This window comes from Arsukibacterium sp. (genome assembly GCF_033721375.1).
Taxonomy (GTDB): Bacteria; Pseudomonadota; Gammaproteobacteria; order Enterobacterales; family Alteromonadaceae; genus Alishewanella.
Window position 1 is genome coordinate 1 of sequence record NZ_JAWWAP010000006.1, and the last position, 57122, is coordinate 57122.

The window sequence follows — 57122 nt, forward strand, 5'->3', positions numbered from 1 at the left end:
GGCGTGACAGGCCGGTATTCTAACCGACTGAACTACCGCTCCGGAATCAGAAAGCGTTTTGTTGCTATGGCGGAGCGGACGGGACTCGAACCCGCGACCCCCGGCGTGACAGGCCGGTATTCTAACCGACTGAACTACCGCTCCGAAGAAGCAACAAAAATTGGCGGAGCGGACGGGACTCGAACCCGCGACCCCCGGCGTGACAGGCCGGTATTCTAACCGACTGAACTACCGCTCCGCGCTAATTACACCAGACAATTTCATTTGGGTATCGTCTGGTGCGGCGGGAATGATACGGATAAGGCCAAAGCCCGTCAACTTCTTTTTTGTCGCTTTTGGCTATTCCTTAATCATCCGGCAACGAAAGATCCAGAATATCATCCAGATCGTTGTTTTTTTGTGCTTTTGTCTGCGAAGTCGCATTTTTTGTGGTGTTTGCAGCCCGGTCAGACGGTTTGGCAGTACTTACTGCAACAACCGGCTTTTTCCGCCAAAACAGCAAAGCAGAGGGCCTTTTACCGCTCATAATAAGCCAGATAGCCAGGCTGCCAGTAATCAGAATAAATAAGTTAATGCCAATAACCAGTCCCCACGGAAAGCCAGGCTCAGGTTCAGCTTGCTCAACATTAAGTTCTGCCAGCACTTGCTCCGGCAATTGCTCCAGTTCAGGTGCAGCAAAAGTCTGCTGGTTTACCACAAAACTCAGCTCCGGCATCGTCAGCATAAACTCGCGACCATCCTGCCAGTTGCCAAACACAGCAATATCCAGAATATAACTGCCAAAGCCTTTATTTAACACTGACAGGGTATTGTCCGGGTTGTCTTGCGCATTCAGCGCATACTGGTCAACACTACCATCCGGATATCGCACCCGGCCCTGGATTAGCAGACTCGCCGCTTCCACGCCTGGCTCAGTGATAAGAAATTCTACCTGATGATTGCCGGTTTCGCTGGCGGCCAGCTCAACTTCAGGGTTTATTGGCGCCGGTTTTAAAATAACGGGCTGCTGCTCCAGTTCCCGGGTATAAAGTGCGGTACGGACAATATACTTTGGGGTCCACTCTCCGGCGACGAAATCAAGTTTGAATTCACCGGTAAAAATGCCATCACGGGCCCGTTCATCAAAGCCCCGGCCATCATCGCGAAAGGTGGCTACCTGGATAATTCCACGACCAAAGTTATCGAACTCAGCGTTGTTAGTGCTGATGAAAATTACTTCCAGCGTTAATACTTCCCGAAAATCACGGGCCGTTACCGCTGCCCCGCCGTCTAGCAGCCGGGCAGTGACTTTTACCGTTTCCCCTACCATCAGGTTATCTGGCAACGGGTCTACGTCCAGTTTAATATCGGTCAGCACCATTATCCGGCTTTGCGGCAAAATCCGGCCAATAGCCTGCCATGGCCCTGGCATGGGATTGTTTATTTCAATCAGGTCGTAGCTTGCGGCATCATGCCAGCGTATCTGATTTTCTTCTGCGGTATTAAAATGCAACTTACTGCCATCGGGCCTGACCAGTACCACAGAAGCACTGCCGGGACGACGAAAGATTAACAGCGTTATTGTTTCAACTTCGCTGTCAATGCGAAAGCGGTTGTCAAAAAACGGGATCTGATTTTTAGTGGGTAAATCGCCCAGTAAGGCAAAACCTTCAGCCTCAGCAATGGCCTGCTCTGCTGTCAGCTCCTGCTCTGCTGCTGCACTGTCCTGCCGGGCCTGGCCTATCGCTGGCCAGAGCAACCCGGCTAACAACAGTAACCAGCAGCAATACCCCGTTAGTCTCGCCACAGGCAACTTCCCCCTTTTTTCTGAACCAAATCCAGCCGGCTTTCATGCGCCAACAAGTCATCGGCCGAGGCTTTAATAACCTTTAACTTACTGCTGCGAATAATTGTTGTCTGGTCATTATCGCCGGCTTCACCCTGTTCCTGCTCTGCAGCCAGATTTAAGCTGACCTGACCGCCGGTCATCAGTAAATAGACATCGGCCAGAATTTCCGCATCCAGTAAAGCGCCGTGCAAGGTCCGATGGCTGTTATTGATGTCATAACGACGACACAATGCATCCAGGTTGTTCTTTTGCCCAGGGTGCAATTCGCGCGCTAACTTCAGTGTATCCAGCACGGCGCAGTATTCATGCACCGGCGGTAATACCGGCCGAAGCCGCGCAAACTCATGGTCAATAAACCCCACGTCGAACGCGGCATTATGAATAACCAGCTCAGCCCCCTGAATATAATCAAAAAAACTTTTCGCAATTTCGCGAAATTTTGGCTCATCAGCCAGGCGTTCATTGGTAATACCGTGTACCGCAATGGCTTCGGCTTCAATCTCCCGCTCCGGGTTTATATAGACATGATAGTTATTGCCGGTAAAGCGGCGATTCACCAGTTCGACACAACCAATTTCAATAATGCGGTGGCCTTCACGGGGATTAATGCCTGTGGTTTCGGTATCGAGAATAATTTGTCGCTTTGCCATGATAGATTTCGCTTTTTACTGCAATTACGTTAGATTATACGCCGTTTTACTTCGAGGAAAGGCTTTATGCAGAAAAGTGTTGCGATCTATACCGACGGTTCCTGTCTGGGTAACCCGGGGCCCGGTGGTTATGGCGCTATTTTAGTGTATAACCAGCATCGCAAAGAGCTTAGCGGCGGCTTTCGCCTTACCACCAATAACCGGATGGAACTGCTGGCGGCGATAATCGCCCTGGAAAGTTTAAAATCTGCCTGTCAGGTAGATTTAACCACCGACAGCCAGTATGTTCGGCTGGGCATTATGCAGTGGCTAGCCGGCTGGAAACGCAATAACTGGAAAACCAGCCAGAAACAGCCGGTTAAAAATCAGGATTTATGGCAGCGGTTAGACACTGCCGCGGCAAAACATAACGTAAACTGGCATTGGGTGAAAGGCCATGCCGGCCACCCTGAGAATGAACGTTGTGATGTTCTGGCCCGCAGCGCAGCTGAAGCCAAGCCGACCACAGTCGACCAGGCGTTTGAAGCAAGTTAACAGGCAAAGATTAAACTTGAAAAATACTGTAAAAAAGTTTTGTGACGGGAATTAACCGCAATAAATAATGAGTCAACTGCGGCTAGAACCTCGATTTGGTCATCACAGAGTGTCTGAGTAAGTGCGCAAGCGCGAACGAGTTGCTGTGATGAGCCAAAGCGAGTGTTGTAGCAAAAGCAGTTGACCTGCGCCGAGCTTAATCGCCGCAATTACTCACCAGATTTAACTGTACTTTCACTACTGTTATTCGCAGACAACATCTTTTCCAGTTCAGCAATAAAATCTTTGTCATCCGGTGCAGTGCGGCTACCAAAATGCTTTACCGTTTGTTCATCGGCACTGACCAGGTATTTATTGAAATTCCACGACGGCGTTTCACCTGTTTTAGCAATCAACGCTTTAAATACCGGGTTCGCGTCATCACCCTTTACTTTAGTAGTAGTGAACATCGGAAATTTAACGCCATAAGTCAGGTAACAGACTTCAGCCGTTTTTTCAGCATCGTCATATTCCTGCTTAAAGCTATCTGACGGAAAACCGAGCACTACCAGGCCTTTATCCTGATATTTCTGATATAACGCTTCCAGTCCTTCAAACTGCTTGGTAAAACCACATTTGCTGGCCGTGTTTACCACCAGCACGGTTTTACCCTGATATTGCTCACACAAATCAACCGTTTCGCGGGTGTTAAGTTGCTGCATGGCGTGGCCAAGAATTTCGCCACACTGATTAGCCATCGCTGAGGTTGATATCACTGATGTCGCTAATACCGCGGCGTTTAACCATGTTTTCATTTTTAATCTCCAGTTACGCTGTTGACTTGCACTGTCAGCCTTTACGTTAGCTAAGCTTAAACCGATCTGTCGCTCAGTGATAGCAGCAGACTAAAATTGATAACTTGCCGACATTCTGAAGGTTCTCGGCTCCAGCGGATGAGAATGACGGTCCTCCACTCCCTCTGCCGGTTCTCCCGCCAGGCGCGAGCTGTAAAAATAGTCAATGTCATTCTGGTTACTGTCCGGCATGTTTAATAACTCCAGATTAAACCGCCAGCGCTGCCAGTCATACTGATAGCCGGCATTAACTACGGTAGTCGCTGCCGAGCGCTGCTGATTAAAACTGTCCAGGGTACGTTTACCGAAATGACGCAACCGTAAACTGACTTGCCACGGTTTATCGGCTTTGTAAATCAGCCCCATACTGGCAACCAGCGGTAAAGAGCCGTCGACATAGTCGCCTTCGCCCTCTGCCTGTCCGCTAAAACGCGAGCGGGTGAGTGCCAGCTCAGCATCCAGGCTCCAGTTACTGCCCAGCCAGTAGTAAGCAGCCAGCTCTATGCCGTAACGTTTGCTGGCGCGGTTGGGCTCATTAGTACCGGCATCGCCAACATACAATAGTTCAGAGTCAAGCTGCAGGTACCATAAAGCAACAGAAGCATTAAATGCGGTGTAATCAAAAAAGCGCAGCCCGAGCTCAGCACCATCCGATTTAACCAGTAAATCTACCGGGTCTACGGCTTGCAATGTCAACGGTTCTGCCACCGTGGTAGCACCACGCGCGTCATTGGAATGAAAGCCCTGCCCGGTATTAAAATATGCCTGCCAGTTCGGTGCAAACTGATAGCTGAGCCCGGCCTTAAGTGACACTATATCATCAGCCGCAGTGCCGGAGTTGGCAGTGGTAAGGGCACTGTCCACTGACGCTTCCATATAGTCGTAACGCAGGCCGATATGAGCGGTCCAGTCAGCATTAAGCTGAATATCAGACTGGCTGTAAAGCCCGACAGAACCCTGTTGCACCTTGTCCTGTCGCACTGTATTTAAGCGCTTTCGAGCTCGGGTGTTATACAGCCCTACTTCAGCAATATCATCAAACCTTAGCTGCACACCAACCACATGCTCGACTGCAAACTGGCCGACACGGTGATGCCAGTGATGACTAAGCGCGCCGCCGGCTATACGCCGGTTATCAACCTGCTGAAACTGATCGCCATTTACCGTATCCGCTAAAAAATAGGTAAAGTTGGACCATAAATCCAGATCTGTATCAATTAAATAGGCACTGGCTTGCCAGGCATCACTGAACCAGCCAGCTGACAGACTGTAACGGCTGCTGTTACCGCCGACAGTCGGGTCGAGCGATCCCAGCCGGTCAATCTGGCCAGTTGTTACCGCGCGACCCGGGATCTGATCGGCAGCATTCCAGCTGTTACTATAGGCCATTGCCGTAACCGAAAACTGGCCACTGGCCAGCGGCTGACTAAAGCGGGCCACAGCATTAAATTTATCAACATCCTCGTTAATATCTGTCCAGGGGCCATCATATTGCTGCACCTCGCCGGCCAGCAGCAAGTCACCACTGCCATGGCTGCTGCTGCCTTTTGCCATCAGCCGCTGGTAATTGTTCTGACCTATCGTTAGTTTCACTTCGTCTGTGGTGCGATTTTGCAAACTGAAGCGGGCTGAGCCTGCTGCCGAAAAATCGCCATCATTTGCATGATATGCCCCTTTCTGATATTCAATCTGACTAATCAGCTCCGGCATAATAAAACTTAAGTCGGTATAACCCTGGCCATGACCATGGCTTCTCATATTAAGCGGCATACCATCAATTGCTGTACTGAAGTCGGTGCCATGATCCAGGTTAAACCCCCGCAGAAAATACTGGTTTGCCTTGCCACTGCCACTGTGCTGGGTTACGACCATCCCCGGAATAAACTCCAGCACTTCACCGGGGCGTAGCAACGGCCGGTCGCTAATCTCTGCATTGCCTATTACTCCTTCGGAGGCGGAACTGGCCTGGCCCAGCAAATCGGTCTGCCGGCCCTTAATGATGATTTGCTCCATCATATGCGCGGATAAAGGATCGGCAGCAAGCTTAAGCGGCTGCATGCTTAACGTTAATGCAGCCGCTAACAGACTTAATTGGTAATTTTTCATTGTTGTCCCTGGCTTAACAGCGGTTGCTCAGGATAAGTAATGGCATCTGCGGCCAGCACAGCATTGTCTGAAGCGCCGGCGACTTGCCACGACAACAACAATTTGTGACTGGGCTCGCCGGCAAATAATGCCCGGTATGTCAGCTGCCAGCCAGCTGCATGTTTACAACTGACCACCAGCGGCAGTAACAGGTACGAATCACGATGCAGCCGCTGCAACTGCCAGTCAGCGGCCAGCGCGGCGTTAATCTGACAGGGCTCGCCGGCACTGCTGAAACTGATGTGGTCATTTAAATAGGTATTTAATGCTGGCGCACTGTCTGTAACCTGTTGCCAAGACACCTGATGACTGTTTGCACTGGCTATCAGACCGGCCTGGGCTAAATCATGCAAAGCAACCTTCCAGACTACTGCTGGCTGGCCTGCTACGTCTTTCACATCCATATAGGCGGTGCTGAACTTGTGTGCCAGCACCCCGGGCGCGTTAATACCAATAACGAGCAGGCACATTGCCACCTTAGAACCGTTATTCATTGGGAATTCCTTGCTGATAAGTTAATGCCCGTTTGCTTTGCCGCAATAAGGCAATATCATCAGGCTCTTTCGCGCTTTGATAGTTAAGTTCAGCCCAGTGCAGTGCAGCCTGCGGATCCGGGGCGACTCTCAGAAAATAATGGGCAAGATCTGCAGCGTGATCGGTATCGCCGCGGATCAATCTTAACTGCATGCGCTCTGCCAGCTCAGCGCTGATGCCGGTATCAGCTGCCAGTTGTTGTTCAGCGACAGCCAGCCGTACCAGCAGACTGTCAGCCAAACCAAACTGCTGATGTTTTGGCAGTAACCGCTGATACACCTGATGGTGCTGATTTAGCGCCAGGCTTAAATCAGCCCATTTTAACCACAGGCTGGTTGGTGCTTTGGCCAGTACCGGGGTAAGCCAGGCAGTTGCCGCTTTAATATCGCCGGACTGCTCCGCCTGCTCTGCCAGAATTCCCCTCAGCCACAAGTCAATCTGGGTTGGAATGTTTTGCTGGCGCTGATATAACAGCTGCAGCGCCTGATAACTTTGCTGCCATTGGCCACTTCGCCCTGCCACCTCATAGCTACAGACTGAAAACAGAAATAAATCTCGCTGCCACAAACGGTTACAGGCTTGTTGCGCAGACTGATGCTGCGCAGTCGCCAGATAAATACGGGCGGCCATAAGGCTGGCGGTCAAATGTCCGGGTTGGCGGGAAAATACCGGTTCAAGGCTGGCTAATGCTGCAGCAAACTGATGTTGCTGCTGCAAAATATCTGCCTGCAGCAGCGGGTACTCAATATTGTTATGGTTAGCTTCTGTTACCTGACTAAGCCAATACTGAGCCTGATGAAACCAGGCGTCAAAACCTGGCTGACGTGACCCGGCTAAATACAACGCAGCTAAGTTAAGCGCATCGTTGTCATTAGGTTGTGCCATAGTCCGGGCGGTTAACTGCTGCATCTGGGCAGTTAACGGTAGTGGCGCAGTCAGTGTTATCGTCTGCTGTGCTGACGGCTGAAAACTATCAGCATGGGTTACTGTAGACCCAGCAAAAAATAATAAAAATATTACGTGTTTCATTAGTGCGCCTTTGAATCAATGAGCCTTTAAACTAAGGTGCCTTTAAATCAGGTTGCGTTTAAAAAAGCATGCGTTAATAAAAACCGGGGCGAGTATCCGCCCCGGTTTTTACACCTTACAACCCATCCAGTAAATCGGCATAATCTGCTTGTGCCATCGCATCCATAGTAAATTCACGACCATTTACCGCAAGTGGTGTTGCTGTCGCATCTGCAGCAAAAGCCTGCCGGCTATAACTGAGAAACGACACTACCGCTACCTGAACATCGATACTGACAGTGGCATCGGTAACGTTTTCACCATCGGTAATCTGGACAGTGAAACTGTCATCACCGGTAAACTCACTGGCCGGGGTGTAGACAAACTGACCATCATTTTGCACTGTCACGCTTCCCCGCTCTGCGGCCATTGTTAAACTAAAGCGTAAGCGATCGTTTTCCGGATCAGTGGCCAGCAAAGTATCCGTGATGGCTTCATCCGTTTCCGTAACAAAGCTGCTGCTGACCAGCTGTGGCGGTTCATTTGGCTTATCGCTACTGCTGTTACAGGCGCTAAGTGCGGCAACCGTTGCCAGCATTAATGTGGCTTTTAGTACTATGCTATTCATAACAGCCTCCTTAGTTAGGTGAACCGGCTAACGGCGTTAATAAATACGGGAACTGACTGTCCAGCATTGTTGCATTGACAGGCGCGCCGTCAGTAAAGGGGACATTACCAACCGGTGCATCCTCTGGGGCACACAAACCTAAATTCGTCGGCTCGCCGGCAATCGGTATGTCATGACACAGCGCACCCATCACGACCCGCAGCGCAATATCCACTACATCATCACCCGGACGTCGACCATTCGGAAAGCCTGCGAGATCATCTCCGGCGACACCAAAGGGGGATTGCATCGCAGCAGGCGTTGCAGGAATACCGGTGTTTAAGCGCAGCATTTCGGATGCGGTTACCGTTGCCAACTGATTTACGCCGGGGAAGCCGGTTAAAAATGCCGTGACTAAATCCATCCGCGGAAAATTAGACGGGGCTAAATCTTCTATGCTGGTACCGAGGGTTGCATTCACCGCGTCTTTAAACAGAATATTCAGCAAGGCAGGTAACGTCGGATGAGTAACATAATCAGCAAACTGGCCGTCATCAGCGGGCTTGCTACTGTTAAACTTGTCTTTATCCGCCAGACCAATTACCAGCTCGTTTACCAGCGGGTTACTTAAGCGCGATACCTGCACCAAGGCACCGCCATTCACGTCAGGCCGGCTGAAGGTCGCGTTCGGGTTTAAGATCCGGGCCTGCGGTAAACTGGCCGTGGTCCAGGCACCAATAACGCCGTTGCCAGAACCGGTAACGCAGCTGATTGGTACTTCAATGGCCAGGGTTGTCACGTTTTTGTCTACTAAATCATCGTTAGTACTACTTTGGGTAATACCACCGGGAAAACCGCCAGCATCACCAGCACCGGGTGCACTGTCACCTTCCACCGGCACATAATTAACTAAATCGAAGGTTTCGCCCAGATTAACCACAAACGGGTCTTTGCGCTGGCCGACAAAAATGCGGCTTGCTGCCTCGCACCCTGGCATGCTGACATCATAAACATACTGATCGGCATAAGCCTGATAGGCCGCTTGATCAGTAAAGGTTTTATTACCAACATAGTCATAAGGCTTGGTAAACTGCATCGCTCCGTCAGCCGGCATCAGTGTGCTGACATTAGCGCCGCTTACCAGCTCAACGCTGTAGTTTTCGATAAAATTCAGCGCTGCACTGCTGTCACTGCTGATCCCGCCAACATTTTTCAGCGGTACGCCGACCATCCGCTGATTACCTTCCGGGCCTATCGCCAGTTGTACGCCATTACCTTCATTCGCCAGGCTCTGGCTGAAGCGGAAGTTAAAGCTGATATTGGGCATTGCATCGCCATTATTGTCGATATGGATGCTGTATACAGCAGCCGGGTCAAGCGCGAAATAGTTCGGCCCACCGTAAGCATCCTGAAGCGGAATATAATTGGCGATTAATGTCACATAGCCTTCCCGGCCACTTTCATAACTGTTAAAAACATAAAAATCAGTTGCATCAATGGTTGGCATTCTGGTGATAGCGGGTGCTTCACGATGACTGGATGCCTGTGCATCGCCAACAAAAATGCTGGCACTCAGTGCCGCGGTTATGGCTAAACATAAAGTTGAATATTGCATTGAACGTTGCATAATTTTGATCCCTTTTGATTTACGTTGCCACCAAGTAACGACTCACCCGTGGCACTGGATGCAGCCAGAGAGAAAAAATGCAAAAAAAAACCGCCGAAGCGGTTTTTTACATCTGAAATAGTGCTTATATCGCGATAATCTCGGCGGTAAATAACACGGGTCCGGTTGGCTGGCCGGTGGGCGAGCCGCCCAAAGGCTCAAAGCTGACCGCCAGCGCGGCAATATCAATACCTGAGGCCGCTGACGGCCACTGTACTGTTGTTTCACCCTGCTGCGGTAAAATCCCCAGCGATATCGGAGGCTGGCCATCTGCAGGTAACATCCACAGCTGATAGTCATTGTCAGCGGCCTCTGTTACGGCCGCAGTGGCTTTTAACATCAACTGCTGCTCTTTGCGGGATACCAGCCACAACGCTTTGGCTTCAGCTGTCTGAATAATAGCCACCTCTGTTTTCACCGGTGCTGTCAGCATCGGCTGTAAAAATACCACGGCCAGCATTACGCACGCTGCCGCTGCCAGACTAAGCCACAGCGGCCGGGTATTGCGGTTAATCACCGGCTCTTGTGCCAACCAGCCTAACCGGCGCTGGATCTTTTGCCATACATCTGCCCGCGGCGTGGTAGCAGGTAACGATGCGGCCAAGGGGTTTAAATGTTGCTCCCAGCGCCATACCGTGCTGCGCACCTGGCTGTCGGTGGCTATTAAACGCTGAAATCGCAACCTCGCCTTGCCTTGCATGCCACCCAGCACAAAGTTAACCGCCAGCGCGTCCAGTCTTTGTTGTTGTTGATAATTCATCCTTCAAGACACCTTTTTAACTGGGTTAAACCACGGCGGATCCAGCTTTTCACTGTACCAAGCGGTGAGCCGGTATGCTCGGTAATTTCGTGATGGCTTAAACCGTTTAAATAAGCCAGCTGAATAGATTGACGCTGCTCAGGGCCCAATGCCTCCATACAGTCATCCAACTTAACCTTTTCCCTGGTTAAGCCCAGTACCTCCCCCGGCTTTATTTCTGCCGCCAAATCGTCGGTCACATCAAGATGCTCTGCTTTAATCCGGCGCGACTTCAGTAAATCCAGCGCCCGGTAGCGGGTGATGCTGATCATCCAGGTCATCACTGTGCCTTTATCGGCATGATAATCTGCAGCGTTATGCCAAATTCTGACAAAGGCGTCCTGCAGCACGTCTTCCGCCCAGTCATGGCGGCGCAGTAAATGCAGTGATACTGAAAATAGCTTTCCGGAACAGGCCTGATATAATTTTTCAAAGGCTGAGCGGTTGCCATTGGCAGTGGCATAAAGCCACTCCAGCAGCTGTTGTTGCGATGTTTCCATGTGAAATTCCTTGTTTTTGTTCTTTTCAAGGTACGAAAGAATTCAGTAACTGGATGCAACCAGATTATTCTGCGCTTCCTTTTTTTTGCAGGCCCATTATGCTTAGCACACAAACTATTAAATGAGTAATGCATGCGTATTTGTTTTCTGATGTACCCGTGGGAAAAAGTGATGCCCGATGGCGACAGCACCATCCGGATGATCCATGAGGCAGTAAGCCGCGGCCACAGTGTGGCGATTACCCACGCCAATAACCTGACAGTGCGCGACAGCATTGCAATGGCCTTTTGTAAAGTGGTGGTCAAAGGCCAGAAAATCTCCAGTAATATTGCCAGTTTTTACCAGAAGGTCGAGTTTAACCAACAGAAACTGCCGCTGGCGGCCTTCGATGCTATTTTTGTCCGGTTAAATCCGCCGCTGGATCCGATTGTGCTGAACTTTCTCGATTCAGTGCGTGAAGATACGTTTATTATGAATGATTTGGACGGCATTCGGATTGCCAATAATAAAATGTATACCGCGTCGTTACACGATCCGGCCAACGAATTTATACCGGTGACTCATGTCTCTAAAAATAAAGATTATCTGGCCCGGGTACTGGCCGAATCGGCCAACGATAAAATGATCTTAAAACCGTTAAACGGCTATGGTGGCAAAGGCGTAATCGTGATGGAAAAATCAGCGGTGCAAAGCGCCCGCTCTCTGCTGGATTTTTATATTGGCGATGGCGACAAGGGTAATTACGTTATTTTACAGGAATACGTTGAAGGAGCTGAACAGGGCGATATCCGGATCCTGATGTTGAATGGCAAAGCCATAGGTGCCATGCGGCGCATTCCGCCAGCAGATGATGTCCGCTCGAATGTGCATGCCGGCGGCACCGTCGTTAAACATCTGCTAACCGAGCAGGAGAAAAAACTTTGTGCCCATATCGGCCCGAAATTAGCCCGCGACGGTTTATTTTTTGCCGGCATTGATGTCATCAACGGCAAATTGATTGAAGTGAATGTAATGAGTCCGGGTGGCATTGCCCGGATAAACCGGTTGAACAAAGTTCGCCTTCAGGAAAAGGTTATTGATTTTATTGAAAGTATTGTTTCAAGCAAGCAGACTGTCTCACCTCGTAAGCAAGTGTTTCAACCGTTACTGGCTGCAGCAGAATTACAGATTAACCTTGAGTAAAATTTTTTATCGTTAAATAAAAAATAATTCACTGTTGTATCTGCCGGAATAACGGTAAATAGGCAAAAAAACGGAGGTATTGTCTATGTTGTTAGCTGTTAACCCGGAAATAGAAGAAGACGATCTGGCTACTGACATCGAGCTGCGTAAAGAGGTCAGTAAAGACAGTAAGGCAAAGCAGAAGTACGAAGCACGCCGGCGGATTGACGATTTAATGGAGCAGAAGCGCTTGCGTCAGTTGCTTGATGACTGGGAGCTGGATGACTGACCCCACCCTCTGCTATATTTTTTCTGATCAGCTAAACCGGTAGTTACCAGAATAACTGCCGGTTTCCTACTCTGCTTTGCTACACTATGCAGTCAAACATCTGAATTTCTGAATAACCCTGAAAACTTATGCCGCAACTTGTTAAAAAACAGCGTCGCCTCAGTCTTGTTGTGATGGTGCTGATATTTGGTATTGCACTGGCTGTGTCTCTGAGTCTGGTTAGTTACCTTAAAGATCAACGCCAGCAACAACAACAGCGTCTGGTCAGTGCCCGTGCCAGTGCTTTTGCCCTTGCGGTGCAACATGAGCTGAATTATCAGTTAAGTGCGGCCAACGCTTTAGCTGCTTTTGTGCAGCAACGCAGCGGCGATATCAGTGAATTCGAAGCATTTGCAGCTAAATTGTGGCAGCGCTATCCAAACACCACGGCGTTGTCAGTAGCTCCGGATGGCACCGTTGCTGGTGTGTATCCGCAAAATGGTAACAGTGACTTACTCGGTTATCAGATCATGCACGACCCAGTACAAGCGCTCGCGGCCAGAGCCAGTCTTGCCAGCAGCCAGATCCGCATTACCGGTCCCTATCAGCTGAAACAGGGCGGCCTGGGTATTGTCGGCCGGCTGGCAGTTTATCTGGATCCTGGCCTGCCACAATGGTGGGGCCTGGTAAATGTAACGCTGCGCCTGACGGACTTAAACACACTCGGGCAATTGGATACCATGCAGCAACAGGGGTTACACTTCCGGTTAGCGGCAGTCAATAAACAAAATGAAACTGGCCTGATCCGGCAGTCGGTTGCTGCCGAATTCAGCCAACCGGTTGTCCAGTTAATCGAACTGGGAGATAGCCAATGGCAGTTGCAACTGGTCCCTCAACACGGCTGGGGTGACCGGTTTACCGCATACAGCCAACAGCTACTGGCCGTAGTATTCAGCGCAATGCTGGCCGCACTGGTTACCCAACTGCTACAGACCCGGATGCATAAATTTCAGCTGGAAAGACTTGTTCAGCAACGTACAGCAGCACTGCACACCGAGCTGGAGCGGCAGAAATCCTTTATTGCCGCCTCTGACAGCGGCAGCTGGGAATTTCAGCAACAGCACAATCAATTAACGGCAAACGACGAATATTATGCAATGCTGGGCTATGACAAAAGCCAGTTTACTGACAACCAACCCAATAATCTCAATAGCTGCTGGATCAGCTTATTGCATCCTGCCGATAAAGCTCAGGCCTGCGCGGCGTTGCAACACTATCTGCAGCATAGCGAACCAGAAAGCACCTATGACAACACGTTCCGGATGCGCCATGCTGATGGCAGTTGGCGCTGGATTTTATCGCGGGGTAAAACATTGCTCGATGAGCAGGGACAAAAAACCGCACTAACGGTAGGCATCCATCTGGATATCACTGAACGCAAAGAAGCAGAACTGAAACTGCAGTTACTGGCAAGAATGTTCGAACAGAGCTCTGAAGGCGTGCTGATTACCGATGCCGATAAGAAAATTGTTATGGTTAACCAGGCGTTCACTAAAATCAGTGGCTACAGCGCCAGTGAAGTGCTTGGCCAGAATCCGAGAATATTAGGATCCGGCAGGCAGGACAAAAATTTTTATGATCATATGTGGCAGGCAATTGCCCGGCAAGGTAGCTGGCAGGGCGAAATATGGAACCGGCGCAAAGACGGCAATCCCTACCCCGAGTGGCTGTCTATCAGTCAGATTAAAGATGAGCAAAATCAAGTCAGTCACTATGTTGCGCTATTCAGCGATATCAGTCAGTACAAAGAAGATGAAGCACAGATTAAATTTCTGGCGCACTTTGACCCGCTAACGCAGCTACCTAACCGCAGTCTGCTGCAGGACAGAACCGAGCAGGCCATTTTGCACGCGGAACGCAAGGGGCAACCGCTGGCAATGCTGTTTATGGATCTGGATCGCTTTAAACAAATCAACGAAACGCTGGGCCATGAAACCGGTGATGAACTGCTTGTGCAGGTAGCCCAACGCCTGCGCAAATTGTGCCGGGCAGAGGACACCCTCTGCCGGCTGGGTGGTGACGAATTTGTGCTGGTGTTACCTGACGCTGATGCTAATGGCGCAGCCCATTTAGCTGAGCGCATGTTACCGCTTATTTTGCAGCCTTATTACCTGGCCGAACAGGAACTAACATTATCAGTGTCCATTGGTATCGCGATGTACCCGGAGGACGGTCTGCAGTTTCATCAATTGTACAAGCATGCTGATATTGCAATGTATAAAGCGAAAGAAAGCGGCCGCAACCGCTATTCGTTTTTTACCGCCGATATGCAGCAGTTTCATACCCGCAATTTAATGCTGGAAAATGCACTACGCCGGGCGATTGATCGCAATCAGTTAAGCCTGGTGTATCAGCCGCAATATTCGCTGGTCACAAACCAGCTTATTGGTTTTGAGGCGCTGCTACGCTGGCATCATGAAGATTTCGGCCAGGTCTCGCCGGCAGAGTTTATTCCGCTGGCCGAACGCAACGGCTTAATTGTTGCCATCGGTGAATGGGTTATCATTACGGCTCTGCAGCAACTAAGTTACTGGCATATCGCCGGTTACCGGCAGTTAAATATGGCAATCAATTTATCCAGCGTACAATTTCGCCAGCAAAACCTGCAGCAGTTTGTTAAAAATGCAATCGAATTCAGCGGTGTGCCGGCAGCAAATGTTGAGTTGGAAATCACCGAGAGTGCCATGGCAGAACAACCGGAAAAGGCCGTAGCACTGATTGCCGAGCTAAAAGCCGGGGGGATCAATATTGCGATTGATGATTTTGGTACCGGTTACTCGTCACTTAGCTATCTGAAACGCTTTGCTCTGAACAAACTGAAGATAGATCAATCCTTTATTCGCGACTTATTAACAGACGATCAGGATAAAGCTATCGTAAACGCCATTATCAATATGGCCAGCAACCTGGGACTGAAGACCATCGCGGAGGGTGTTGAAACCCAGGCTCAGCGTGACGTGTTAGTTGCATTGGGTTGCGATGAGATGCAGGGATATTATTACAGCAAACCGCTAAGCGCTAAACTGGCCAGCCAGTTTATTCAGCAGCAGTTGGCAGAATAGTCAGGGTTGCTGTCAGTAAAAAAGGTGCCAAAGCACCTTTTCTAATCTTGTTACCAACCAGCATTATCTGCTAGTAGCGGGCCAGGAATTCGGCACGGGTCCGGCCGTCATCTTTAAAAATGCCGCCAAGGGCTGTGGTCTGGGTTTTGGAATGCATATCCATCACCCCGCGCGATTTTACACAGTAATGCACTGCTTCCATCGTTACAGCAACATCTTTTGATTGCAGCAACGTTTGTAAAGCCAGCAAAATCTGCTGAGTAAGCCGCTCCTGCACCTGCGGGCGCTGGGCAAAAAACCGGACAATCCGGTTTATTTTTGACAACCCAATAATTCTGCCCTGAGGGATGTATGCCACAGTAGCACTGCCGTCGATTGTAACGAAATGGTGTTCACAGGTACTGGTAAAGCTGATGTCTTTTACTTTAACCATTTCCCGCACCTGCATTTTATTTTCAATCAGGGCGATTTTCGGAAAATTGTGATAGTTCAGACCACCAAAAATTTCATCGACATACATTTTCGCAATGCGATGGGGCGTTTCGCTTAAGCTGTCATCGGTTAGATCCAGACCAAGCGTACCGACAACCTCGGTCATTAACTGCGAGATTTTCTGATACTTCTGATCTCTGGACAGACCATTGTCCAACATCGGGGTTTCCAGTCCCTGTGCTTCAAGTGCGCTGCGCACCAACATCGCTTCTTCTGACAACATAGCTTAAATCCAACTAAGGTTAGGTGATGCTTTTACGCCCCGACAAAACCATTAGTTTAGTAATTAACGTAACTTTATAAAAAAAACAGGCAATTAACTCTGCCGGCGGTATTACTGCACTCTTGCCAGAGATTCCAGCAGCTCACGGGGCTCTACTTCGAGGCCATTTAATGACTCGTCCCAGTTAGTACCAATTAATACGCCATCATCGTACATTTCTTTCAACCAGCCTTCGCAAAACACATCCAGCGGAATCGCTTCCGGCTTGTAACCTGCCCATTCATCAGAACAATGCGCCTGAGCGTCAGCTTTGTTTGACCAGAACGGCATCACGTCTGTTTCTTCAAACTCGACAGACTCGACAACCAGTAAGTCTTCGCCATCGGCCAGCGTCCAGACAACGCCATTGGTTTTGGCTTCTTCAACAAATTTCTGATAACTCGGATCGTGTTCAAACTCGGCCATAATTTACCTGCATTCTGGTGGCTAATAATAGCTGCTATTAGAACAGATTTAGCGGGTAAAAAGCCATCATTATCGTTGTGCCAGCCAGTGGCTTTCCCTGATAGCTGAAAATAACGTACAATTTGCGCCATCATTAATAACTGGTAGCAAGAACACTATGGCGCAATATATTTACTCCATGCATCGGGTGTCGAAAGTTGTCCCGCCGAAAAAAACCATCTTAAAAGATATCTCATTGTCGTTTTTCCCCGGCGCCAAGATTGGCGTGCTGGGTTTAAACGGTGCCGGTAAATCAACCCTGTTGCGGATTATGGCGGGCGTTGATACCGAATTCGAAGGTGAAGCCCGGCCACTGGCCGGCACCAAAATTGGCTATCTGCCGCAGGAACCGGTGCTAGATACCAGTAAAACAGTGCGGCAGATTGTCGAAGAAGCCGTCGCTGACGTGAAAGATGCCTTTAGCCGGCTCGATCAGGTTTACGCTGCTTATGCTGAAGAAAACGCCGATTTTGATGCATTGGCCCGCGAACAGGGTGAACTGGAAGCCCTGATCCAGGCAAAAGATGGTCATAACCTGGACAATACCCTGGAGCGGGCTGCAGATGCGCTGCGCCTGCCACCGTGGGACGCCAACATTGGTCATTTATCAGGCGGTGAACGGCGCCGGGTAGCCATCTGTCGGCTGTTGCTGGAGCGGCCCGATATGCTGCTGCTGGATGAGCCGACCAACCACCTGGATGCTGAATCGGTAGCCTGGTTAGAGCGCTTCCTGCACGACTACCCTGGCACCGTGGTTGCCATTACCCACGACCGTTATTTCCTAGATAATGTCGCCGGCTGGATTCTAGAGCTGGACCGTGGCTATGGTATTCCATGGGAAGGCAACTATTCGTCCTGGTTAGAGCAGAAAGATGCCCGCCTGCAGCAGGAAGAGAAAACGGAGAATGCCCGCCAGCGCTCCATTAAACAGGAACTGGAGTGGGTACGCACTAACCCCAAAGGCCGTCATGCTAAAAGCAAAGCGCGGATGGCACGGTTTGAAGAGCTGCAAAGCCAGGAATTTCAGAAACGTAACGAAACTAACGAACTGTTTATTCCACCGGGACCACGGCTGGGCGATAAGGTATTGGAAGTCAGTCATCTGCGTAAATCCTTTGCGGACCGCCTGCTGATTAACGATCTGAGCTTTAGCGTGCCCAAAGGTGCTATTGTCGGCATTATCGGCCCGAATGGTGCCGGTAAATCCACCTTGTTTAAAATGATTACCGGCAGCGAACAGCCTGACAGTGGCAGCATTGAAATTGGTGACACCGTACAGGTAGCCAGCGTTGATCAGTTCCGCGACAGTATGGATCCGAAAAACACCGTCTGGCAGGAAATTTCAAACGGTCAGGATATGCTGCAAATTGGTAATTTCCAGATCCCAAGCCGCGCCTATGTCGGTCGCTTTAATTTTAAAGGCAATGACCAGCAGAAATTTATCGGCGAATTGTCCGGTGGTGAGCGTAACCGGGTGCATCTGGCGGCGCTGCTAAAAGCCGGTGGCAACATGTTGCTACTGGATGAGCCTACTAACGATTTAGACGTGGAGACGCTGCGGGCGCTGGAAAATGCCCTGCTCGACTTCCCCGGTTGTGCCATGGTGATTTCGCATGACCGCTGGTTTCTGGACCGGATAGCAACCCATATTCTGGATTACCGTGACGAAGGCCAGGTGAATTTCTTTGAAGGTAACTATTCAGACTACGAAGCCTGGCTTAAAGCCACTTATGGCGCCGCAGCACTGGAACCACACCGGATAAAATACAAAAAAATATAAGCTGGCTATCAACCGGTTTGCGGTCAGTTAATTAAAATCTGACCGCATCACCTTTTTAAACAGCTCACTGTCAGCGACCTGTTGGTGCGCCTGTTGCAACACATTAACCATTTGGGCTGGCATCGCTTTATTTGCGGCCAGATAAGTCTGTTGTTCAAGCGGTTTTATCGCATACTCAAACTTCACATACTCAGGTTTAATGGCAAAGTGTGCTGCCATTGCCGCCAGCGCCATCGGGTCATCGATAATTAAATCGACTTTGCCATGCAACAGTAGCTGCCAGGATTCTGTGATCTCTGCGGCCAATACCAACTGATCCGGCTGACCAAAGCCATTTTTTCTTAAAAAGGTTTCGGCAACATCATGACGCTGCACAGCAATACTGTATTGCTGTGCATCTTTAAGGGTTTTTATCTGAATATCCTGGCGGTGGGCCAGTTTCACAAAACCAAGCCGGTAGGTGGCTACCGGTCCTATCCACTGAAACAGCGGCTCACGCTCTGTTGTGCGCGCCATATTATAAATAAGCGTATCTGGTTGCTGTAATGCCATCTTATAGGCACGGGCCCAAGGATAGATTTCAATGTTAGCGCTGACACCCGCCTGTTGCAGGATCGCTCTGACCAACCGGGTACTGTAGCCGTCCACTTCACCAGACACCAGGGTCTGGTGTGGCGGTGACAGTTCAGTTACAACCTGCAGCTGACTGACTTGTTGTGCCATGCTTGTGGCGGCAGCCAGTATTATCCCGATACAACCCAGCCATCGACCAACCCTTATCATATTTTGCTCTCTGCTTCATTCCGGCATTTATCCCTCCAGCTGCCGCCAGTTGACAAGCTACAGCTGCCCTGTTGTTATAACGCTACTTTATTGCCAATTCAACAGACTTCTATGTTCACTAATATCACCTTAGTATCCTCGTTACCTAAAATGGTTAAGCTTTTGGCCAGTGTCTGCCTGTGCTGCTTGCTGATAGCCTGCTCAGAGCCTGCAACACCGGCAGACTCCGGGGCACAGGCAAAAGCACAGCAGCAAACTGCGCCAGCAGCTACCATCCAGTTTCAACAGGATGTTCACTACAAACTGGTTGACAACATCGATGCCGAGCAGGCCAAACCGCCGTATCTGGTCGAATACTTCTGGTTTGGTTGCCAGCACTGTCAGCGATTTGAACCGGTACTGGAGACAATATTATTACGCCGGCCTGAATTAACGCTGGTGCGAAAACATGCCGCTGTCGCCAGACACTGGCAAACCGATGCCCGGATATTTTATTCCTTGCAGCAAATGGGTCTTGAGCATTTAACCAAGCCATTTCTTGAGCTTTACAGCGAAAAAAAGCAAATGACACCGGTAGATTTACAGCAGTTTCTAAGCAGCCATCAGGTTGACCAGGCAAAGTTTTTCGATATCGCTGAAAACAGCGAACAGGTAATGACTAAGATGCGACAAAGTGCCAGCGAAATGCAGAATAATGAGATTGGTGGCGTTCCGGCTCTGGTGGTCAACGGTCGTTATTTAATGCTGCCGCATGCTGATATTAACAGCCTGGAAGCGTATCTGGCGTTAATCGATCATCTACTGGCTAAATAGCTGCAGTAGCGTGTAAAAATAATGACTAGCCAGGCGGCAAACACAACCGTTGTCATAAAATACTATTGCAACTCTGGCCGGCTGTGATATTGTAAGTGATAACTATTATCATCTGCATTAAGAGGTTTTATGAAAACGGCTATTTCCCTGACTACCGCTTTTTTTCTGGCTACTGTTACGTTCGGCAGCATTGCGGACGAACAACGTCCGGATCATTTTAAAGGACAAAAAGCGACGAGCTTGACTGAAGCAATAGAATTGTTCCGCAGCAATAACCAAAAACTGCAGCAACTGATGCAGGGCGAACTGAGTCCGGAAGCCATGGTGGAAATTCATCAGCTGACGTACACCCTGGAAAATGCGCTTGAGAAAATTCATAGTGAAACGACTGAATTAAAAGAGGTATTGGAAGAAGTTCATCTGGGTTCAGAAAATATGGATTTTGCCAAGGTTAAACAACAGGCTAAACGCTACCTGGATACCGCAACAACCCTGGTAAAGTAATTAGCGGCTGATCCAAAGTAACGAGCCCGGTATACTGTTTGTAGAATAGATTAACCGGAGAAACCAATGACATTCTGGCAGGGTGCCGCCTGGCTGCTATGGCTGGGATTGTTGTTGCGGTTTTTTCCGCGTGACGTCATTTTCAGACTAAAATCAGATACCGGCTATCAGCATTTGTGGTTCAGCTCCATTCTGGTTACTGCGCTACTCTGGTCAGTTCAGGCCGGAATTGAACCCGGTCTTGAACTGCACCTGCTTGGAGTCACCACGCTGGTATTGTGCCATGGTTGGCGGATAGCCTGGTTAATTGGCAGTTTTGCTGTAATTTTACTGGTTGCTGTGGGCAAAATAAGTCTGACCGATGCTGGTAGCGTTGCAATGTTAACTGCTCTGTTACCCGCTTTATTCAGTTATCTGATATTTGCGTTATCTTATCATTATTTACCGCGTCATCTATTTATCTACATTTTTGTTGCCGGCTTTGCCAATGCGGCACTGACTATCAGCTTTAAAATGTTACTGACAGCAATGTGGTTCCACTGGCAGGACTTGTACAGCTGGAACAGTATTTATCAGAATTACCTGCAACTAGCTTTACTTATCTGGTTTGCTGAGGCGCTGTTAAACGGCATGGCCATTACCCTGATGAGTGTTTACCGCCCCCATTGGCTAAGAACCTTTTACGACAATGAATATTTGTCGCCGGATCGCTGAACCTGTCCACAGCAATAATAAATAGTCAGTTGGTAAACAACACGTCGTTACACTACCCCCTGCGCAATCATGGCATCAGCAACCCGCCTGAAACCAGCAACGTTAGCCCCCAGAATTAAATTGGTTGGCCGGTCAAGCTCTGCAGCCGTATCGCGGGTGCGCTGATAAATATCCAGCATGATGTCTTTAAGTTTCTCGTCCACCTGCTGAAAGGTCCAGCGCTGCATGCTGGCATTCTGGGCCATTTCCAGCTGACTGGTGGCAACCCCGCCGGCATTAGCCGCCTTGCCCGGCGCATAAGCAATTTTTGCATTCAGAAACAAATCAGCCGCCTCAGCGGTGCAAGGCATATTGGCGCCCTCACACACTGCAATACAGCCATTGTCGAGCAGCGCGCGGGCATCGGCCGCATTTAATTCATTTTGGGTGGCGCAGGGAAATGCCACCTGACCGTTAACACGCCATACCGCGTTGCCATCATCAGGATAGTTTTCACGGCTGATATATTCAGCATCGGGATTACGCTTGGCATAGTCACTGAGCCTGCCATATTCGATTTCTTTAATTTGCTTTAAGCATTTAATATCGATGCCTTTTTTCTGATAAATAGTGCCATCAGAGTCAGAACAGGTAATAGGTCTGGCGCCTAAATGGATCAGTTTTTCAATGGTATGAATAGCGACATTACCAGACCCAGACACCAGGCATTCCTTACCCTCCAGACTATCACCATTACCTTCGAGCATATGCTCAGCAAAGTAGACACAGCCATAACCGGTCGCTTCTTTACGCCCCAGTGATCCGCCCCAGAGAATATCTTTGCCTGTTAACACCCCTTCAAACTGATTGGTCAGTTTTTTATATTGACCAAACATATAGCCAAGCTCGCGGGTGCCCACCCCAATATCGCCGGCCGGCACATCAGTCCGGGGGCCGATATGGCGATATAGCTCATTCATAAATGCCTGGCAGAAGCGCATAATTTCGCCATCTGACCGCCCTTTCGGGTCAAAATCCGCACCACCTTTGGCGCCCCCCAACGGCAAGCCGGTCAGGGCATTTTTTAATACCTGTTCAAAACCGAGGAACTTAACAATACTGGTGGTTACACTGGGATGAAACCGCAGGCCACCTTTATAAGGCCCCAATGCCGAGTTAAACTCAATCCGGTATCCCTTGTTAACCTGCACCTTACCTTCGTCATCGACCCAAGCCACCCGAAACATGATTTGCCGCTCGGGTTCAACAATACGCTCAATAATAGAATGCTGACAAAAGCGGCTGTCTTCATCCAGCACCATCGCCAGTGAGTCTAATACTTCTTCCACTGCCTGATAAAATTCGGTTTGGGCCGGACTACTTTTTTGCAGTTTAACAATTGTATTGTGGGTATAAGACATAGCATTAACCTGTTTAGTAAAAACCTGTAGCCTGCGTCAGCGGGACGGCAATCCAGAACCTGTGGGCAAGGCTGTCAATTGCCGGAACACACTGGCACAATGACCAATTATGAAAATTATTTGTTTATTTTAGTTGGTAAACGTTGAAAGTACCTTTTATGGATCACTTAGTTAACTTCAGATTGACTGATTATAAAAATAGCATGCAACTGGCCGCTCTGGCCAACCGGTCTGCTTTTAGCACGACTGAGCCACCAATACTGTGCCTGCATGGCTGGCAGGATAATGCGGCCAGTTTTATCCCCCTGGCAGCGAGTTTACCGGCGCTGCCACTGCTGGCACTGGATTTTCCGGGCCATGGACATTCTGCTGAGCGCAGTAGCGATGCGCATTATTATTTTTTTGACTGGGTTGAGGATCTGGTAGCACTTTGTCAGCAGCAAGGCTGGCAACAGCTGACTGTAATAGGCCACTCGATGGGAGGGATGGTGGCTACCGCATTGGCGGCAGCGTTTCCTGAGCTGGTGGCACGACTGGTGTTGCTTGACAGCCTGGGCTTTGTTACCGCACATAACAGCAGCAGTGACCAGCTTCGCCAGGGAATTGTTTCCCGCCTCAAAGCCCCGCCCAGACGCAAGCCAGAATATCCCGATCTTAATGCAGCCGCCAAAGCACGACTGGCCCAAAGCGACTTTACGATGCAACAAGCGCTGCTACTGGCAGAGCGGGGCACTGTCGCAAGTCAGAATGGTATCAGCTGGCGTAATGACTATCGTTTGCGCTATAAATCGGTGCACCGGCTGACTGAAAGCCAGGCAGAAGAACTTTGTCAGGCAGTTAAGGCACCGGTACTGGCCATCATAGCTGCTGACGGGCCTTTCGTAAGTAAACTGGCAATAATGCAAAGCTGGTATCAAAAATTAAGCGTTAAACAAATTAACGGCGGGCATCATTGTCATATGACCGCCGCCGAAGAGGTTGCCAGGCTGCTTAGTGCCTGGCTTGATTGCTCAGAGATTTGATACTGCAACCGTTGTTTATAAGAGCTGTTGCTATAAGGCCTGTTGGTTATTGCAGAATATAACTGACCGACACGCTGAAATTAGCCCCGGCGGTGGCATAGCCACGGCTGGTGTAATACAGCTTATCGGTCAGATTAGCCAAGCGGGCTCTTAACGTCAGCTGCGGCGAAATAGTGTAGCTAAGCCCTGCGCCCCACACCGTGTGGGCCGGCGCAGCAGGAAAAGCATCGCCGGTAAACCAGTCGGCGCCCTGATAAGTGGCACTCTGATAATCAGCGGTGATAAACGCCGACCAACGCTCAGCAGTATAGCTGCCACGCCAGTTTATGGTATTTTCGGGGCGGCGCTCCAGTTTCAGGCCATTGCTGCGGTTCTCAGTATCAAGCCAGCTATAGCTAAAATTACTGCGCCATTGCTGCCACTGCTGGCTCAGACTCAATTCAATCCCCTGCACTGTCGCAAGCAGCACATTTTCTGCCTGCTCTACGCCCTGAATAAGATTCGTAACCTCGCGGTCAAACCAGGCAAGCTGCAGCTGGGTGTCACTGCTACGGTAACTTAGCGCAATTTCATCTGATACCGATTGCTCCGGTTTAAGATCCGGGTTGGCAAAACCGGGAAAGTATAACTGGTTAAATGACGGTACTTTAAAAGCAGTACCGTGGCTGGCCCGCAATTGCCAGTGATTGGCAAACTGATAGCCTGCAGCAAGCTGCCAGGTGGTTTCAGCGCCATAGTAATTAATCGCATCGTGTCGGGCCGCCGCTTCCAGCTGCAGCGCGTTGTACTGATAATTCAGACCGGCGAACGCAGCACGGTTAATTCTGCTGGTTTGTTCGTAAGCTGTCGCTGATTTTGCCACCTGCTCCTGATACCAGTTAACACCGCCGACAAAGCCAAGGCCGGAAGCAAAATCTGTTGCCAGCTGATAGTTCAATTCATCCCGCTCAGTAACAAAGGGGCTGCGCGAGTCAGGACCAAAGGTACTGTCACTGTCCAGCGACCGGCTAAGCTTGGCCTGATGTTGCCAGCCGCTTAATTGTTGCTGCCAGCCAAGCAGATAAGTGCGGCTGAGGGTATCCGTTTCATCTTCAGTGCCAAAACTGGTATCAAACTGATTAAAGCCGGAATTAACATCAGCCTGGGCTGACCACAGGCCAGAGTCGGTGCGGTAATCAGCGGCAACTTTCAGATATTGCTGCTGATAGCCATCACTATCGGGGTCCTGCGCTGGCTGGGCATTAAAACCATCTGCCTGGCTAACCCCGGCGCTGGCCCACAGCGTTAACTGTTGCCGCTGCTGACTGGCGCTGATATCGGCGCTGGCCTGACCGTAGCTGCCGACATCGGCATGTAATTCCAGGGCACTGCTGCGCCGGGTTGTAATAGCAATAACCCCTGCCAATGCATCAGAGCCGTACCAGGCAGCGCGCGGCCCGCGGATTACCTCAATCCGTTCAATCAGCTCCAGCGGCACCATCGACAATGGCTTATACCCCAGGGTGGCAGAACCCGTTCGGACGCCATCAACCAGCACCAGCGTATGACCGGTGTTGCCACCACGGACATAGACACTGCTATTCTGGCCACGACCACCATCACGGGACATATTAATACCGGGTAACTGCGCCAGCAGCTCTGGTAAATCATTGGCCTGACGCGCCAGAATATCAGAGCGGTTCAGCACGGTAATGCTGGCCAAAACGTCTTGCGCTGATCTGGCAGTGCGGTTGGCGTAGATACTGATATGCTCAATGGCAGAAGTATCAGGGGCACTATTGATAACAGGCGTGTCGTGGCGGATAAAAGTATCATTCTGACTGCCGGCAGCTAACGTATCAGCCACAACCGGACAGCATGATGCAACCAGCAAGGTTGCAAAAGCAGGTTTAAACATCGAAGCTCCTACAATGTGCCCACCGCACATCTGTGTTAGTTAGTGGACTTTTCAGGCCGGTCTCCGGGCTGACAACCTGCTTGCGCCAAAACTTTACCTTCCCATCAGCTGACAGTGGTGTTCAAAGTTTTGATAGTTGTTTACCGTTGCGGGGGCAGCTCTGGCTTAAACCAGATTCCCGTTTAACTGCAGCATGCTGCAGCACCTAAAAAAAAGCGGCCTTTGTTAAGGCCGCGAGCAGTTTAACCGTGAAGCTGAAAATGTCAACAGATATCCAGATGGCTAAACTATTAGCAAGAATGGTTAATCCCGGAAATTAGTAAACTGAAACGCCTGCTCCAACTCACTACCACGAACCAGCGCTATTGCTTCTTGCAAATCATCGCGCTTTTTACCGGTAATCCGTACTTGATCGCCCTGAATGGCCGCCTGCACTTTCAGCTTGTTATCTTTAATCAGCTTAACCAGCTTTTTTGCCATATCCTGTTCAATCCCCTGCAGCAGACTGACACTCAGGCTGTATGTCTTACCGGAGTGCACCACATCGCCCTCTTTAAATGAACGTACATCCAGACCGCGCTTTACTGCTTTTGCCAGAAATATTTCGAGCATTTGCTGTAGCTGAAACTCTGCTTCAGCTTTCATCGTGATCACTTTTTCCTTCAGGGTGAACTCTGCCTGCACACCCCGGAAATCAAAGCGGGTAGCAAGTTCACGGTTCGCATTTTCCACTGCATTAAGTACTTCTTGCTGATCGACTTCTGAAACGATATCGAAGGAAGGCATGTTAAATCTCCTGTGCATAAGCCATTCTGTCTGCTGGTGATTATAACCAGAAAACTGCTACAATCCGAGCGCCGTTTCTAAGCTGGGGGTTACTGTGCCGCAGATTTTTTATCGTTGGGTTTGTGTAATATGTTTTTTGCTGGCAACTGCCGGCTTTCTGGCAGAGCTAAGTGGTCACCGGATTGCTGGCGGCTTTGCTCATATCGACAAACTGGCTCATTTCGGTATTTTTACGGTTCTCACCGCTTTGCTTTGGAAAGGATTTAAGCTTGCACCGGTAGCAGCATTTTTGCTGCTGGGGATTTATGGTGGTGCGGTAGAATTGGCACAGCATTACTTTACAAGGCGCCAGGGTGATTGGCTGGACTGGCTGGCTGACATTGCCGGGGTCATGACTTTTTATCTGGTTCGTGCATTATGGCATTATATCCGTCCGCGCCGTCAGCGCTAAGCTGGTGCATCGTCGGTCGCGGCGCAATTGGCTTGCTGGCCAGCGCCAGGCTGCAGCTTGCCGGATATCGACCTGAATTGTGGCTTAAACAACCGCAGCCGCTGCAACTGACATTTACCAGTATTGACCGGCAACAACAGCAACTGCTGCTATTGCCTCAGTCAGCCGCTTGTCGTATTCAACGCGTGTTTGTGCCGGTTAAAGCTTTCGATACCGCAAGCGCTGTTGCCGAGCTGGCACCGAGGCTTAGCAACAATGCCCAGCTGGTTATCAGCCATAACGGTATTATTCCACTATCGCCACTGCTGCAACAGTTGCAACCTGAGCAGGGGCTATGGTTTTTATCAACCAGTCAGGCCGCTTATAAACCCGCAGCAGATCAGGTTATTCACAGTGGTGAGGGCCAGAGCTATCTGGCCAGGCTGACTACTGCCAGTGAAGACGATGACAATGTTGTTGCTGCAATGACGGCAGCACTTGGGCCGTTGACGGTAGTTGCTGATATCTACCCGCTACTGTGGCAAAAACTGGCCATCAATGCGGCGATTAACCCGTTGACAGCATTAGAAAACTGCCGAAATGGCCAGTTAGCCGATCCACAATACCAACCGCAAATCGAGGCGCTGGTGACAGAAGTGTGTCAGGTCGCCAACGCACTCGGTTATCCGATGCAGCCGGCCAACACCCTGGCTGAGGTCTATCGGGTTATCGGCGCCACAGCCAGTAATTTTTCATCGATGCAGCAGGACCTGGCAGCCAGACGGCAAACCGAAATTAGCGCCATTTGCGGCTATGTTTGTCAGCAGGCCGGGCTGCTGCAGCTTGCGACACCGGCCAATCAGCAGATGCTTGACCGGATCCTGGCATTAACCGCTGCTAGTTAACAGGCCGGTACACCGATACATTACTATAACCCTGTTCATGCAACAGCACCGCCTGCAAGCGGCTCATCACCCCTTTGCTGCAATAACAGTAGTAGTGGCGGCTGGGATCAAGCGCTGAAAACTGGCTGGCCAGTCGGAAAAAGGGTAATTCAACAACGGGCAAGCCGATATCGGCAAACGGGGACAGCTCGGTTTCTTCCGGACTGCGGATATCCAGAATCACCGCATTGCCAGCAAGTTCACTGCGCTGCGTTACTACATGTGCTTCCTGCTCGGCCTGATAATCAATAGTACGGATATCCAGCACTTTCGCCGCTCTGACCACCTGTTGCAGTATGGTCATATCCAGCTTACTTTCGTTTTGCTCGACATCGCTTTGTACCGCATTAACCGTCGGTTTTTTTGAAATGACACCGCAATATTCAGGCATACTTTTCGCCAGCTCTTCCACCCCGATTTGGCGGGCGATATCGATAATATCCTGTTTATCATGATAAATAAGCGGCCTTAGCACTAAATCTGGGGTAACCCGGTCGATGACAGCCAGGTTAGCAATAGTCTGGCTTGATACCTGACCGATGCTCTCACCGGTGACGACAGCCTTAATGCCAAGATCGTGTGCCACCTGACTTGCCGCGCGCAGCATCATTCGTTTCAGAATAACGCCCATTACGCCATTATCCACCTGCTCCAGAATATCATTGACTACAGGCGCAAAGTCGACGCTGACAAACTTTACCCGGTGCGACAGGCTGTATTTTTGCCACAGATAAAATGCCATTTCGCGCACGCCGGCCTCGTGGGCAGCCCCCCCCAGATTGAAGAACAGGTAGTGGGTACGCAGGCCTTTGCGGATCATCAGGTAGCTGGCTACGGCAGAGTCGTAGCCACCTGAGATAAGCGATAACACATCTGATTGCGATGGCAGTGGAAAGCCGCCCATGCCACGAAAACTCTCGCTTAACAGCAACAGTTTATCCTGCTTGATCTCCAGCTTAATGGTAATATCAGGTTGCTTCAGCTGCACTTTAGCCGTGGCTACCTGCTGATTCAGACCGCCGCCAATATAGCGCTCAGCCTCAATGGAACTGAAACTATGTTTGCCCTGGCGCCTGACCCGCACACAAAATGTTTTGCCGGCCAGTTGCGATTGATACACGGCCAAAACCTGCAAATAAATATCGTGTAAGTCGGTAAAAGCTGCCGTGCGCATCTCAGAAAAGGTGACAATACCTGGAATACAGCCCAAACGCTCAATAAGCTTGCTGCGGACTTGTGGCGTGTCATTAGCACAACTGACGGTTAGATGATCAAACAGATTAGTAATAACAACATCCGGGTCTACGTGGCCCAGAATGGTTTTAAGGTTACGCTCCAGTAACTTAGTCTGGCGTTTTCGCACAGACTTACTTTTAATCGATATTTCCGGGTGCAGTTTAATAATAAATTCAAGCATAACATTCAGACATGGCAATAACAGCGCTAAAAAGTGGCGCGGATTATAGCGCAAAGCCAGATGAACACCTAACATCGTGCTGCATTCTGGCTTTATTTAAAATAGCGGCATTTACCCGGCAAACAGGTAATTGCCAAAAAACTTAATTGGCCGCTGGTTCAAAGCTGATCGGCTCTGATTCCTTCGGCTTACCCTGCATTATTGATATTTCAACCCGGCGATTACGCCGACGGTTCAATTCTGAGTCGTTTTCAACCAGAGGCCTGGTATCAGCATGGCCCATCACGACCACACGCTGGCGGTCAAACTCTGGCGCCCGGATAAGTTCAGTAGCGACCGACACTGCGCGCTTGGCTGACAATTCCCAGTTATTACTGTGCAGCTCGTCTGATACCTGAATATCATCAGTATGACCACTTACCGTTATTTCGCCGGGCACTTCATTTAGCAAGGTACCAATTTGCTGAATAATCGGCCGAAACCGCGGCTGCAGAAATGATGAGCCGGACGGAAAGGAACCATTCTCCCGGATCCGGATAATAATTTGCTGCCCCAATGACTCCAGTTCAATGGCGCCATCGACAATTTGCTGCTCCAGTTGCTCTGCCAGCTTTTTCACCATCTCATTGGTTTGCTCCTGCATGGCCTCTGCAGCTGCCTCTGCTGCCGCCGCTTCGGCATCAGCAGTTTCTTCAGCATTAGCAGCAGACTGGCCACCGGTCATGTCATCCCGCTGCTCCTGCCGGCCCCCTGCTGAGTCCTCTTCGCCGGCTTGGAACTCGATGACCTGCTGGGTAATTTCCATAGTTTGCTGCTGCAGAGTTTCAATAGGCGTCGGATCAGGCCGGCCTGGCCGGAACTCCATCGCAATAACGCTGGTCCCTTTGGGAATATCCTCTACTTCAATCTTGTTCTGCACCCCGAAGGCGAATTTCATTGAACCGGCAATTTGCTTGAACTTTAAGACGTCCATTTCGGAAAATGCCAATAACAATACGAAGAAGCACATTAACAGCGCCATCAAATCGGCAAAGGTCCCCATATACTGGGGCAGTCCCGGCGGCGGGCATTTGCATTCCTGTTCTTCCTGATCGCTCATGCGGGCTCTCCGGCAGCGACCTCGCGTTTACCCTGTGCCAGGTAATTGCGTAAAATGCCTTCAATTACTTTTGGATTCTGACCATCCTGAATGCCCAGAATCGCATCCAGGATCAGTTGATTATTCGTTTTCTCCTGCTGATTACGGATAGCCAGCTTATCTGCCAGCGGTATTGCAATAACGTTAGCAATAAAAGCACCATACAGGGTTGTTAACAGCGCTACTGCCATCGCCGGACCGATTGCCTTCGGGTCATCCATATTCGATAACATGGCTACCAGACCAATCAGGGTGCCTATCATACCCATCGCCGGCGCTACATCGCCTAAGCTTCGAAAAATTGCAATAGCCGTCTCATGGCGTTTTTCAGTCAGGCTGATATCTTTTAATAAAGTGGCTCTGACGACATCAGCATCATGGCCATCCACCAGCATATTGACGCCTTTTTGCATAAAGGCATTGGGAATTTCGGCTTCTTCCAGCGCTAAGAATCCCCCTTTTCGGGCGGAATCACCTAACTGAACGGCTTTTTCGATTAATTCCTCCGGCGCTTCAATTTTAAACATAAAGGCTTTCGCAGCCGCTTTACCGGCACCCAGAAACTGGCTCATGGTAAATTTGGCAATAACCACAAAAATAGAACCGCCTACCACAATCAGCACTGATACCAAATCAGCAAACATAGCCGGGTCGCCGCTACTGCCGATAAGCATCGCCATAACAACAAAACCTATAGCGCCAATCATGCCAACCAGGGTTGCTATATCCACCATTTACTCCTTAATACAGACCCCAAGCGGGAATTATAATTCTTTTATATTACCTTATAGTCGGTTATCGACAAAGCTTCGTAAATATTGAGCACCGAATTACAGAAAAGAAGTAATTTAGGCTTTCACTTATCCGTTATGATTGACCATAATAGCCTGCTAAGGTAACGTTGCGCACAGTTTTTTTGGGGGGTGTTATGAGTAAGAAGAAAGCCGACCTGAGCCAGTTTGAGCAGGCGATGGCAGAACTCGAAAATATAGTGCAGCAATTAGAGCAGGGTGACCTGTCACTCGATGCTTCGTTAACTCAGTTTGAACGTGGTATCAGTCTGGTAAACCAAAGCCAGCAGCAACTGCAAAGCGCTGAACAGAAAGTCCAGTTACTGTTGCAGCAACAACAGCAGGAAAGTCTGCAGGCTTTTACGCCACCGCCAGGAGAGTAACTTGGCCCCAGAAAGTCTGACCTTGTATCAACACCGGATTGAGCAACAGTTACAACTGCAAATGGCCGCCCAACCACAAGTTGCTGTCCGCTTACATCAGGCAATGTCGTATAGCCTGACAAATGGCGGCAAACGGATCCGGCCATTTTTTGTCTATGCCTGTGGTACCATGCTTGGTGCATCACTGGCTAATCTTGACAGCGCAGCATGCGCTATAGAATGTTTGCACAGCTATTCGCTGATCCATGACGATTTACCAGCCATGGACAACGATGATCTTCGTCGCGGCAAGCCCACATGCCACAAAGCATTTGATGAAGCTACCGCCATTCTGGCCGGCGATGCGCTGCAGGCACTGGCTTTTGATACACTGGCTAACGCCGACGGTGACTTATGTCCGCAGCGAAAGCTTAAACGGGTAGCCATTCTGGCCCGAGCCAGTGGTATTGCCGGCATGTGTGCCGGTCAGGCGATAGATTTAGCGCAGACTAACCAGCATACTGATATAGCGACCCTGGAGCAGATGCACCGCTTAAAAACCGGCGCCTTAATTGAGTGCGCAGTGCAACTTGCCTATTACAGCAGCGAACTTGACTGCCCGGCGACGCTGCAAGCGCTGACTGATTTTGCCAGTGCGCTGGGGCTGGCTTTTCAGGTACAGGACGATATTCTGGATATTGAAAGTGATACTCTTGTGCTGGGCAAACCGCAGGGTTCCGATTGCAAAGCAAATAAAATGACCTATCCTGCCTTGTTAGGGCTGGACCAGGCTAAGGCAAAAGCGCAGCAACTTTATCAGGATGCATTGGCAGCTCTGAGCTGTCTTCCCTATGATACCGATGAGTTAAAAGCCTTTGCTCATTACATTGTCGCCCGCAAGTTTTAATAAAGGCATTGAAGATGGCATTAGATATGACCGATTTCCCGTTGTTAGCTGCAGCCGATAAGCCTGAGCAACTGCGTAAATTACCCCAGGACAAATTACCGGCGCTCAGTGCCGAACTGCGGCGTTTTTTATTAAAAACTGTCAGTCAAAGTAGCGGGCACTTCGCCTCCGGGCTTGGTACCGTTGAACTGACCGTCGCATTGCACTATGTCTATAACACGCCTTTTGACCGGTTAATCTGGGATGTCGGACATCAGGCTTATCCGCATAAAATTTTAACCGGCCGGCGCGAACAGATGCACAGCATCCGCCAGAAGGATGGCTTGCATCCATTTCCCTGCCGGGAAGAAAGTGAATACGACACGCTGACGGTGGGCCATTCCAGCACCTCAATTAGCGCTGCGCTCGGGATGGCCATTGCTGCCAGTCAGGCAAAATCAAAACGCAAAGTGGTTGCCGTTATCGGCGATGGTGCTATTACTGCCGGGATGGCGTTTGAAGCGTTGAACCATGCCGGTGAAGTGCGCCCCGACATGCTGGTGATTCTGAACGACAATGAAATGTCGATTTCAGAAAACGTTGGTGCCTTAAACCAGTATTTTGCTCGGATTTTATCAGGCAGCTTTTACACCAGCCTGCGCGAAGGCGGCAAGAAAATTTTGCAGGGCGTGCCACCTTTGCACGAACTTGCCAGCCGGGCGGAAGAGCATTTTAAAGGTATGGTGACACCCGGTACCTTTTTTGAAGAACTGGGTTTTAATTATATTGGTCCTATTGACGGCCATGATGTTATCACCCTGGCCGATACCATCCGAAATATGCGTAACTTAAAAGGCCCGCAGCTGCTGCATATTGTCACGAAGAAAGGTAAAGGCTACGCCCCGGCTGAAGCTGATCCGATTGGCTATCATGCCGTGGCCAAGTTTGACCCCGACGCCAGCAGTCAGCCGGTTAAAAAAGCCGGTAAACCGACGTTTTCGAATGTTTTCGGGAACTGGCTGTGTGATATGGCAGAGCAGGACGAACGGCTGCAGGGTATTACCCCGGCCATGCGCGAAGGCTCTGATCTGGTAAAGTTTTCTAAAAGTTTCCCTAAGCGGTATTTTGATGTTGCGATTGCCGAGCAACATGCGGTCACGCTGGCAGCTGGCATGGCCATTGAAGGGCTAAAACCGGTAGTGGCCATTTACTCCAGTTTTTTACAGCGCGGTTATGATCAACTGATCCATGACGTCGCCCTGCAAAATCTCGATGTATTATTTGCCATCGATCGTGCCGGCATTGTCGGCGCCGATGGCCCCACCCACCAGGGTGCCTTTGATATCAGCTTTATGCGCTGTATTCCCAATATGCTGCTGATGGTACCGTCTGATGAGAATGAATGCCGGCAAATGTTGTATACCGGCTATCAACATCCGGGCCCCGCTGCCGTTCGTTATCCGCGTGGAATAGGGACCGGCATTGCTGCCGAACAGCAAATGCAGCTGCTGCCGCTAGGCAAAGCAAGAATAATACAGCAGGGCACAAAGTTAGCCATTCTGGCGTTTGGCCCGTTACTTAACCAGTGCCTGCAGATAGCAACTGAGCTTAATGCCACTCTGGTAGATATGCGTTTTATTAAACCACTGGATGAAACACTGCTACAGCAACTGGTTGCAGATCACAGCCATATTGTCACGCTGGAAGACAATGCGCTTATTGGCGGTGCCGGCTCAGCTGTTAATGACTATATGTTACAGCATGGTTACAACGTGAAAGTATTAAACCTTGGTCTGCCAGACCAGTTTATTAAACATGGTACTCAGCAGGAAATTTATACCGAACTGGGATTAGACAGTGACGGCATCAGCCGTCAGGTGATGGCATTTAGTAATAGCTAGACTCTTTTTAATCAGGTGCACTCAGTAAAGTCACACTTAGTAAACTAAACTCAGCCAGGCAACTTACAGTGCCTGGCTGTCTCCCTGCTCAAACCATACCAGTCCTTCCGCCAGCAGCCTTTCAATCTGAGCTTCAATATGAGCTGAATCCTCAAATTCAAATGCGTCCAGTTGCGAGTCAAATGCCAGGGTAGCAACAGCATTTTTACCATTATGTTTAACATGGTATAGCGCCAGTTCGGCCAGCTGCAACGATACTTCCCAGTTAATTAACTGGCCGCCCAGCAACGGCAACGGATAGTGAGCATAGCCAATTGAACAGGTCAGTCGGACGATTTGACCATCCGGCAGGTTAAAAGCGGCTTTGTTAACTTGTTCATTAAGCCGGTAACTGAACTGACGAACCAAATCAGTTTGTATATCACGCAGCACCAGCACAAAAGCGGCGCCGCTAAAGCGCACCACGTAGTCAGAGCCCCGGGTTTCCCGGATCAATAAGCCGCTGACTTGCTGGATCAGGCTGTCACCTGCGCTATTGCCATACTGATCATTAATTTGTTTAAAGTTGTCTAAGTCAACATGCAGCAACGCCAGACATTTGCCCTGATCCTGCATCGATTCCCGGTTACGCTGAAAGTGTTCAATGTCTTTTGGCAACTGTTCAAACATAAAGCGCCGGTTGCGAAGTCCCGTCAGGTTATCCTTATGGGTTAACTGACTCAGTTGTTCATTCAACTCGTTTAACCTGACATTGCTGTTTTCCAGCTCCTGGGTACGCTGTCTGACCAACCGTTCCAGCTCCAGTTGTTTGTGCAGGATATTACGCCGTACCAGCCACAACACACCATATATGCAGCACAGCAGTAGTAAAAGCCACAGCGAACGGTATAACAGGGTTTCATCGAAGCGCTCCGGCACTACCAGTATCAAACTGGTTTCAGCAGCAGACTGCCAGCTATGGCCGCTGACACGCACCTGCAGTTTAAATACAAAATTTCCCGGTGGCAGGTTGGTATAAACGGCCTCGCGCCGCTGCTCTACCTCGTGCCAGTTTCTGTCAAAGCCTTCCAGCCGGTAACGAAACTCTAAAGCGTCGGGTTTAATAAACTCCAACGCAGAGTAATGCAATGTGACATTGCGCTCATTCATTTCCAGCACCAACCTTTGCTGGCCCTGCGCCAGCTGATACTGCTGACTGGTCGTCACCTGCTTTATCTGAGGTTTTAACGTCTGCTCAGACATCTGTTTTAAATTTGCCTGAACTGCAATTAAGCCATTCAGGGTCGGAAACCAGTACTCGCCCTGCCAGCGTACTACTTTTGCATGGCCAGCGCCGTTGCAGCAACGATTTGGGCCACTGCCTAATTGCCGATCGAAGGGGGTCAGGACTTCATCGATTAAAAAAGGCTGATTGCTGTGCTCTGGCAGTGTCGCCAGCGCCAGCCGGTAAATCCCTTTGTGGCTGCTGACCCATACCTGCTGCTGCATCGGGTCGTAACTGAAACTGACAGCTGGTCCATGAGGCATACCGTTGCCACTGTGCAACTGCAACCACTGCTGATCCGATCGCCGGATAAATATGCCATCATCAATAGTGCTAACCAGCAGGCTGCTATCAGGTAATTGAATAAGTGCCAGAATATAACTGTTATATAAAGCGGTACCAACGCCTAACCGTTGCAGTTTATCCTGCTGATACTGATATAAGCCCCGCGTTGTACCCACCAGTAATCGCTCTGATGTTTGTTGCAAAGCGGTAATATTGCGTGATTCAAACTGTTCATTTAACGGCGACATCGTTAACTGGTTACCGGCCGTATAGTATAAACCCCTAACCCCGCCAAGCCAGACGCCACCATCAACAGCAGGCTGGACAACTTTAATGGTGTTTCCCTGTAAACTTGGGAACGGCACACTGAGTTCCCCACTGCTCATATTATATTGCAACAAACCACTGTCGGTCCCGAACCAGAGTAACTGTGGCGCTGGCCAGTAAAAATCATGAATTGTCTGATTGCCAAGCACGTCAGCATCAAGCAAGGTAGTAAACTCACCTGAGGTGGCAAGCACCTGAAGTGCGGATTGACTGGCAACAATCAGCTCATTATCTGGGGTTAGGCCGACACTGCGCACTACAGGATCAACTAAGCCTTCACTGACCCGCCTGATATTTCCGGCGGCGGCCCGGTAAATGCCATCACTGTAACTGGCCAGCCAGATATTCTGTTGTTTATCTTCAAAAATATCACTGAACCAGGGGGTAGTGCCAAGTTCGGCACTGGTAACCGTTTGCCAGCTTTGCTGACGTTGCCGATAAAACAACTGACGATAAGTTGAAATCCAGCTTCCTTGCTGGCTGTCTTTAAAAAGGCGATAAACAGGGCTGTGTTCACCATCCGGCAACTGGCATTTCTGGATCACGCCGGCAGATGTTAAATGATAAAAACCAGTCTCACTGGCAAGATGCAACCCTTGTTCGGTTACGGTTAAATCATAAACCGGGGTCTGGGCCAGCTCAAGCGGTAACGGGTACATCTGCAATTGCTGCTTGCCGTCAGGGCTTAACTGATAGATATGCTCAGCAGTGCTGACCCAGATGCCGTCAGCCGCCTTTTCGAGCTGATGAACCTGACTGCGAACCGCCTCAATCCGACTGATTTTGCCCTGTTTAATCCGGAACAGATTATCTGCAGCGACCCAGATTTCATCATCCGCTACGGCAATCATCGCCGTTACTTCAGCGACTATCGGATAACGTTCAAATTTGAGGGTGGTCGGATCAAAACCTGACAGGCCGGCCTTGGTTCCAACCCAGATAAAACCGCTGTTATCCCGCAGCAAACGGGTAATGCTGTTGCTGGCCAGATGCCGGGTATTGTCAGTGATAAAATGTTCAAACTGTAAGCCATCAAAGCGATTCAGGCCGTATAACGTGCCCAGCCACAGATAGCCCAGGTCATCCTGAATAACGGTGCGAACGGAGTTGCTGGACAGCCCGTCATTGCTGGTCCAGTGCCTGATATCAAAATCATAAATTGATTGGGCAACTTTAACAGGCGCCGTGTTTGCTATAGACTCAGTCTGGGCTGAATGGTTATCCTGAGCGCTGATCGGAGCAAATGCACTTAGCAGTATCACGATACCCGGTAACAAAACTTTTTTCATTCCCTCGCCTTGCGCTCCGATCCTTGCCTGCGACTAATTCAGAAGCTGATAATAGAAAAGTAATTGTAATATCAGCCAGGCTGGCACGGCCGCCAGTAAATCGTCGAGCATAATGCCTAAGCCACCATGGATCCGTCGATCTAACCAACGGATTGGCCACGGTTTCAGAATATCAAAAAAGCGGAATAATAAAAAACCAATTAACAGACTTTGTACGCTAAGCGGCACCAGCAACATCGTTAACGCATAACCAATGACCTCATCCCAGACAATGGCACCATGATCATGTTCGCCTACATCGCGCGCCGTTTTACCACAGATATAAATACCCAGCACCGTACCGGCAAGCAGAAACGCCAGATACCAGATAAACCCAAGTGCGGCAAAGCCAATGATAAAAGGAATCGCCACCAGGGTACCAAAAGTGCCCGGTGCCTTTGGTGCCAGACCAGCACCAAAACCTAATGCCAGCAGATGCTGCCAGCGGCTCAGTTGAAATTTAGTCGTTGTCATGGAAAATGGTTGAACCCCTGATGCTGATAATCAAATGGTTGCTCGGCGGCTTTTAATTCCAGTTTACCAGCCACCCCCGTGATCCGGCCAATACAACTGACTGGCACGCCATATGGCGATAATAGAACATCAAGGCTGCCCCGCTTACTTTCCGGAACAGTGAACAACAATTCATAATCTTCGCCACCTGACAACGCCATTTTCAGTGCCGTTGTTTGATCACAACTGTCTTTTAACGCCTGCGACAACGGCAGTTTATTAACGTCGATATAAGCCCCGACGCCGGAGCGGCGTAAAATATGCGGTAAATCACCACACAAGCCATCAGAAATATCCATTGCGCTACTGGCAACATTGCGCAGCGCCTGGCCTAAAGCAACCCGGGCCGACGGAAAATGAAAACGTTGCAATAAATGGGCCTGATGTTTTTTACTGGCTTCAGCATGGCCCTGACAGACTTTTAATCCCAGCGCAGCGTCACCTAAGGTGCCGGTAACATAGATGAAGTCGCCAACTTTAGCACCAGAGCGGGTAATGGCGCGGCCACGCGGTACCTGGCCCTTCGCGATCATAGTAAGGCTGAGCGGGCCACGGGTAGTATCACCGCCAACCAGACGACAGTTGTAATAATCGGCAGTTTCAGCCAGACCGGCAGCAAACTGGCGTAGCCAGGCTTCATCAACACTGGGTAAAGTCAACGCCAGCGACAACCAGGCAGGTTCGGCGCCCATAGCGGCTAAATCACTAACATTCACCGTAACTAACTTATGGCCCAGCGCTCTTGGGTCAACATCGGGAAAGAAATGAGTACCGCACACCATCGTATCGGTCGTCACAACCAGATCATAGCCATCGCGCATTTGCAGCACTGCGCCATCGTCACCTACGCCAACCACCACATCCTGGCGGGCAATACCGGCGTCAGCAAAGAAGCTGGCAATTAGTTCAAATTCACCCATCGTATGTAAAAAAGCCGACAAATGTCGGCTCTCCGTTAGTTAGTCCGTAGTACCCGGACTGCTTTATCCAGAATACCATTGACAAATTTATGGCTGTCATCCGCTGCGAAAGCTTTAGCCAGCTCAATCGCCTCATTAATAATCACTTTATAAGGCACATCCAGCCGGTATTTAAGCTCGTATGCGGACACCCGTAACACGGCTTTCTCAACCAGGTCGATATCTTCAAACGGCCGTTCCAGATAAGGCTTTAACGCCTCATCCAGCTTGCTGTGATGCAGCACCACACCGCGTAAAATATCCTGAAAATAAGCAACATCCAGTTGTTTTACACTGTTTTCCAGCAATAACTGCTGCTCAATGTCGGCGATGGGGTTATGGCTGACCTGCCAACTGTAAATGCCCTGTACTGCCAGTGAACGCGACTGACGACGCACATTTGGTTTCATAAGTTTTCCTGTTACAGCTGGTCCAGTACGTTAACCATTTCCAGCACTGACATTGCCGCTTCAGCACCTTTGTTACCGGCTTTGGTGCCGGCACGTTCAATGGCCTGCTCGATGCTATCGACGGTCAGCACACCAAACGCGACTGGTAAATTATAGGCTAAAGCAACCTGACCAATACCTTTGGTACACTCACCAGACACATATTCAAAATGCGGTGTGCCGCCCCGGATCACAGCGCCAAGGGCAATAATCGCATCATATTTTTTGCTGGCAGCCACCCGTTGCAACGCCAGTGGCATCTCAAAAGCACCCGGGATGCGGACCACGGTAATATCCTGCTCGGACACGTTTCCTACCCGCTTCAATGTGTCTAATGCGCCCTCTAACAGGCTTTCAACAATAAAACCATTAAACCGTGCCACCACTAACGCGAACTTCTTGCCTTTGGCTGCATAGCCGGCCTCAATCACTTGCATGGTAAATCCTCTCGAATCTGGGGCTGCAAAAATCAGCCGCGCATAATATCACAAAAACCGCAAATGCGGCATCGCTGTTATTCCGATACGTAATCGACGACTTCCAGACCAAAGCCAGATAAGGCATGGTATTTTTTCGGCTGGCTAAGCAAACGCATTTTTTTTACCCCCAGACTGGCCAGAATTTGCGAGCCAACACCAACATTGCGTGATGTACCCTTCCACGGTGAGGTTTTGGGCTGCTCGCCTTTATCTTCCGCTTCAAAAGCTTGCACCATTCGCACCAGTTCAGCTGTCGATTCATGCTTGCCCAGCAGCACCAGCACACCGCCTTCATCAGCAATTCGTTTCATGGCCGTATGTAACGGAAAGCTGCGATTCGCCGCCCGGTCAGCCAACAGCAAGTCAGAAAAGGTGTTATGTAAATGCACCCGCACCAATGTTGGCTCTTCAGGCTTAATATCACCTTTAACCAGCGCAAAATGCAGCTGATTATCAATAGTATCTTTAAAGGTAACCAACTGAAAATCGCCGACTTCAGTCGGCAACTGGCAGGTCGCCACTTTCTCAATAGTGGTTTCGTTTAAATTCCGGTATTCAATTAAATCGGCAATAGTACCAATTTTAATGTTGTGCTCGCGGGCGAAAATTTCTAAATCCGGCCGTCTGGCCATGGTACCGTCATCATTCAGAATTTCAACAATCACTGCCGCCGGCTCTAACCCTGCCAACCGGGCTAAGTCGCAACCAGCCTCGGTATGGCCGGCTCTAACCAGCACGCCACCATCCTGCGCCATTAACGGGAAAATATGCCCCGGCTGGACAATATCGGCCGGACCGGCATCACGGGCAACTGCAGCCTTAACAGTACGGGCCCTGTCGGCGGCCGAAATACCGGTGGTAACGCCTTCAGCCGCTTCAATCGACACCGTGAAGTTTGTCGCAAAGGGGGATTTATTGGCATCTACCATTAACGGCAAATTGAGCTGCTTGCAGCGCTTTTTACTCAGGGTCAGGCAAATAAGGCCCCGACCATGCTTGGCCATAAAGTTAACCGCCTCGGGTGTCACGTAATCAGCTGCCATGACCAGATCGCCTTCATTTTCACGATCCTCATCGTCCATCAGTATCACCATTTTGCCCTGACGGATGTCTTCGATAATTTCAGCAGGCGTATTCAGTTGCATAAAAACCCTTGTTAAGTGTTGCTTTAATAATACCGGTAGCAATAAGGCCGTGTATCCCCGGTTGTTAATATGATATCAGGCTCAGCCAGGCTGAGCGGGCTCTGTTTTGGTTAATTTTCCGCAGTAGCAGTAAGTAATGCTGTCAGCCGCAAATCTGTATCCAGCTGGCAAATATCGTTAAACCTAAAACGGTTGGCCTGGCTTAGCTCAGTCAGTTCCGGCAGCTCTGCCATGGCTCTTGCCTGTGGCCCTAACAATAACGGCGCCTGATATAAAATAAACTCATCCACCAGTTTCTGCTGCAATAAAGCGCCGGCAAGCGTCGCACCGGCCTCAACCCAGATACTCCGTACCTGACGGGCGTTTAGCAACTGCAGTAAAGCCGTTAAATCAAAATAGCCATCGTCATTGAGCGGCACGGCTAGCTGCTCAACCTGGGCTGGCATGCTGCGCAGTGGTTTTTCAGGGGCAACACAGAGCAGAATGGCCCCGGAGGAACTAAACAATGGCTCGTGACCGGTTAATTGCTGGCGCCGGTCCAGAATAACTCTCAATGGCTGGCGCAACTCACCGTTATGTAATGTGGTGATGGGGTTATCATCAAAAGGCTGCCTTACGGTCAGCCGGGCGTTATCCGCCAGCACAGTGCTGGCTGTAGACAATATTGCGCTACTTTGCGCCCGATACAACTGAACATCCGCTCTGGCGGCAGGGCCGGTTATCCACTGGCTCTGGCCATTGGCCAGTGCGGTGCGACCATCCAGGCTGGCGGCCAGTTTCAGTCTCAGCCAGGGCTTTTGCCGCTCCATTGCACTTAAAAAGCCCGGGTTTAACGCCCTGGCTTCAGCTGCCATCAGCCCGCTCTCAACACTGATCCCCGCCTGCTGCAATATAGCGACGCCCTTACCTGCCACCAGTGGATTCGGGTCCAGCATCGCAATGACAACCCGGCTAACGCCGGCGGCAACTAATGCTTTTGCACAGGGTGGCGTGCGGCCAAAATGGCTGCAGGGTTCAAGCGTGACATAACAGGTTGCGCCGCGCGCGCGTTCACCAGCCTGTGCCAGGGCATACACTTCGGCATGCCCCTCTCCGGCCTGATGATGATACCCCTCGCCGACCACCATGCCATTTTGAACAATGACTGCGCCGACATTAGGGTTGGGATCAGTGGTATAGCGACCTGTCGCAGCTAAGCGCAGGGCATGCGCCATAAACTGGTTATCTGCAGCGGTGCCTGCCACTACTGCTCTCCTAATCGGGCAATTTCTTCACCAAATTCGCGGATATCTTTAAAAGAGCGATAGACTGAGGCAAAACGGACATAAGCCACTTTATCAACCTTTACCAGTTCATCCATAATCAGATTACCCAGCATATTACTGGCCAGCTCGCGCTCACCGGTTGCCCGCAACTGAGACTTAATTTTCTGAATAAGCTGTTCAATCTGTTCAGTTGATACCGGCCGTTTTTCCAGAGAACGCAATAAGCCGTTGCGCAGTTTATCTTCGTTAAAAGGCTCACGTGAGCCATCGCGCTTGATGATCCGCGGCATAACCAGTTCAGCAGCTTCAAAAGTGGTAAAACGTTCATGACAGGCCAGACACTCCCGGCGCCGGCGTACCTGATGACCATCAGCCACTAAGCGGGAGTCGATTACTTTAGTGTCATCGGCATTACAGAAGGGACAATACATCGGCATTTTCCATAGAAAAAATCAGCCATAGTTAAAAATAGTCATAGATAAAAATGGCCGCAAATGCGGCCATAATAGCACTAAATTAACGATTAAGCATAAACCGGAAAGCGACTGCACAACTGGCCAACATCGGCTTTTACCCGTTCAATGACGCTTTCGTCATTAATATTGTCCAGTACATCACAAATAAAGCCAGCCACCTGACGCGCCTGCTCTTCTTTAAAACCACGACGGGTAATAGCAGGTGTACCAATCCGTAAACCACTGGTCACAAAAGGTGAGCGCGGATCATTGGGTACCGAGTTTTTATTAACGGTAATGTGGGCTTTGCCTAACGCGGCATCGGCATCTTTACCGGTAATATCTTTATCGATTAAATCCATCAGGAACAAGTGATTCTCCGTTCCGCCGGAAACAATTTTATAGCCACGTTTAATCATTTCATCGCACATCGCTTTGGCGTTATTCAACACCTGCTGCTGATATACCTTAAACTCCGGCTCTAATGCTTCTTTAAAAGCGACTGCTTTGGCCGCAATCACATGCATTAACGGGCCACCCTGGCTGCCCGGGAATACCGCAGAGTTCAGTTTTTTCTCAATCGCTTCATTTTTACGGGCCAGAATTAAGCCACCACGCGGGCCGGCCAGCGTTTTATGGGTTGTCGTGGTCACAACGTCGGCTACCGGCACCGGATTTGGGTATAAACCAGCAGCCACCAAACCGGCGACATGAGCCATGTCCACCAACAGGTAAGCACCCACCTTGTCGGCAATATCGCGAAAACGCTGCCAGTCAACAATACCTGAATAGGCAGAAAAACCAGCGATAATTAATTTTGGTTTATGCTCAAGCGCCAAAGCTTCTGCCTGTTCATAATCAATCACCCCTGTCTCAGGATGTAAGCCATACTGTACGGCTTTATAAAGCTTTCCTGAAGAACTGACGTGTGAGCCGTGAGTTAAATGACCACCATGGGCCAGGCTCATCCCTAAAATAGTGTCACCGGCTTCCAGCAAGGCCAGAAAAACTGCAGCGTTGGCTTGCGAACCTGCATGCGGTTGTACATTCGCATAATCGGCGCCAAACAATTGCTTGGCCCGGGCAATAGCTAAATCTTCTGCGATATCAACAAACTCACAGCCACCGTAATAGCGCTTGTGCGGATAACCTTCAGCATATTTATTGGTAAGCTGGGAACCTTGCGCCTGCAATACCCGCGGGCTGGCATAGTTTTCAGAAGCAATCAGCTCGATATGTGCTTCCTGTCTGGCGGTTTCATCGGTAATTGCCTGCCATAATTCCGGGTCAAAATCGGCAATATTCATTTCACGCTTTAACATGCTCTCTCCTGGGCGCGGGTTACGCTAACGGGTTTATTTTTCAGATTCTGAATTGGCGCATATTCTACCCTGAATTTATTTCAGATGCACCGAAAATATAGCCATCCGGCCGTCCGCAATGCGTGTAAAAGGGGCTGGCAGCTGAACTGGACAACATGCTTTACAGTTGTCTGCGCTTTACAAGGTGGCAGCGTCACACTACTATGCTGTATATCGATACAGTTACTTTATTGCTATGGTCAGTCAGCGCAAAATTATTCATATTGATATGGATTGCTTTTTTGCCGCAGTAGAAATGCGGGATAACCCGGCGCTGGCCAGTATTCCGCTGGCTATAGGTGGCAGCCGCAGCACTCGCGGTGTTATTGCCACCTGTAATTATCCGGCGCGCACTTTTGGGGTACGCTCAGCCATGCCCACAGGGCAGGCGCTGAAATTATGTCCGCATCTTCATCTGATGTCAGGCAATATGGACAAATACAGAACCGTTAGCAGGCAAATTCGCGCTATTTTTCAGCGTTACAGTGACGTGATAGAGCCGTTGTCGTTAGATGAAGCTTTTCTTGATGTCAGTCAGAGCAGCCATTTTGGCGGCAGCGCCACCCGAATTGCCGCAGATATTCGCCGGGTCATTAAGGCGGAAACCGGCTTAACCGCATCTGCCGGGGTTGCACCGAATAAATTTCTGGCAAAAATTGCCAGTGATGAAAATAAACCGGATGGTTTATTCGTCATTACCCCGGATCAGGTGGCCGCTTTTGTCCAGACATTACCTTTAGCTAAAATACCTGGCGTAGGCAGTAAAACCGCAGAGCGGTTGGCCCGGCTTGGCTTAATCCACTGCAAAGACATTGCCGGTTGTGAACTGGCATTACTGGTAAAGCATTTTGGCGCCATGGCCGATACACTGTTAAAACGCAGCCAGGGTATTGATGAGCGGCCGGTTCGCACTGAACGCCAGGCCAAATCCGTTGGGGTGGAACAGACCCTGGCAGAAGATATCATTGATTATCAGGACTGTGTCCAGGCATTGCAGCTGTTATGGCCTAAATTGCAACTGCGGCTGGCAAATCAGGGTGACAAAGGCTTGCAGAAAATAGGGGTTAAACTTAAATTCAGCGATTTTAGGCAAACCACTGTCGAATGTCAGGCGCAAAAGGCCAGTCTGGAACAATTTTTACCGCTGCTGGATCAGGCATGGCAACGCCGGCAGCAACAAGGCGTGCGACTGGTTGGGCTCCAACTTGGTTTTACTACGCCAAACCCCGGCCAGCTTTGTCTGCCATTTGATCCTGTCAGCGATTGCTAAGCTGTTGCTCAAATCAGGCAGATAAATCACTCAATCGCTGCAAAGGTCGGCAACTGCTGGCGGAATAACAGGCATAAAAAAGCCAGCTCATTGGCTGGCTCTTTACAAATACTATCAGATTAACCGGTTACAGTGACGTTTTCAGCCTGTGGACCTTTCTGACCTTCGGTAACTTCGAAAGTTACGCGTTGACCTTCAACTAAAGTTTTGCGGCCTGTGCCATTGATAGCGCGGAAATGAACGAATACGTCTTTGCCGCCTTCGCGCTCGATGAAACCAAAACCTTTATCTTCGTTGAACCACTTAACTGTACCAGAAATTAACTGTGACATAACACTCTCTTACTTTAACTAAATTTGCCGAATTTTCGGCGACTTAAATATTCTCGGCCAGCTAATCGGGCGGCTAAATATTCAAACGCATTATCAGTTAAGCTGATCATGCGGTCAACATAAATACCGGACGAGCAGAAAATATATTTCCCAGCAGGCCGTACCAGCTAAATCGCATCTGCCAGAACGGTTTACCGTCAGCTGGTACGACTAAGCATTTTCAGTGTAGCAGTAAAAACGCTGAACATTTAAGCAACACACTATTTATTTTTTCCGCCTTACCGGGCCACTGCCATCATCACCACCTTCAAAAAACGGTGCAGCTTTATTTTTAGCATTTTCAGTTTTTGCCGGGCGTGGTTTGGCAGCCCGTTTTGGTCCGGCAGTTTTTGCCGCCGTTGCGGATTTTGCTGTCGGCGCTTTAATACCGTTAAAGCGCGCAGGCAAGGATTCAACTACTGAAAACACCACGGCATGGCGCAGGAATCTTTCTATATTCTGCAAGCTGGGCCAGTCTTTCGGTCCCACCAGGGATATTGCCTGGCCCTTGGCGCCGGCCCGGCCGGTGCGGCCAATCCGATGGACATATTCTTCCGGGTGTTTCGGTAAATCAAAATTAATCACGTGCGACACCTGCAGCAAATCAAGGCCACGGGAGGCTAGATCGGTAGTAACCAGCACCTGAAATTTACCGGTAGCAAATTGCTGCATCACACTGTTGCGTTGCTGCTGTGATAATTTGCCGCTTAACGCAATAGCACTGAAACCCGCATCTTGACAAACAGCGGTTAAGCGCTCGGCATCTGCGCGGGTTGCGGTAAACATAATTAGCTGCTTAATGCTTTGCTGCGTTAAAAAATGCTGTAGCAACGCTTCCTTGTGACTTAAATTATCGGCAAGAAAAAACTGCTGCTCAATGTCCTGATGCTGCTGATAACCGGCCCCTACCGCTATCCGGTATGGATTTTTCAGTAAGGCCAGCGCTAAATTATCAACTTCAGCATGATCAAGTGTGGCTGAAAACAGCAAAGTCTGGCGCAGTCGATGATCAGCGGCTTTATTGATAACAGTAAGCTGGGGCAGAAAGCCCAGGTCCAGCATCCGGTCAGCCTCATCGAGGATGAGCATTTCCAGCCCTTGCAAAAACAGGGTTTTGTGCTCAAGGTGGTCAACAAAACGGCCTGGGGTCGCTACCACTATAGCTGGCTGACGTTTCAGGATTTTTTCCTGATCGTTAAAGTTTTCGCCGCCGACAATCAAGGCTGCGCTGACCGGCGTATTCGCAACCAGTAACCTAAGCTGCGCATAGACCTGTTTGGCCAGTTCACGGGTTGGCGCCAGAATTAACGCCCTTGCATCCTGTTTCGACAAAGCACGGCTTTTTAACAGTCGCTGCATCATCGGCAGCAAATACGCCAATGTTTTGCCCGAGCCGGTTTGCGACGACACGATTAAATCGCGGCCTACCATAACTGCCGGTATCGCTTCCTGCTGGATTTCCGTCGGCTTATCAAAGCCCAGGTGCTGGACGGAGCGGAGTAAGCGCGGATCTAGTGCTAAATCTTTAAATGGCAAAATTAACCTCATCAGCTTGGAGTACTGGTATATGATAACCGAACTGGCCCATTTGAGTTAATAAGAATGCTTAAGGTACACTAAGCGTCTATTTCTCCTGCAACCTGAGTAGCCCGATTATGAGCAATGCGTTACGAGACCAGCTGCTGAAAGCTGGCCTGGCCGATGCCAAGAAAGTAAAAAAAGTGAAAAAAGAAAAACACCAGGTAAAAACCCAGGCTGGCAAAAAAGCACAGCCAGACAATCCTGCAGCCACGCTGGCGCAACAGGCGAAGGCCGAACAGGTTGCCCGTGACCGTGAATTAAACCGGCAAAAACAAGCTGAATTGGCTAAAAAGGCGATTGCCGCCCAGGTAAAGCAAATCATTGAAACAAACGCAATCAGCAGTAAAGGTGAGGTCGGCTTTAACTTTGTTGACGGGAAGTTAGTGAAAAAACTCTATGTCAGCAGCAAAGTGCATGATGAGCTAAGCCGGGGCTTAGTCGCAATAGCCCGTCTGGCTGAGCAATATATGTTAATCCCGGCGCAGGTAGCAGAAAAAGTGATGCAACGTGATGCAGACAGTATTGTATTACTGAATACCAAACAGCAACAGCCGGACGAAGATGATCCTTATGCTGATTACCAGATCCCGGATGATTTAATGTGGTAAGTTTTAGTTGGCATAACTATTAGTAATGATTGAAGGAAACACCATGCGCTTATTAACTCAATTTTTCTGTCTATCCCTGTTACTGCTTAGCAGTACAGTTATGGCTGCCAGTGTCTGGAAAGTCAGTAAAGAAGGCCAGCATTTTTATCTGGCCGGTACCGTTCACCTGCTGAGCAAAACTGATTATCCGCTGCCTGCCGCTTATGACAGTGCGTTTAATGCCAGTAACCAGTTGCTGTTTGAAACCGATTTAAATGCGTTAACCAGCCCGGCTGGGCTGAGCAAGATGATGCAGCAAAATACCTACAGTGACGGTAAAACCCTGCAGCAGGTTCTGTCACCTGAGGTGTATCAGCAACTGAAGGCTTATGCCACAGCACGGAATATGCCGATTGCGGCAATCAGCCGGTTTAAGCCCGGTTTTGCCGCAATGATGCTGGCCAGTGTTGAAATGCAGCGTCTGGGGGCAGCCGAAACCGGGGTGGATATGCATTATATGCAGTTGGCTCAGCAGCAAAACAAGCATTTTGCCGGCCTGGAAACAATGGATGAGCATCTGGCGGTTCTGGATGGCATGAACCAGCTTGATCCTGATCTGACCATCAGCTCAACCCTGGAAGATATGCATAAAGTAGAAGGCCAACTGGCTGCTATGAAACAAGCCTGGCGCAGCGGTGATGCCGCTAAGTTGGAGCAATTGTTTCTTGCCGACTTAAAACAAGTTCCCCAGTTATATGAGATCCTGCTGGTCAAACGCAACCATGCCTGGCTGCCGCAGTTGCAGGCACTTGGCAATGATGAACACACTACGATGGTACTGGTAGGCGCATTGCATCTGGCGGGCGAAGATGGCTTGTTAAAGCTGTTGCAACAACAAGGCTACGCCTTAACCCAGCTTACAGAGTAAGCTCAGTTAAGCCCGTCACGGTCATGACAATTAACGACAGCCCTGGCGGGCACTGACGCCTTTTACCCCTTCACTAAAAGCAGGTGCCAGCTGCCAGCGCGGCCGGATGGGGGTTAAGGGCAACTCGCGCTTGCGGGCGACCAGCAGATAACAGCCGGCAAAGTAATTCAGATATTTCTCCGCAAAACGCTGCATACTGTTATTGGTATACTCATTAACCAGCATGCTGCCGAAAAAAAAGCGTTGTTCCGCCAGCACTTCAAAACCAATCAGATGCAACCAGTCTTTGACCCGGCCGGGCGAAAAAAAGCGGCCCTGCCACGGATAACGGTGTTTAAGCCAGGGTGCGATGCCCGCCAGCGCCAGCATACTGAGCGGATTAAAACCGGTCAGCAGCAGATAACCATCAGGTAATAACACCCGATGCGCTTCCCGCACAATATGGTGAGGGTCAGCCTGATATTCCAGACACTGGCTAAGCAAAACCGCGTCAATACTCTGGCTGTCGATAGGCAGCGTATCGGGTAACCCAATCAGGTGACTTTTACCATTATCCGCGCTGCCCAGATGGATCTGATGTTTAATTTTGCAACCCGGCAAGTCTAAGTCACTACTTAAATCGCCAACTTTAAGCAAATAATAACCAAAAATTTGCTGCCACCAGGGGTGCAGTTGTCCGGCGATGGCCTGCGCTAACGCCGGCCCCTGTAAAAACGCCTGCCAGCTGTCGGGTACCTGCGGTTCGTTTTCGTTCAATGCCGGTTTCATGATAAAGTTTAGCCTGCTTTAATGTTGAAAGACCTATAATGTTAAAAGAAATTGTTAAGAGAAAACCTGATGCTGACTATTAACCCACTGGCTGCCTTTGAGGATAACTACATTTGGTCGCTGTGTCAGCCTGATAACCCATTTTGTGTTGTGGTTGACCCTGGCGACGCCGAACCGGTGCTGAAGTTTTTGCAGCAACAGCAAAAGTCGCTGTACGCCATTCTGATCACCCATCATCATCCCGACCATACCGGCGGTATTGCGCAATTGCAGCAAGCCTGGCCGGACGTTCGTATTATTGGTCCTGCCGCCGAGGCAGCAAAGATCCCATTGTTAACGGAACAGGTGCAACAAGGCGATCTCGTTCAGCTGTTCCCTTTTAACTACAATTTTAAGGTGATTGATTTGCCCGGCCATACCCTTGGCCACATCGGTTTTTACAGTAAACCTTATTTATTTTGCGGCGATACCTTATTCAGCGGAGGCTGTGGCCGCTTATTTGAAGGTACTGCGGCTCAATTACATCATTCGTTACAAAAGCTGGCGGCATTACCGGCCGACACCATCGTCTATTGTACCCATGAGTACACCCTGGCGAACCTGCGTTTTGCCCTGTCAGTTGAACCTGATAATCAGGCATTACAGGATTATCAGCGACATTGTCAGCGTTTACGCCAGTCAGACAAAGCTACTTTGCCCACTGATTTAGCAACCGAGCAGCAAATAAATCCTTTTTTGCGATGTGAAAACAAGGCCTTGCAGCAACGATATCAGCAAGATACCGCTGTTGGTCTGTTTAGCCAGCTCAGAGCAATGAAAGATCAGTTTAAATCCTGACTTGCAATCAGGCTTTGAACAGGTAACATGACTTTTTTTGTGCGGAAATACGCTATGCATTTGAAAATCTCTGCCGTCATGTTAGTTGCACTGCTTAGCGGCTGTGTCAGCACGACAGAATCAAATACCTCGCCTGCGGTGAAGCCAGCGAATACACCAGCTCTGGTCCAGGTGAAGGGGGCCAGTGCCGAGCAAATTGCCAGCCGTTTATGGTATGGCGATACCACAGCGGAGCAACTGGCGCCGCTGGATGCCACCGAGCTGGAAGATTTATGGCAACGCATTCAGTTGCAACTTACCTTCAACGTGCCGCAAACCCGTCCAATAGTAGAACAGCGCAATTTCTACAGCCAGCATCAAAGCTACCTCGACCGGGTCGCGAACCGGGCCCAGCCCTTCCTGTATTTTATTGTGCAGGAGCTGGAAAAGCGCAATATGCCGCTTGAACTTGCATTACTACCCATCGTGGAAAGCGCATTCGACCCTTTTGCTTATTCACACGCCCGCGCGTCGGGCATGTGGCAATTTATGCCAGCCACTGGCAGCCGGTTCGGCCTGAAACAGAACTTCTGGTATGACGGCAGGCGCGACGTTATTGAATCTACCCGGGCGGCGCTGGATTATCTGCAGTACTTATATAACACGCTCGAGCATGACTGGTTAAACGCCATTGCTGCTTACAATGCCGGTGAAGGCCGGATTGGCCGGGCGATCCGGGCAAATAAAAAGCGCCGGCTGCCAACTGACTTCTGGTCACTTGATTTACCCGCGGAAACAACGGTTTATGTTCCAAAATTACTGGCATTGGTTGATATTTTAAAACGACCTGATGACTTTGATATTGTCTGGAAATTTATTGCCAACGAACCAAAAATCGCGGTGGTGCCGACCGATGGCCAGATTGATCTCGCTATCGCCGCAGAGCTGGCTGAATTAAGCGTAGCCGAGCTGCAGGCCCTTAACCCAGGCTTCAATCAGTGGGCGACCGATCCTGATGGTCCGCATCAGTTGGTGCTGCCATTAGCAAAAGCAGATAACTTTAAACGTTTGCTGGCACAAACCCCTGCAGCCGATCGCCTGCAATGGCAAAGCTATACTGTCAGCTCGGGTGACACCCTGGGCAAAATTGCCCGTGACTATAAAACCGACGTTAGTGCTATCAGACGGCTGAATAATCTGAGCGGTAACACTATCCGGATTGGTCAGCATTTACTTATCCCTATGTCAGCAAAAGCGGCCGGAAAATACGAGCTTAGCCAGCAAAACCGGATTGCCAAAGCTCAGGGTCGTGCCGGTGGCAGTATAAAAACAGAGTACATTGTGCAATCCGGTGATACTTTGTGGGACATCAGCCGGGAGCATAAAGTTACTGTGGCTGAACTGGCCAAATGGAATGGCATGGTTCAGCGCGATCCGTTGAAACCGGGGCAGAAGCTGGTGATCTGGCATGACAGTAACAGCAGCTCAACTACAGCCATCACCCGGACGGTAAACTATAAAGTGCGCAAAGGTGATTCACTGGCCAGAATTGCCCAACGCTTTAGTGTTTCAGTGGCTGAAATAGTCAAGTGGAACAATATAAACACCGAGCGATACCTGCAACCAGGGCAGCAGCTGAAACTGATTGTTGATGTGACTCAGGTATAGTAGCGTTGGTTAAGTTGTCGCAGATTAAACCGGCAGCATTAGGAGCAACAGCATGAGAGTAGTGATCTTTGTTATCAGTTTACTGTTGAGTTTACCTGTTTGTGCTCAGTTTCAGCTAACCGGCAGTGGCACTTATACACTGCCGGATGGCAAAACAGTGCCTTTTCAGTATGGCCTGAGCTATATCCGAAAAGAAGGTCAGTTTCATTTCAGCGCCGGTAAGCAAAGTTTGATTGTCAGCAGCCTGCCGCAAAAATATTCACTGGCTTTAATACTGCAGAATGACGACGAGGTCTGGGTTCCTGACTTTGTTAATGCACCGCTTAGCAGCTTTGAATATGAAATAAGTGGTTTTGAACTGAAGCTGACTCAGGAACCCGAGCTGAAAGATGGCCGGGGAAATTTTATTTTACACTATGATGGGGGTCGCTATCGCTTCAATCGCGGCCCGGGTCAGGTAAACTTTATTTTTAATGATGAAGGTATAGAGCGGGTGGAAATTAAAGGTATGTTTAAACTGCCAAACAAGCCTAACCCAAAAGAACCTGAGTAACCTTTCAGCTTAATCTGGCTCGCGCTGCAACTGCAGCGCTGGCAGCATTCCTGACGCCACACACAGCAGTGGTGCCAGCAACATAAAGAACCAAAAACTTTGTAATGGTACGCCGTGCCACAGTGCATACAGCGCTGCGGTAAGCTGAAATACAATGCCAAATAATCCAATATACACCAATACCCTGTTCAGCAATCTTTTTGGCATAGCGAATATATTCTTGGATTTATGGCCTGAAGCCGGCTTTGATTCAGCCATTATTACACCTGAGCGTCGCTTTGTTGTTCCGGTGCGGCCAGGGCAAAGCATGCCAGTTGCTGGCAATGATGATAAATCCGGCTGATGGTTGGGTATTCCAGCGTATCGAGTTTAAACCGCAAGGCATTATACATTTGCGGCACCAGACATAAATCAGCCAGCGTAATACTGTCACCATAGCAAAACTCACCAGCTGTCGCCTGCAGCCGCTGCTCCAGCGCACTAAAGCCGGTATGCAGCCAGTGATGGATCCATTCGGTTTTCTGATCGTCATTAAGCGCCAGTGGTCCGGTTAAATATTGCAGTACCCGCAGGTTATTCAGCGGGTGAATATCGCAGGCAATATCAAGCGCCAGCGAGCGCACCTTTGCTTTAGCTGCAGGATCTTCCGGCAATAGCGCCGGCTCCGGATAAACTTCTTCCAGGTATTCAATAATCGCCAGTGACTGATTCAGACTCAGCTCACCATCCACATAAGCTGGCACCAGCTGATTTGGATTCAGCTGCTGATACTCGGCGCTATGCTGCTGGCCACCGTCTTTTAGCAGATGTACCGGTATTGTCTCGAAACTAAGTTGTTTTAAATGCAGCGCAATGCGCACCCGATAGGCGGCTGAAGAGCGCCAGTAGCTATAGAGTTTCATCCTGTAACACCTGCTAATTTGTTGCACGAAAAATCGCTGAGTAAAAAGGAGGTGAAAGCACGTATGTACTTTTTTCTGCGACCGTTGAAGCCCTGGACGGGCGGAAACGAGCCCCCATGGATGGGTTTACGGCGTGTTGCAGAAAAAATGTACGGAGTGCTTGCACCGGTCCATTTTATTACTTCGCTTTATATTGCACCACTTGCTGGTCGATGGCACCAAAAATGCTCTGGCCATTGCCATCCAGCATTTCCATTTTTATGGTATCACCAAATTGCATAAAAGAGGTACTGGGTTTGCCATCGCGGATGGTTTCAATCACCCGGATCTCAGCGATACAGCTATAACCTACCCCGCCTTCGGTAATGGCAGTACCATACTCAGTGCCCTGCTTATTCGATACCGTACCCGAACCAATCACCGCACCGGCGCCCAGGTTGCGGGTTCTGGCAGCGTGGGCAATAAGCTGGCCGAAGTTAAAGGTCATATCGATACCCGCGTTGGGTTTACCAAAAGGTTTGCCGTTATAGGTCGACAGTAACGGTAAATGTACCCGACCATCCTGCCACTTATCACCCAGCTCATCCGGTGTCACCGCAACCGGGCTGAAGCTTGATGCCGGTTTCGACTGAAAAAAGCCAAAACCTTTAGCCAGCTCGTTTGGAATTAAGCCCCGAAGCGACACATCATTAACCAGCATCAGCAGCCGTATTTTGTCCAGCGCCTGCTCTGGACTAATCGCCATCGGAACATCGTCAGTAATTACTGCCACTTCACCTTCGAAATCGATACCATGGTCGGTACTTACCGCTTCAATAGCATCGCGCGGGCCAATAAAATCATCCGAACCGCCCTGATACATCAGTGGATCGGTCCAGAAACTTGGCGGCATCTCAGAATTACGTGCTTTGCGCACCAGTTCAACGTGGTTCACATAAGCACTGCCATCTGCCCACTGGTATGCGCGCGGTAATGGCGACTCACATTGTGTCGGGTCAAAGGCCATTTCACCGTCCAGCTTACCGGCGTTCAGCCCCTGATATACTTTTTCGGCTTTTGCCGATAATTCTGCCCAGTTATCCAGTAACTGCTGCAAGGTAGCGGCAATGTCACTTATCGCCACGCAACGGCTTAAATCACGGCTGACCACCACTAACTGGCCGTCACGGGTATTATTTTTTAAACTCGCTAACTTCATATTATTCCTTAACTGAACCTGTTGCTGTGGCCTGGTCCTGCGGCTTGTTTTTCCAGCTGTTCACGTAATCCGGGTTTTCGGTTGCCAACGCCGCCTCGCCCATTTCCAGCGCATCACGGGTATCGAGCATAACCGCGACTTCGTCGGTAAACTTCTTTTTATACTCGCGCCCGGCGGCAAAGGCTTTCGGATGAGGACCATGGGTAAAACCGGCCGGATGGAAGGTCACCATACCTTTTTCAATATTGTCGCGGCTGAAAAAATCACCGGCATGGTAGAACAGCACTTCATCATAATCATCATTGTTATGATAAAACGGCACTTTTAAGGCACCGGGATCACTTTCAATCGGCCTTGGTACAAAGGTGCATACCACAAAACGCTGCGCGACAAAGGTGGTATGGGCTGACGGGGGCAGGTGATATCGATGGCTCATTAACGGCCGGATATCCCGCCAGTTAATCCGCATCACAGCTAAATCACCATGCCAGCCAATCGCATCCAGCGGATTATAGGGGTACGTCACCACTGACACCTGGCCATGGCGTTTTACTTCAACCTGCCAGCTGTCTTCACTGTACTGCGCTTTAAAAGCATCATTGATTTTGGGGGTGTCGAGCATAGCCGGGTCAAAAATCGCATGGTTGCCAACCAGGCCTTTTTCCGGCAGCTGATAACTGTCGTTGGTTGCTTCAATCAGCAAAATAAACATTGGCTCATGTGGCACCAGCCGCCACATGGTCGAGCGCGGGATCACGATATAATCACCATCGCGCACACTTAAATGCCCATAGTCGCAATACAGCTCTGCACTACCCTCGTGAATGAACAACAGTTCATCACCGTCGGCATTGCGTGCCAGCTTACTCATGCTGTCTGTCAAACGCCATGTGCGCATTTTGCAGTGGTTGTTAAACAGTAAATCCGGTACCGCCCACGGTGACGATGTCTTATCCTGTTCAATCTCGTTAAAGTTAAACAGATGAGGCCGTAAAGGCCCCTGCCAGTCGCTCCAGCCGGTCGGCGCATGGGTATGATGGAAGTGGGTTGCAGGGCCGAAAAAGCCACTGCGCCCGGTTTCCCGCTCATAAATCGCCTGCTCCGGAAAATCGGCATGAGCCTGTCGTGATACATCGCCTTCCTTTAACGGAAAAGATGCCCATTTACGCATTGCTTAATACTCCGCGCTGGATCTGATCTTCTTCGATAGACTCAAACAAGGCTTTAAAGTTGCCCTCGCCAAAGCCTTCGTTGCCTTTACGCTGGATAATTTCAAAGAATACCGGGCCGATTACTGTTTTTGTGAAAATCTGCAGCAGAATACCGTCTTTCATCGGCGCGCCGTCAATCAGGATCCGCAGCTCACGCATTTGATCCAAATCTTCTTCATGGCCCTCAACCCGATCATTCACTTTGTTGTAATAGGTTTCCGGGGTAGGCATAAATTCCATGCCACGGTTGCGTAAGGTGCGTACTGTTTCATAAATATTGTCTGAGGTCAGCGCGATATGTTGAATACCTTCGCCTTTATATTCACGGATAAATTCTTCAATCTGCGACTTATCGTCTGAAGACTCGTTAATCGGGATCCGTATTTTGCCACAGGGTGCGGTCATCGCTTTTGATACCAGCCCGGTCAGTTTGCCTTCGATATCAAAATAGCGGATTTCACGGAAGTTACCGATATTCTCATAGAATCCGGCCCACAGATTCATGTTGCCACGCATCACGTTGTGGGTTAGATGATCGAGCACTTCCAGGCCAACGCTGTGTTTTTCCATATCAGCCTGCCAGTTATCGTAGTACTTAAAGTCAATGTCATACACTGAACTGGCACCATAACGGTCAACAAAGTACAGCAGGCTGCTGCCAATACCGTATACGGCAGGAATATTCAGCTCCATTGGCCCAACCTGGTTTTTATATTCCTTGGCACCATTGGCCAGCGCATGTTTTAACGCTGCTGCGGCATCTTTTACCCGAAACGCCATCGCACATACTGACGGCCCGTGCAGCCTGGCAAACTCTTCTGCCTGCGAGTTCGGTTCAGCATTGATAATGAAGTTAATATCACCCTGCTTATATAACCAGGCTTGCTTAGAACGATGTTTAGCGACCTCAGTAAAACCAAGTGAATAAAACAGGTCTTTTAACTTCTGAATACCGTCTGCATCAGCAGCGGTATATTCGACAAACTCAAAACCATCT

Annotated in this window: 56 protein-coding genes, 2 tRNA genes and 1 riboswitch (1 of these 59 running past the window's edge); of the genes, 20 read left to right on the forward strand and 38 right to left on the reverse strand. The window is 49.7% G+C overall.

The window, feature by feature from the left end; genetic code table 11:
* Window positions 1–67 precede the first annotated feature (67 nt).
* From R3187_RS10110 to dnaQ, 4 genes are all read right to left on the reverse strand, one after another.
* Window positions 68–144 (reverse strand) — tRNA-Asp (locus R3187_RS10110).
* A 17-nt stretch (window positions 145–161) separates the two neighbouring features.
* A tRNA-Asp gene (locus R3187_RS10115) sits at window positions 162–238 on the reverse strand.
* A gap of 108 nt (window positions 239–346) precedes the next feature.
* The gene (locus R3187_RS10120; protein ID WP_318966794.1) at window positions 347–1786 is read right to left on the reverse strand and encodes a TIGR03503 family protein; all 1440 of its coding nucleotides are present in this window, start codon (window positions 1784–1786) and stop codon (window positions 347–349) included.
* Entirely contained in the window at window positions 1774–2478 is a 705-nt protein-coding gene (dnaQ, locus tag R3187_RS10125) for a DNA polymerase III subunit epsilon (protein WP_318966796.1), read from the reverse strand. The genes R3187_RS10120 and dnaQ overlap by 13 nt, the downstream gene beginning before the upstream one ends.
* Before the next feature lie 66 nt (window positions 2479–2544).
* Between dnaQ and rnhA the strand changes: the two genes are divergently transcribed.
* A complete protein-coding gene (gene rnhA, locus R3187_RS10130) occupies window positions 2545–3012 on the forward strand; it encodes a ribonuclease HI (protein ID WP_318966798.1) in 468 nt (155 codons plus the stop codon).
* 209 nt (window positions 3013–3221) lie between these two features.
* Here the strand turns inward: rnhA and R3187_RS10135 are convergent, their stop codons facing one another.
* The 8 genes from R3187_RS10135 to R3187_RS10170 all read right to left on the reverse strand — a co-directional run bounded on the left by R3187_RS10135 (window position 3222) and on the right by R3187_RS10170 (window position 11104).
* On the reverse strand, window positions 3222–3806 hold the full coding sequence (locus R3187_RS10135; RefSeq protein WP_318966800.1) for a glutathione peroxidase: 585 nt from the start codon (window positions 3804–3806) through the stop codon (window positions 3222–3224).
* 90 nt (window positions 3807–3896) lie between these two features.
* Complete coding sequence (locus tag R3187_RS10140; protein ID WP_318966802.1) at window positions 3897–5951, reverse strand: TonB-dependent receptor; 2055 nt, start codon at window positions 5949–5951, stop codon at window positions 3897–3899.
* Entirely contained in the window at window positions 5948–6484 is a 537-nt protein-coding gene (locus tag R3187_RS10145; protein ID WP_318966804.1) for a hypothetical protein, read from the reverse strand. Before R3187_RS10145 ends, R3187_RS10140 begins: the two co-directional genes overlap by 4 nt.
* Window positions 6477–7553 (reverse strand): tetratricopeptide repeat protein, encoded by a 1077-nt coding sequence (locus tag R3187_RS10150; RefSeq protein WP_318966806.1) that lies wholly within the window; start codon window positions 7551–7553, stop codon window positions 6477–6479. Before R3187_RS10150 ends, R3187_RS10145 begins: the two co-directional genes overlap by 8 nt.
* Before the next feature lie 115 nt (window positions 7554–7668).
* Window positions 7669–8160 (reverse strand): Ig-like domain-containing protein, encoded by a 492-nt coding sequence (locus tag R3187_RS10155; protein WP_318966808.1) that lies wholly within the window; start codon window positions 8158–8160, stop codon window positions 7669–7671.
* A gap of 10 nt (window positions 8161–8170) precedes the next feature.
* Window positions 8171–9766 (reverse strand): DUF4331 domain-containing protein, encoded by a 1596-nt coding sequence (locus tag R3187_RS10160; protein WP_318966810.1) that lies wholly within the window; start codon window positions 9764–9766, stop codon window positions 8171–8173.
* A gap of 124 nt (window positions 9767–9890) precedes the next feature.
* Window positions 9891–10565, reverse strand: coding sequence for an anti-sigma factor domain-containing protein (locus R3187_RS10165; RefSeq protein WP_318966812.1), 675 nt, complete (start codon window positions 10563–10565; stop codon window positions 9891–9893).
* Window positions 10562–11104 (reverse strand): sigma-70 family RNA polymerase sigma factor, encoded by a 543-nt coding sequence (locus R3187_RS10170; protein WP_318966814.1) that lies wholly within the window; start codon window positions 11102–11104, stop codon window positions 10562–10564. The genes R3187_RS10165 and R3187_RS10170 overlap by 4 nt, the downstream gene beginning before the upstream one ends.
* Before the next feature lie 132 nt (window positions 11105–11236).
* Here R3187_RS10170 and R3187_RS10175 point away from each other — a divergent pair, with 132 nt between their 5' ends.
* The 3 genes from R3187_RS10175 to R3187_RS10185 all read left to right on the forward strand — a co-directional run bounded on the left by R3187_RS10175 (window position 11237) and on the right by R3187_RS10185 (window position 15655).
* Entirely contained in the window at window positions 11237–12286 is a 1050-nt protein-coding gene (locus R3187_RS10175) for a glutathione synthetase (RefSeq protein WP_318966815.1), read from the forward strand.
* A gap of 85 nt (window positions 12287–12371) precedes the next feature.
* Window positions 12372–12554 (forward strand): PA3496 family putative envelope integrity protein, encoded by a 183-nt coding sequence (locus R3187_RS10180; protein ID WP_318966817.1) that lies wholly within the window; start codon window positions 12372–12374, stop codon window positions 12552–12554.
* Between the two features lie 128 nt (window positions 12555–12682).
* Window positions 12683–15655 carry an EAL domain-containing protein gene (locus tag R3187_RS10185; protein ID WP_318966819.1) on the forward strand — a complete coding sequence of 991 codons (2973 nt, stop codon included), beginning with the start codon at window positions 12683–12685 and terminating at the stop codon, window positions 15653–15655.
* A gap of 70 nt (window positions 15656–15725) precedes the next feature.
* On the opposite strand, the gene folE is transcribed toward R3187_RS10185, so the two are convergent.
* Window positions 15726–16370 (reverse strand): GTP cyclohydrolase I FolE, encoded by a 645-nt coding sequence (gene folE, locus R3187_RS10190; RefSeq protein ID WP_318966820.1) that lies wholly within the window; start codon window positions 16368–16370, stop codon window positions 15726–15728.
* Window positions 16371–16481: 111 nt separating this feature from the next.
* A complete protein-coding gene (locus R3187_RS10195; protein ID WP_318966822.1) occupies window positions 16482–16835 on the reverse strand; it encodes a DUF2750 domain-containing protein in 354 nt (117 codons plus the stop codon).
* Window positions 16836–16992: 157 nt separating this feature from the next.
* Here R3187_RS10195 and ettA point away from each other — a divergent pair, with 157 nt between their 5' ends.
* The gene (gene ettA / locus R3187_RS10200; protein WP_318966824.1) at window positions 16993–18654 is read left to right on the forward strand and encodes an energy-dependent translational throttle protein EttA; all 1662 of its coding nucleotides are present in this window, start codon (window positions 16993–16995) and stop codon (window positions 18652–18654) included.
* A 27-nt stretch (window positions 18655–18681) separates the two neighbouring features.
* Here the strand turns inward: ettA and R3187_RS10205 are convergent, their stop codons facing one another.
* A complete protein-coding gene (locus tag R3187_RS10205) occupies window positions 18682–19377 on the reverse strand; it encodes a substrate-binding periplasmic protein (RefSeq protein ID WP_318966826.1) in 696 nt (231 codons plus the stop codon).
* A 171-nt stretch (window positions 19378–19548) separates the two neighbouring features.
* On the opposite strand from R3187_RS10205, the gene R3187_RS10210 reads away from it, so the two are divergent.
* From R3187_RS10210 to R3187_RS10220, 3 genes are all read left to right on the forward strand, one after another.
* Window positions 19549–20250: a DsbA family protein gene (locus R3187_RS10210; protein WP_318966828.1), complete on the forward strand. Its 702-nt coding sequence runs from the start codon at window positions 19549–19551 to the stop codon at window positions 20248–20250.
* Between the two features lie 129 nt (window positions 20251–20379).
* Window positions 20380–20754, forward strand: coding sequence for a DUF6746 family protein (locus R3187_RS10215; protein ID WP_318966830.1), 375 nt, complete (start codon window positions 20380–20382; stop codon window positions 20752–20754).
* 66 nt (window positions 20755–20820) lie between these two features.
* A complete protein-coding gene (locus R3187_RS10220) occupies window positions 20821–21468 on the forward strand; it encodes an energy-coupling factor ABC transporter permease (protein ID WP_318966832.1) in 648 nt (215 codons plus the stop codon).
* Between the two features lie 47 nt (window positions 21469–21515).
* On the opposite strand, the gene gdhA is transcribed toward R3187_RS10220, so the two are convergent.
* Entirely contained in the window at window positions 21516–22868 is a 1353-nt protein-coding gene (gene gdhA / locus R3187_RS10225) for an NADP-specific glutamate dehydrogenase (protein WP_318966833.1), read from the reverse strand.
* Window positions 22869–23026: 158 nt separating this feature from the next.
* Here gdhA and R3187_RS10230 point away from each other — a divergent pair, with 158 nt between their 5' ends.
* Window positions 23027–23890 carry an alpha/beta hydrolase gene (locus tag R3187_RS10230; protein WP_318966835.1) on the forward strand — a complete coding sequence of 288 codons (864 nt, stop codon included), beginning with the start codon at window positions 23027–23029 and terminating at the stop codon, window positions 23888–23890.
* 46 nt (window positions 23891–23936) lie between these two features.
* Here R3187_RS10230 and R3187_RS10235 read toward each other — a convergent pair whose 3' ends face one another.
* Both R3187_RS10235 and R3187_RS10240 read right to left on the reverse strand, forming a co-directional pair.
* Window positions 23937–25787, reverse strand: coding sequence for a TonB-dependent receptor domain-containing protein (locus R3187_RS10235; RefSeq protein ID WP_318966837.1), 1851 nt, complete (start codon window positions 25785–25787; stop codon window positions 23937–23939).
* A 36-nt stretch (window positions 25788–25823) separates the two neighbouring features.
* Window positions 25824–26011, reverse strand: a riboswitch (cobalamin riboswitch).
* Between the two features lie 79 nt (window positions 26012–26090).
* The gene (locus R3187_RS10240; RefSeq protein WP_290617744.1) at window positions 26091–26573 is read right to left on the reverse strand and encodes a YajQ family cyclic di-GMP-binding protein; all 483 of its coding nucleotides are present in this window, start codon (window positions 26571–26573) and stop codon (window positions 26091–26093) included.
* Between the two features lie 94 nt (window positions 26574–26667).
* Between R3187_RS10240 and R3187_RS10245 the strand changes: the two genes are divergently transcribed.
* Both R3187_RS10245 and R3187_RS10250 read left to right on the forward strand, forming a co-directional pair.
* Entirely contained in the window at window positions 26668–27024 is a 357-nt protein-coding gene (locus tag R3187_RS10245) for a VanZ family protein (protein ID WP_318966839.1), read from the forward strand.
* On the forward strand, window positions 26991–27908 hold the full coding sequence (locus R3187_RS10250) for a 2-dehydropantoate 2-reductase (RefSeq protein WP_318966841.1): 918 nt from the start codon (window positions 26991–26993) through the stop codon (window positions 27906–27908). Before R3187_RS10245 ends, R3187_RS10250 begins: the two co-directional genes overlap by 34 nt.
* Here R3187_RS10250 and thiI read toward each other — a convergent pair.
* The 3 genes from thiI to pomA all read right to left on the reverse strand — a co-directional run bounded on the left by thiI (window position 27901) and on the right by pomA (window position 31233).
* Window positions 27901–29439 carry a tRNA uracil 4-sulfurtransferase ThiI gene (thiI, locus tag R3187_RS10255; protein WP_318966843.1) on the reverse strand — a complete coding sequence of 513 codons (1539 nt, stop codon included), beginning with the start codon at window positions 29437–29439 and terminating at the stop codon, window positions 27901–27903. The two genes, R3187_RS10250 and thiI, sit on opposite strands and share 8 nt — an antisense overlap.
* Window positions 29440–29506: 67 nt before the next feature.
* Entirely contained in the window at window positions 29507–30463 is a 957-nt protein-coding gene (locus tag R3187_RS10260; RefSeq protein ID WP_318966845.1) for a flagellar motor protein MotB, read from the reverse strand.
* Window positions 30460–31233: a flagellar motor protein PomA gene (gene pomA / locus R3187_RS10265; protein WP_318967231.1), complete on the reverse strand. Its 774-nt coding sequence runs from the start codon at window positions 31231–31233 to the stop codon at window positions 30460–30462. Before pomA ends, R3187_RS10260 begins: the two co-directional genes overlap by 4 nt.
* A 197-nt stretch (window positions 31234–31430) precedes the next feature.
* On the opposite strand from pomA, the gene R3187_RS10270 reads away from it, so the two are divergent.
* Genes R3187_RS10270 through dxs form a run of 3 tightly spaced genes read left to right on the forward strand, consistent with a single transcriptional unit; the run spans window position 31431 to window position 34442 of the window.
* Window positions 31431–31676 carry an exodeoxyribonuclease VII small subunit gene (locus R3187_RS10270; RefSeq protein ID WP_318966846.1) on the forward strand — a complete coding sequence of 82 codons (246 nt, stop codon included), beginning with the start codon at window positions 31431–31433 and terminating at the stop codon, window positions 31674–31676.
* A gap of 1 nt (window position 31677) precedes the next feature.
* Window positions 31678–32562: a (2E,6E)-farnesyl diphosphate synthase gene (ispA, locus tag R3187_RS10275; RefSeq protein WP_318966848.1), complete on the forward strand. Its 885-nt coding sequence runs from the start codon at window positions 31678–31680 to the stop codon at window positions 32560–32562.
* Between the two features lie 14 nt (window positions 32563–32576).
* Window positions 32577–34442: a 1-deoxy-D-xylulose-5-phosphate synthase gene (gene dxs / locus R3187_RS10280; RefSeq protein WP_318966849.1), complete on the forward strand. Its 1866-nt coding sequence runs from the start codon at window positions 32577–32579 to the stop codon at window positions 34440–34442.
* 63 nt (window positions 34443–34505) lie between these two features.
* Here dxs and R3187_RS10285 read toward each other — a convergent pair whose 3' ends face one another.
* The 9 genes from R3187_RS10285 to glyA all read right to left on the reverse strand — a co-directional run bounded on the left by R3187_RS10285 (window position 34506) and on the right by glyA (window position 44233).
* Window positions 34506–37607, reverse strand: a complete 3102-nt coding sequence (locus R3187_RS10285; protein WP_318966850.1) for a diguanylate cyclase — start codon at window positions 37605–37607, stop codon at window positions 34506–34508.
* 33 nt (window positions 37608–37640) lie between these two features.
* Window positions 37641–38120, reverse strand: coding sequence for a phosphatidylglycerophosphatase A (locus R3187_RS10290; protein WP_318966851.1), 480 nt, complete (start codon window positions 38118–38120; stop codon window positions 37641–37643).
* On the reverse strand, window positions 38117–39100 hold the full coding sequence (thiL, locus tag R3187_RS10295) for a thiamine-phosphate kinase (RefSeq protein ID WP_318966852.1): 984 nt from the start codon (window positions 39098–39100) through the stop codon (window positions 38117–38119). The genes R3187_RS10290 and thiL overlap by 4 nt, the downstream gene beginning before the upstream one ends.
* Window positions 39101–39114: 14 nt before the next feature.
* Complete coding sequence (nusB, locus tag R3187_RS10300) at window positions 39115–39528, reverse strand: transcription antitermination factor NusB (protein ID WP_318966854.1); 414 nt, start codon at window positions 39526–39528, stop codon at window positions 39115–39117.
* An 11-nt stretch (window positions 39529–39539) separates the two neighbouring features.
* The gene (ribE, locus tag R3187_RS10305; RefSeq protein ID WP_318966856.1) at window positions 39540–40004 is read right to left on the reverse strand and encodes a 6,7-dimethyl-8-ribityllumazine synthase; all 465 of its coding nucleotides are present in this window, start codon (window positions 40002–40004) and stop codon (window positions 39540–39542) included.
* Window positions 40005–40081: 77 nt separating this feature from the next.
* Window positions 40082–41191: a bifunctional 3,4-dihydroxy-2-butanone-4-phosphate synthase/GTP cyclohydrolase II gene (gene ribBA, locus R3187_RS10310; RefSeq protein ID WP_318966858.1), complete on the reverse strand. Its 1110-nt coding sequence runs from the start codon at window positions 41189–41191 to the stop codon at window positions 40082–40084.
* A gap of 110 nt (window positions 41192–41301) precedes the next feature.
* Complete coding sequence (gene ribD, locus R3187_RS10315; protein WP_318966860.1) at window positions 41302–42435, reverse strand: bifunctional diaminohydroxyphosphoribosylaminopyrimidine deaminase/5-amino-6-(5-phosphoribosylamino)uracil reductase RibD; 1134 nt, start codon at window positions 42433–42435, stop codon at window positions 41302–41304.
* Window positions 42435–42887 (reverse strand): transcriptional regulator NrdR, encoded by a 453-nt coding sequence (nrdR, locus tag R3187_RS10320; protein ID WP_019674770.1) that lies wholly within the window; start codon window positions 42885–42887, stop codon window positions 42435–42437. The genes ribD and nrdR overlap by 1 nt, the downstream gene beginning before the upstream one ends.
* Before the next feature lie 92 nt (window positions 42888–42979).
* Window positions 42980–44233, reverse strand: coding sequence for a serine hydroxymethyltransferase (gene glyA / locus R3187_RS10325; RefSeq protein ID WP_318966864.1), 1254 nt, complete (start codon window positions 44231–44233; stop codon window positions 42980–42982).
* A gap of 166 nt (window positions 44234–44399) precedes the next feature.
* Here glyA and dinB point away from each other — a divergent pair, with 166 nt between their 5' ends.
* Window positions 44400–45542 (forward strand): DNA polymerase IV, encoded by a 1143-nt coding sequence (dinB, locus tag R3187_RS10330; protein WP_318966866.1) that lies wholly within the window; start codon window positions 44400–44402, stop codon window positions 45540–45542.
* Between the two features lie 119 nt (window positions 45543–45661).
* Here the strand turns inward: dinB and R3187_RS10335 are convergent, their stop codons facing one another.
* On the reverse strand, window positions 45662–45874 hold the full coding sequence (locus R3187_RS10335) for a cold-shock protein (protein ID WP_019674773.1): 213 nt from the start codon (window positions 45872–45874) through the stop codon (window positions 45662–45664).
* Window positions 45875–46138: 264 nt separating this feature from the next.
* On the reverse strand, window positions 46139–47461 hold the full coding sequence (locus R3187_RS10340; protein ID WP_318966869.1) for a DEAD/DEAH box helicase: 1323 nt from the start codon (window positions 47459–47461) through the stop codon (window positions 46139–46141).
* A 107-nt stretch (window positions 47462–47568) separates the two neighbouring features.
* Between R3187_RS10340 and R3187_RS10345 the strand changes: the two genes are divergently transcribed.
* Together R3187_RS10345 and R3187_RS10350 are read left to right on the forward strand one after the other, a co-directional pair.
* Window positions 47569–48102 carry a DUF2058 domain-containing protein gene (locus tag R3187_RS10345; protein WP_318966871.1) on the forward strand — a complete coding sequence of 178 codons (534 nt, stop codon included), beginning with the start codon at window positions 47569–47571 and terminating at the stop codon, window positions 48100–48102.
* Between the two features lie 43 nt (window positions 48103–48145).
* A complete protein-coding gene (locus R3187_RS10350; protein WP_318966872.1) occupies window positions 48146–49009 on the forward strand; it encodes a TraB/GumN family protein in 864 nt (287 codons plus the stop codon).
* A gap of 30 nt (window positions 49010–49039) precedes the next feature.
* Here the strand turns inward: R3187_RS10350 and R3187_RS10355 are convergent, their stop codons facing one another.
* On the reverse strand, window positions 49040–49777 hold the full coding sequence (locus R3187_RS10355; protein ID WP_318966874.1) for a methyltransferase domain-containing protein: 738 nt from the start codon (window positions 49775–49777) through the stop codon (window positions 49040–49042).
* A 69-nt stretch (window positions 49778–49846) separates the two neighbouring features.
* Between R3187_RS10355 and gloB the strand changes: the two genes are divergently transcribed.
* From gloB to R3187_RS10370, 3 genes are read left to right on the forward strand one after another with little or no spacing between them, the layout of a single operon-like run.
* Window positions 49847–50614 carry a hydroxyacylglutathione hydrolase gene (gloB, locus tag R3187_RS10360; protein ID WP_318966876.1) on the forward strand — a complete coding sequence of 256 codons (768 nt, stop codon included), beginning with the start codon at window positions 49847–49849 and terminating at the stop codon, window positions 50612–50614.
* Between the two features lie 54 nt (window positions 50615–50668).
* Window positions 50669–52261, forward strand: coding sequence for a LysM peptidoglycan-binding domain-containing protein (locus tag R3187_RS10365; protein WP_318966878.1), 1593 nt, complete (start codon window positions 50669–50671; stop codon window positions 52259–52261).
* A gap of 52 nt (window positions 52262–52313) precedes the next feature.
* A complete protein-coding gene (locus R3187_RS10370) occupies window positions 52314–52814 on the forward strand; it encodes a hypothetical protein (protein WP_318966880.1) in 501 nt (166 codons plus the stop codon).
* 9 nt (window positions 52815–52823) lie between these two features.
* On the opposite strand, the gene R3187_RS10375 is transcribed toward R3187_RS10370, so the two are convergent.
* From R3187_RS10375 to hppD, 5 genes are all read right to left on the reverse strand, one after another.
* Window positions 52824–53072: a hypothetical protein gene (locus R3187_RS10375; protein WP_318966882.1), complete on the reverse strand. Its 249-nt coding sequence runs from the start codon at window positions 53070–53072 to the stop codon at window positions 52824–52826.
* A gap of 2 nt (window positions 53073–53074) precedes the next feature.
* Entirely contained in the window at window positions 53075–53716 is a 642-nt protein-coding gene (gene maiA / locus R3187_RS10380; protein ID WP_318966884.1) for a maleylacetoacetate isomerase, read from the reverse strand.
* Window positions 53717–53894: 178 nt separating this feature from the next.
* Window positions 53895–54914 (reverse strand): fumarylacetoacetate hydrolase family protein, encoded by a 1020-nt coding sequence (locus R3187_RS10385; protein ID WP_318966886.1) that lies wholly within the window; start codon window positions 54912–54914, stop codon window positions 53895–53897.
* A 1-nt stretch (window position 54915) separates the two neighbouring features.
* Complete coding sequence (locus R3187_RS10390; RefSeq protein ID WP_318966888.1) at window positions 54916–56085, reverse strand: homogentisate 1,2-dioxygenase; 1170 nt, start codon at window positions 56083–56085, stop codon at window positions 54916–54918.
* Window positions 56078–57122, reverse strand: the 3' portion of a protein-coding gene (gene hppD, locus R3187_RS10395) for a 4-hydroxyphenylpyruvate dioxygenase (protein WP_318966891.1). It continues 38 nt past the right edge of the window; 1045 of the gene's 1083 nt are visible here — the last part of the coding sequence; its start codon lies off the right edge, out of view; the stop codon is at window positions 56078–56080. Before hppD ends, R3187_RS10390 begins: the two co-directional genes overlap by 8 nt.

Bases quoted from the DNA above. Each gene is read 5' to 3' on its own strand.
- dnaQ (WP_318966796.1), bottom strand. From the start codon at position 2,478: ATGGCAAAGCGACAAATTATTCTCGATACCGAAACCACAGGCATTAAT.
- rnhA (WP_318966798.1), top strand. From the start codon at position 2,545: ATGCAGAAAAGTGTTGCGATCTATACCGACGGTTCCTGTCTGGGTAAC.
- R3187_RS10135 (WP_318966800.1), bottom strand. From the start codon at position 3,806: ATGAAAACATGGTTAAACGCCGCGGTATTAGCGACATCAGTGATATCA.
- R3187_RS10140 (WP_318966802.1), bottom strand. From the start codon at position 5,951: ATGAAAAATTACCAATTAAGTCTGTTAGCGGCTGCATTAACGTTAAGC.
- R3187_RS10145 (WP_318966804.1), bottom strand. From the start codon at position 6,484: ATGAATAACGGTTCTAAGGTGGCAATGTGCCTGCTCGTTATTGGTATT.
- R3187_RS10150 (WP_318966806.1), bottom strand. From the start codon at position 7,553: ATGAAACACGTAATATTTTTATTATTTTTTGCTGGGTCTACAGTAACC.
- R3187_RS10155 (WP_318966808.1), bottom strand. From the start codon at position 8,160: ATGAATAGCATAGTACTAAAAGCCACATTAATGCTGGCAACGGTTGCC.
- R3187_RS10160 (WP_318966810.1), bottom strand. From the start codon at position 9,766: ATGCAACGTTCAATGCAATATTCAACTTTATGTTTAGCCATAACCGCG.
- R3187_RS10165 (WP_318966812.1), bottom strand. From the start codon at position 10,565: ATGAATTATCAACAACAACAAAGACTGGACGCGCTGGCGGTTAACTTT.
- R3187_RS10170 (WP_318966814.1), bottom strand. From the start codon at position 11,104: ATGGAAACATCGCAACAACAGCTGCTGGAGTGGCTTTATGCCACTGCC.
- R3187_RS10175 (WP_318966815.1), top strand. From the start codon at position 11,237: ATGCGTATTTGTTTTCTGATGTACCCGTGGGAAAAAGTGATGCCCGAT.
- R3187_RS10180 (WP_318966817.1), top strand. From the start codon at position 12,372: ATGTTGTTAGCTGTTAACCCGGAAATAGAAGAAGACGATCTGGCTACT.
- R3187_RS10185 (WP_318966819.1), top strand. From the start codon at position 12,683: ATGCCGCAACTTGTTAAAAAACAGCGTCGCCTCAGTCTTGTTGTGATG.
- folE (WP_318966820.1), bottom strand. From the start codon at position 16,370: ATGTTGTCAGAAGAAGCGATGTTGGTGCGCAGCGCACTTGAAGCACAG.
- R3187_RS10195 (WP_318966822.1), bottom strand. From the start codon at position 16,835: ATGGCCGAGTTTGAACACGATCCGAGTTATCAGAAATTTGTTGAAGAA.
- ettA (WP_318966824.1), top strand. From the start codon at position 16,993: ATGGCGCAATATATTTACTCCATGCATCGGGTGTCGAAAGTTGTCCCG.
- R3187_RS10205 (WP_318966826.1), bottom strand. From the start codon at position 19,377: ATGGCACAACAAGTCAGTCAGCTGCAGGTTGTAACTGAACTGTCACCG.
- R3187_RS10210 (WP_318966828.1), top strand. From the start codon at position 19,549: ATGTTCACTAATATCACCTTAGTATCCTCGTTACCTAAAATGGTTAAG.
- R3187_RS10215 (WP_318966830.1), top strand. From the start codon at position 20,380: ATGAAAACGGCTATTTCCCTGACTACCGCTTTTTTTCTGGCTACTGTT.
- R3187_RS10220 (WP_318966832.1), top strand. From the start codon at position 20,821: ATGACATTCTGGCAGGGTGCCGCCTGGCTGCTATGGCTGGGATTGTTG.
- gdhA (WP_318966833.1), bottom strand. From the start codon at position 22,868: ATGTCTTATACCCACAATACAATTGTTAAACTGCAAAAAAGTAGTCCG.
- R3187_RS10230 (WP_318966835.1), top strand. From the start codon at position 23,027: ATGGATCACTTAGTTAACTTCAGATTGACTGATTATAAAAATAGCATG.
- R3187_RS10235 (WP_318966837.1), bottom strand. From the start codon at position 25,787: ATGTTTAAACCTGCTTTTGCAACCTTGCTGGTTGCATCATGCTGTCCG.
- R3187_RS10240 (WP_290617744.1), bottom strand. From the start codon at position 26,573: ATGCCTTCCTTCGATATCGTTTCAGAAGTCGATCAGCAAGAAGTACTT.
- R3187_RS10250 (WP_318966841.1), top strand. From the start codon at position 26,991: ATGGCATTATATCCGTCCGCGCCGTCAGCGCTAAGCTGGTGCATCGTC.
- thiI (WP_318966843.1), bottom strand. From the start codon at position 29,439: ATGTTAGGTGTTCATCTGGCTTTGCGCTATAATCCGCGCCACTTTTTA.
- R3187_RS10260 (WP_318966845.1), bottom strand. From the start codon at position 30,463: ATGAGCGATCAGGAAGAACAGGAATGCAAATGCCCGCCGCCGGGACTG.
- R3187_RS10270 (WP_318966846.1), top strand. From the start codon at position 31,431: ATGAGTAAGAAGAAAGCCGACCTGAGCCAGTTTGAGCAGGCGATGGCA.
- dxs (WP_318966849.1), top strand. From the start codon at position 32,577: ATGGCATTAGATATGACCGATTTCCCGTTGTTAGCTGCAGCCGATAAG.
- R3187_RS10285 (WP_318966850.1), bottom strand. From the start codon at position 37,607: ATGAAAAAAGTTTTGTTACCGGGTATCGTGATACTGCTAAGTGCATTT.
- R3187_RS10290 (WP_318966851.1), bottom strand. From the start codon at position 38,120: ATGACAACGACTAAATTTCAACTGAGCCGCTGGCAGCATCTGCTGGCA.
- nusB (WP_318966854.1), bottom strand. From the start codon at position 39,528: ATGAAACCAAATGTGCGTCGTCAGTCGCGTTCACTGGCAGTACAGGGC.
- ribE (WP_318966856.1), bottom strand. From the start codon at position 40,004: ATGCAAGTGATTGAGGCCGGCTATGCAGCCAAAGGCAAGAAGTTCGCG.
- ribBA (WP_318966858.1), bottom strand. From the start codon at position 41,191: ATGCAACTGAATACGCCTGCTGAAATTATCGAAGACATCCGTCAGGGC.
- nrdR (WP_019674770.1), bottom strand. From the start codon at position 42,887: ATGTATTGTCCCTTCTGTAATGCCGATGACACTAAAGTAATCGACTCC.
- glyA (WP_318966864.1), bottom strand. From the start codon at position 44,233: ATGTTAAAGCGTGAAATGAATATTGCCGATTTTGACCCGGAATTATGG.
- R3187_RS10335 (WP_019674773.1), bottom strand. From the start codon at position 45,874: ATGTCACAGTTAATTTCTGGTACAGTTAAGTGGTTCAACGAAGATAAA.
- R3187_RS10340 (WP_318966869.1), bottom strand. From the start codon at position 47,461: ATGAGGTTAATTTTGCCATTTAAAGATTTAGCACTAGATCCGCGCTTA.
- R3187_RS10345 (WP_318966871.1), top strand. From the start codon at position 47,569: ATGAGCAATGCGTTACGAGACCAGCTGCTGAAAGCTGGCCTGGCCGAT.
- R3187_RS10350 (WP_318966872.1), top strand. From the start codon at position 48,146: ATGCGCTTATTAACTCAATTTTTCTGTCTATCCCTGTTACTGCTTAGC.
- R3187_RS10355 (WP_318966874.1), bottom strand. From the start codon at position 49,777: ATGAAACCGGCATTGAACGAAAACGAACCGCAGGTACCCGACAGCTGG.
- gloB (WP_318966876.1), top strand. From the start codon at position 49,847: ATGCTGACTATTAACCCACTGGCTGCCTTTGAGGATAACTACATTTGG.
- R3187_RS10365 (WP_318966878.1), top strand. From the start codon at position 50,669: ATGCATTTGAAAATCTCTGCCGTCATGTTAGTTGCACTGCTTAGCGGC.
- R3187_RS10370 (WP_318966880.1), top strand. From the start codon at position 52,314: ATGAGAGTAGTGATCTTTGTTATCAGTTTACTGTTGAGTTTACCTGTT.
- R3187_RS10375 (WP_318966882.1), bottom strand. From the start codon at position 53,072: ATGGCTGAATCAAAGCCGGCTTCAGGCCATAAATCCAAGAATATATTC.
- maiA (WP_318966884.1), bottom strand. From the start codon at position 53,716: ATGAAACTCTATAGCTACTGGCGCTCTTCAGCCGCCTATCGGGTGCGC.
- R3187_RS10385 (WP_318966886.1), bottom strand. From the start codon at position 54,914: ATGAAGTTAGCGAGTTTAAAAAATAATACCCGTGACGGCCAGTTAGTG.
- R3187_RS10390 (WP_318966888.1), bottom strand. From the start codon at position 56,085: ATGCGTAAATGGGCATCTTTTCCGTTAAAGGAAGGCGATGTATCACGA.